The 46,936-nt window shown below is 48.2% G+C and carries 30 protein-coding genes and 2 pseudogenes; 31 read left to right on the top strand and 1 reads right to left on the bottom strand.

What is annotated here, in order from left to right; all coding sequences use genetic code 11:
* Positions 1–87: 87 nt before the first annotated feature.
* From CGZ75_RS25490 to CGZ75_RS22495, 13 genes are all read left to right on the top strand, one after another.
* Complete coding sequence (locus CGZ75_RS25490; RefSeq protein ID WP_172832758.1) at positions 88–237, top strand: hypothetical protein; 150 nt, start codon at positions 88–90, stop codon at positions 235–237.
* 28 nt (positions 238–265) lie between these two features.
* Positions 266–412 carry a hypothetical protein gene (locus CGZ75_RS25495; protein WP_176444977.1) on the top strand — a complete coding sequence of 49 codons (147 nt, stop codon included), beginning with the start codon at positions 266–268 and terminating at the stop codon, positions 410–412.
* Positions 409–834, top strand: a complete 426-nt coding sequence (locus CGZ75_RS22445) for a hypothetical protein (protein ID WP_089526478.1) — start codon at positions 409–411, stop codon at positions 832–834. The genes CGZ75_RS25495 and CGZ75_RS22445 overlap by 4 nt, the downstream gene beginning before the upstream one ends.
* A 100-nt stretch (positions 835–934) precedes the next feature.
* Positions 935–1,423, top strand: coding sequence for a hypothetical protein (locus tag CGZ75_RS22450; RefSeq protein WP_089526479.1), 489 nt, complete (start codon positions 935–937; stop codon positions 1,421–1,423).
* A 254-nt stretch (positions 1,424–1,677) separates the two neighbouring features.
* Complete coding sequence (locus CGZ75_RS22455; RefSeq protein ID WP_089526480.1) at positions 1,678–2,061, top strand: ATPase; 384 nt, start codon at positions 1,678–1,680, stop codon at positions 2,059–2,061.
* Positions 2,062–2,120: 59 nt separating this feature from the next.
* Positions 2,121–2,831 (top strand): metal-dependent hydrolase, encoded by a 711-nt coding sequence (locus CGZ75_RS22460; RefSeq protein WP_089526481.1) that lies wholly within the window; start codon positions 2,121–2,123, stop codon positions 2,829–2,831.
* 244 nt (positions 2,832–3,075) lie between these two features.
* The gene (gene gatC, locus CGZ75_RS22465) at positions 3,076–3,363 is read left to right on the top strand and encodes an Asp-tRNA(Asn)/Glu-tRNA(Gln) amidotransferase subunit GatC (RefSeq protein WP_089526482.1); all 288 of its coding nucleotides are present in this window, start codon (positions 3,076–3,078) and stop codon (positions 3,361–3,363) included.
* A gap of 28 nt (positions 3,364–3,391) precedes the next feature.
* Positions 3,392–4,840 (top strand): Asp-tRNA(Asn)/Glu-tRNA(Gln) amidotransferase subunit GatA, encoded by a 1,449-nt coding sequence (gatA, locus tag CGZ75_RS22470; protein ID WP_089526483.1) that lies wholly within the window; start codon positions 3,392–3,394, stop codon positions 4,838–4,840.
* Positions 4,841–4,876: 36 nt separating this feature from the next.
* Positions 4,877–6,319, top strand: a complete 1,443-nt coding sequence (gatB, locus tag CGZ75_RS22475) for an Asp-tRNA(Asn)/Glu-tRNA(Gln) amidotransferase subunit GatB (RefSeq protein WP_089526484.1) — start codon at positions 4,877–4,879, stop codon at positions 6,317–6,319.
* Positions 6,320–6,503: 184 nt separating this feature from the next.
* Positions 6,504–7,229, top strand: coding sequence for an MgtC/SapB family protein (locus tag CGZ75_RS22480; protein WP_089526485.1), 726 nt, complete (start codon positions 6,504–6,506; stop codon positions 7,227–7,229).
* The gene (locus CGZ75_RS22485) at positions 7,226–9,214 is read left to right on the top strand and encodes a DUF4097 family beta strand repeat-containing protein (RefSeq protein WP_089526486.1); all 1,989 of its coding nucleotides are present in this window, start codon (positions 7,226–7,228) and stop codon (positions 9,212–9,214) included. The genes CGZ75_RS22480 and CGZ75_RS22485 overlap by 4 nt, the downstream gene beginning before the upstream one ends.
* Positions 9,215–9,318: 104 nt before the next feature.
* Positions 9,319–9,756 carry a peroxide-responsive transcriptional repressor PerR gene (gene perR / locus CGZ75_RS22490; protein WP_089526487.1) on the top strand — a complete coding sequence of 146 codons (438 nt, stop codon included), beginning with the start codon at positions 9,319–9,321 and terminating at the stop codon, positions 9,754–9,756.
* Positions 9,757–9,882: 126 nt separating this feature from the next.
* Complete coding sequence (locus CGZ75_RS22495; protein WP_089526488.1) at positions 9,883–11,610, top strand: glycosyl hydrolase family 18 protein; 1,728 nt, start codon at positions 9,883–9,885, stop codon at positions 11,608–11,610.
* 112 nt (positions 11,611–11,722) lie between these two features.
* Here CGZ75_RS22495 and CGZ75_RS22500 read toward each other — a convergent pair whose 3' ends face one another.
* Positions 11,723–12,118 carry a YgzB family protein gene (locus tag CGZ75_RS22500; RefSeq protein WP_089526489.1) on the bottom strand — a complete coding sequence of 132 codons (396 nt, stop codon included), beginning with the start codon at positions 12,116–12,118 and terminating at the stop codon, positions 11,723–11,725.
* Positions 12,119–12,265: 147 nt separating this feature from the next.
* Between CGZ75_RS22500 and CGZ75_RS22505 the strand changes: the two genes are divergently transcribed.
* From CGZ75_RS22505 to CGZ75_RS22590, 18 genes and pseudogenes are all read left to right on the top strand, one after another.
* Entirely contained in the window at positions 12,266–13,138 is an 873-nt protein-coding gene (locus CGZ75_RS22505) for a nucleotidyltransferase-like protein (protein WP_176444978.1), read from the top strand.
* Positions 13,139–13,623: 485 nt separating this feature from the next.
* Positions 13,624–14,631 carry a LacI family DNA-binding transcriptional regulator gene (locus CGZ75_RS22510; protein ID WP_176444979.1) on the top strand — a complete coding sequence of 336 codons (1,008 nt, stop codon included), beginning with the start codon at positions 13,624–13,626 and terminating at the stop codon, positions 14,629–14,631.
* A gap of 307 nt (positions 14,632–14,938) precedes the next feature.
* Complete coding sequence (locus CGZ75_RS22515) at positions 14,939–16,723, top strand: right-handed parallel beta-helix repeat-containing protein (protein WP_176444980.1); 1,785 nt, start codon at positions 14,939–14,941, stop codon at positions 16,721–16,723.
* A 66-nt stretch (positions 16,724–16,789) separates the two neighbouring features.
* Positions 16,790–17,911 (top strand): ABC transporter ATP-binding protein, encoded by a 1,122-nt coding sequence (locus CGZ75_RS22520; protein WP_089526493.1) that lies wholly within the window; start codon positions 16,790–16,792, stop codon positions 17,909–17,911.
* Between the two features lie 19 nt (positions 17,912–17,930).
* Complete coding sequence (locus tag CGZ75_RS22525; RefSeq protein ID WP_089526494.1) at positions 17,931–20,858, top strand: extracellular solute-binding protein; 2,928 nt, start codon at positions 17,931–17,933, stop codon at positions 20,856–20,858.
* Positions 20,858–21,817 (top strand): carbohydrate ABC transporter permease, encoded by a 960-nt coding sequence (locus CGZ75_RS22530; RefSeq protein ID WP_245851054.1) that lies wholly within the window; start codon positions 20,858–20,860, stop codon positions 21,815–21,817. The genes CGZ75_RS22525 and CGZ75_RS22530 overlap by 1 nt, the downstream gene beginning before the upstream one ends.
* A gap of 2 nt (positions 21,818–21,819) precedes the next feature.
* Positions 21,820–22,692, top strand: a complete 873-nt coding sequence (locus CGZ75_RS22535; RefSeq protein WP_245851056.1) for a carbohydrate ABC transporter permease — start codon at positions 21,820–21,822, stop codon at positions 22,690–22,692.
* Between the two features lie 46 nt (positions 22,693–22,738).
* Positions 22,739–24,790 (top strand): YIP1 family protein, encoded by a 2,052-nt coding sequence (locus CGZ75_RS22540; protein ID WP_089526495.1) that lies wholly within the window; start codon positions 22,739–22,741, stop codon positions 24,788–24,790.
* Positions 24,783–26,978, top strand: a complete 2,196-nt coding sequence (locus CGZ75_RS22545) for a DUF5696 domain-containing protein (RefSeq protein ID WP_089526496.1) — start codon at positions 24,783–24,785, stop codon at positions 26,976–26,978. Before CGZ75_RS22540 ends, CGZ75_RS22545 begins: the two co-directional genes overlap by 8 nt.
* Positions 26,975–27,919: a carbohydrate ABC transporter permease gene (locus CGZ75_RS22550; protein ID WP_089526497.1), complete on the top strand. Its 945-nt coding sequence runs from the start codon at positions 26,975–26,977 to the stop codon at positions 27,917–27,919. Before CGZ75_RS22545 ends, CGZ75_RS22550 begins: the two co-directional genes overlap by 4 nt.
* Entirely contained in the window at positions 27,916–28,887 is a 972-nt protein-coding gene (locus CGZ75_RS22555; protein WP_176444981.1) for a carbohydrate ABC transporter permease, read from the top strand. The genes CGZ75_RS22550 and CGZ75_RS22555 overlap by 4 nt, the downstream gene beginning before the upstream one ends.
* Before the next feature lie 54 nt (positions 28,888–28,941).
* A complete protein-coding gene (locus CGZ75_RS22560) occupies positions 28,942–30,330 on the top strand; it encodes an ABC transporter substrate-binding protein (RefSeq protein WP_176444982.1) in 1,389 nt (462 codons plus the stop codon).
* Positions 30,331–30,395: 65 nt separating this feature from the next.
* Positions 30,396–31,757 (top strand): ABC transporter substrate-binding protein, encoded by a 1,362-nt coding sequence (locus CGZ75_RS22565; RefSeq protein ID WP_089526499.1) that lies wholly within the window; start codon positions 30,396–30,398, stop codon positions 31,755–31,757.
* A gap of 23 nt (positions 31,758–31,780) precedes the next feature.
* Entirely contained in the window at positions 31,781–34,360 is a 2,580-nt protein-coding gene (locus CGZ75_RS22570; protein ID WP_089526500.1) for a glycoside hydrolase family 2 protein, read from the top strand.
* A 939-nt stretch (positions 34,361–35,299) separates the two neighbouring features.
* A pseudogene (locus tag CGZ75_RS26565) lies at positions 35,300–36,202 on the top strand (Ig-like domain-containing protein); the annotation flags it as partial.
* 2,511 nt (positions 36,203–38,713) lie between these two features.
* Positions 38,714–39,301: pseudogene (locus CGZ75_RS26570) on the top strand (chitinase N-terminal domain-containing protein); the annotation flags it as partial.
* A gap of 290 nt (positions 39,302–39,591) precedes the next feature.
* Positions 39,592–40,521, top strand: coding sequence for a copper amine oxidase N-terminal domain-containing protein (locus tag CGZ75_RS22585; RefSeq protein WP_089526501.1), 930 nt, complete (start codon positions 39,592–39,594; stop codon positions 40,519–40,521).
* Positions 40,522–40,532: 11 nt separating this feature from the next.
* On the top strand, positions 40,533–46,628 hold the full coding sequence (locus CGZ75_RS22590) for a PKD domain-containing protein (RefSeq protein ID WP_089526502.1): 6,096 nt from the start codon (positions 40,533–40,535) through the stop codon (positions 46,626–46,628).
* The last annotated feature ends 308 nt before the right edge of the window (positions 46,629–46,936 follow it).

The following is a 46,936-nucleotide window of genomic DNA, read 5'->3' on the forward strand; positions in this document are numbered from 1 at the left end:
CAATACCTCTTCAAATGTCGAAGTTGAAATACTGCGAATTAGCGAGAAAACAGGAGAAAACATTACTTTATAGTGGGAGGTGAAAGCATGCGCAACATATTGGTGACAGTTATGATGATCGTCGTAATGCTGGTACTTTTTAATACGATCGTTGCTGACAACGCAACCGGCACTCGGTCCCGAATTCAAGGTCAAGGCAACACGGCGAATACTCAAATCGGTAACTTAGTCCCTTAAACGGGCCAAAGGAAGGAGTAGTGATCAAGTGAAGGAGATACTGGCTTCGCTGCTGCTGCTCATAGCTGTTGTAGTCCTTTATTTATCGGTTGCCGAAGGGCCGGAAGGTACAAAGGCTGGGCTTCAAGGATATGGAAGCGCCCTGTCCAACAATATACGGGGAACGGATCCTTGAAACAGATTCTCGTGTTCGTGTTGTTTGCATCTATGTTCTGCTGGATGATGTTCTCCCCGGTATATAAACATGTTCTCATCATGCGCGAAGCTATGCTGCAGAAGGAAGTGGATTATCTGCTTGAGGTCGGGGCAAGCGCCAGTCGAGGATACATCGACGAGGTAATGCTCCAGCAGTCTCGGGAGCGGCTTGCGAGCATTGGCATGAGGCGAGACTCTATCCAATTCACGGTCAGCTCTACGAGCGGGCTTCCAGCAGGCAATTCCAGCGCGCCGCTGCTCCGTGGAACCGGCCTCAGACTGACGGCAAGTTACCCGTATGAAGGACTGTTTCAGATCGATCGTTTGATTGGCATTCCGGTTCCGGATGCGGCTCAGCTCATTACGGTTGGCGGTCTCAAGATGAGCGAATATGTTCCTTAAAGATATGGGCGTAAGGTAATACAACAGCGATCGGAAGAAGAATGGTTCGTGCTTAGCCGTAATATTTCTAAGTTGAACTTATGTGAAAGGGGGCCGCACAATGTACAAGCTGCTCTGGGGCCTGCTTATGTGCGGTCTTTGGCTGTACGCTCAAGCAGCGCAGACGGATGAGGAACGCGCGGTACGCATCCTGTTCGAGGCAAAACACGCCGTCAACCGTGCCGCGCATGCTGCCGCTCAGCAGCTTGACGAACGCGAGCTTGCGGATGGGAGGTTCGTGCTCGACGAGCGCAGAGCATTGGAGGAAGCAACAGCTTACTTGCAGGATAATTTGCGGCTGGATGAGCAGGGCAACCCACTCCCTGGTTCACGACTGAGGCAACAGGTGACGGTTGATGCTTGGCATGTGGTGGGCAGAAACGAAAGCTTCCCCTATACGTACCAAAACAGTGAATTCAATTATGAGGTGACGCTGGATCGCCCCGGCGTCATTCTTATTATCCATGTCATCCATCCTCGTGCCTTCTCCGTCATGGAGCCGATTGAATGGCATATCAAAGGGGCAGCACAGCTTGTGCTTCCAAGCTGATAATGCCAAGATTGAATGGGGGCATCATGGCAAGAATATACTTAAGAGAGAGTATGACTTCCTTTAAGAAGGTGGTTTTTTCATGATTAATCATAAGCTAAACATTATTCAACAAATGGTCGAGGGCTTCTATTAATTTGACCGTTGAGATTCTACTAATTCATCTGAATGGGAAGAGCCCAACCTAAAGTTTGCTAAGCAGACTATCATCTAGTACAATTTTTACTAGAGCTGTTAGGGGAGGGCGATTGACGATGTTGAAGCTCGGAGATAAAGTCATGATTGTGTCCGATCAGTATGAGCAGAATCTTCCTGTCGGGGAGTATGGATATATAATTGCGTATGATCGCAATGCGGATAATGTGTTTGACTATGTTGTGCGAGTACCGGCTGAGAACCGGAATTTTCTTGTGCCGGGTGATGACGTCGAGCTGGAAGAGATTTTGATGCGGCTTGAGGTTGACCGTATTGAACGCGAGGCGCTTATTGATTTTGCCTTGGCGACCCACAACGAGGAATTATTTTACTGGATTATGAAAGGAGATACCGCTGAACCGCAGGAGGAAGAGATTGCCTCCAAGGAGGTTCAGAGCCGGGAGGATTTTATCCGGCAGGTTAATCTCAAGGCGTGGATCTGATTTAATCTCAGTCGGATGGAGCATTACAAAGACGTATAATCGATGAGAAAGGGTGTGGCATGATGGAAGTTGTTTTTCATGGTCAATCCTGTGTTGGTATTACGCTTGATAATGGCAAGTCTCTACTGATAGATCCGTTCCTTAGCGGCAATCCGCTTGCCAAGACGAGTGCTGAAGAGGTTTCTGCAGATTATATTCTGCTGACTCACGCCCATCAGGACCACATCCTGGATGCGGCAGCGATATCGAAGCGTACAGGAGCACCGATCGTAGCTATTCCGGAGCTGGCTGCCTATATGTCCTGGCAGGGAGCCAAAACGATTGAAATGAATATGGGAGGCACGGTGGATCTTGGCTTTGCCAAGGCGACGATGATTCCGGCCTTCCATAGCTCGGGCATCGTAATTGCCGAAGAACAGCGGATTATTTATGGCGGCATGCCGGCTGGTTTCGTGATTGAAGTCGAGGGAGTTAAGTTTCTGCATGCTGGAGACACATGTTTGTTCTCAGACATGGCTTTGATCGGACGCAGGCACAAGCTGGATGTAGCCTTCATCCCTATTGGCGATCATTATACGATGGGCCCGGAAGATGCTCTGCAAGCTGCTGAATGGTACGGTGCAGGGCTGGTTGTGCCGGTTCATTATGATACATTCCCGCCGATTCAGCAGGATGCTGGAGCATTTGTGGCCAAGCTCCAGGAGCTTGGCATCCGCGGTCAGGTTGTCGAGCCGGGCAGCAAGGTAAACCTTTCCTTTTTGGAACGATAGGTAATTACGTCTTTATTTCATCTATTTCAGCCTGTTAAGCTGTTATTACAGCATCGCCACCAGCAGGTGGCACGGTCGCCGGACTTCGCTCCGGCGGCTTTTTTATTTTTGAACAAATTGGTTTACTTGTTTAGCGCTGTGCATTGAGAATGTTGTTCAAATCAAGGTATAATACATGGAATGACTCAAGAGTATAGTCAACAAATCAACAGTGAATCGACTTTAGGCAAGGGGGAATAGAGCAATGAGCATCGGCATGAAGGATGTCGAGCATGTAGCCAATCTAGCGCGTCTTGAACTGAGCGTGGATGAGAAGGAACAGTTCGTCGGCCAGCTGAACGCGATTCTCAAATATGCGGAGAAGCTGGGCGAGCTGGATACGGATGGCGTAGAGCCTACCAGCCATGTGCTTCCGGTGACGAACGTAATGCGGGAGGATGTCGTCAAGGAATCCTTATCCAATGAGGCTGCCTTGTTGAACGCCCCGGATGACGAGGATGGACAGTTCAAGGTGCCGGCTGTACTTGAATAGCGCACAAGATTGAAAGGAGGAACTGCGGTTGGCTTTATTTGATATGCGGTTGCAGGATTTACATAACGAGCTCGCTTCCGGCAAGCTGTCGGCGGCTGAGCTGACCGAGGCGTCCTACAAGCGGATTGCCGAGACGGATGAGCGTATCGGTGCTTTTCTGACCTTGAACGAGGAAGGGGCGCGAGCGAGAGCGGCTGAGCTTGATCGCTCCGGCGCGGAGAAGGGACTTCTTCACGCGATGCCTGCGGGAATCAAGGACAATATTGTTACTAAGGGCTTGCGCACGACTTGCGCCAGCCAGTTTCTAACTAATTACAATCCGATTTACGACGCGACTGCGGCCGGCAAGCTGAATGCCGCTGGCGCCGTAACGATCGGCAAGCTGAACATGGATGAATTCGCGATGGGCGGCTCCAACGAGAACTCCAGTTTCAGACCGGTTCGTAATCCATGGAACACGGATTATGTACCTGGTGGCTCAAGCGGTGGATCAGCCGCCGCTGTTGCGGCAGGACAGGTCTATTTTGCTCTAGGATCCGACACCGGCGGTTCGATCCGCCAGCCCGCATCCTATTGCGGCGTCGTTGGATTGAAACCGACTTACGGCCTCGTGTCCCGCTTCGGTCTCGTGGCGTTCGCATCCTCGCTTGATGCGATTGGCCCGCTCACCAAAAATGTCGAGGATTCCGCCTATGTGCTACAGGCAATTGCCGGCCATGACGGGATGGATTCCACCTCTGCAGAGGTAGCCATTCCGGATTATGTCAGCTCGCTGACTGGTGATGTCGCTGGTATGCACATTGGTGTTCCGAAGGAATACATGGGCCAAGGCATTGATCCTAAGGTTAAGGAATCTGTATTGGCTGCGCTAAAGGTGTTCGAGAGCCTCGGCGCGACTTGGGAGGAAGTATCCCTGCCGCATACAGAATACGCGGTGGCGGCGTACTACCTGCTGGCCTCTTCGGAAGCCTCCTCCAACCTGGCTCGCTTTGATGGTGTACGGTATGGCGTGCGAGCAGACAATCCGGACAATTTGCTGGACCTGTATCGCAAATCTCGCAGTCAGGGTTTTGGCCAGGAGGTCAAGCGTCGCATTATGCTGGGGACCTATGCTTTGAGTTCCGGCTACTATGATGCTTATTATCTTAAAGCCCAGAAGGTTCGCACGCTGATCAAGCGCGACTTCGACCAGGCATTCGAGAAATTTGATCTGCTGCTCGGACCAACGGCTCCGACGCCTGCCTTCCGTATTGGAGAGCAGATCGGCGATCCGCTAACGATGTATCTGAACGATATCGTGACGATTCCGGTCAGTCTTGCCGGCGTTCCGGCGATCAGCGTCCCTTGCGGCTTCGTGGACGGCCTACCGGTCGGTCTGCAACTGATCGGCAAAGCTTTTGATGAAGCAACAGTGCTGCGCGCGGCGCATGCCTATGAACAGAACACGGATCACCATAAGGCGCGCCCGCAGCTGTAGAGCGCCCGTATCACGCAAGCAGGAGGAGCTTAAGCCATGACGCAATTCAATACCTACGAGACGGTCATCGGGCTTGAAGTGCACGTAGAGCTTCACACGGCCAGCAAAATCTTCTGCGGCTGCTCGACGTCCTTCGGCGCCCCGCCGAATACTCATACTTGCCCCATCTGTCTGGGACACCCCGGCGTTCTGCCGGTGCTCAATCGACAGGCGGTCGACTATGCCATGAAAGCAGCGATGGCACTAAACTGTACAGTCGCTGACGTGAGCAAGTTCGACCGTAAAAACTATTTTTATCCGGATTCACCAAAGGCGTACCAAATCTCGCAATTCGATCAGCCGATCGGCGAGAATGGCTGGATCGACATTGAGGTGAACGGTGAGACGAAGCGGATCGGCATTACCCGCCTCCATCTGGAGGAAGATGCCGGCAAACTGACACATGTCGAGGGCGGCTTTGCCTCTCTCGTTGATTTCAATCGTGTTGGCACACCTCTCATCGAGATCGTATCCGAACCGGATTTGCGCTCCCCGGAGGAGACTAAGGCCTATCTGGAGAAGCTGCGCGCTATTATGCAGTATTGCGATGTATCCGATGTGAAGATGGAGGAAGGCAGCCTGCGCTGTGACGCCAACGTCAGCTTGCGTCCGTGGGGCCAGGAAAAACTGGGCACTCGTGCAGAGCTCAAGAACATGAACTCCTTCCGGGGTGTACAGCGTGGACTCGAGTACGAGCAACTTCGTCAGGCCGACATCCTCGACGCTAACGGTACAGTTGTGCAGGAAACTCGTCGCTGGGATGACGCACAAGGCAAAACCTTTGCTATGCGCGGCAAGGAAGAATCGCATGACTATCGCTATTTCCCTGATCCAGACCTGGTTCGGCTGTTTATTGACAGCGAGTGGAAAGAGCGCGTTCGTGCTTCTATTCCGGAGCTTCCGGATGCACGTCAAGCTCGCTATTCGGCGGAATATGGTTTGCCGGCTTATGATGCTGCGGTAATCACTTCCTCCAAAAAGCTTGCGGATTTCTTTGAGGAGAGCCTGGTTTACACCAAGGATGCTAAGGCGGTTGCCAACTGGATCATGGGTGATTTACTCGCTTATCTGAATCAAAACAACAAGGAAATCGACGCTGTTAGCATTACCGGCCAAGGGCTTGGCGAGATGATCGGTCTGCTGGAAAAAGGCACGATCAGTGGCAAGATCGCCAAAACCGTCTTTAAGGAGATGCTGGAGAGCGGCAAGCTACCACAGCAGATCGTTGAGGAGCAGGGTCTGGTGCAAATCAGCGACGAAGGCGCCATCAAGGGCATCGTCGAGAAAGTTGTTGCCGCCAACCCACAATCGGTTGAGGATTACAGGGCGGGCAAGGAGAAGGCAATTGGTTTCCTCGTCGGCCAAGTGATGAAGGAGTCCCGTGGCAAAGCCAATCCGGGTCTCGCCAACAAACTGTTAGTCGATTATTTGAACGCTTGATCGGCCGATTAGTAATCAGCTGCCGCCCTCTCGGCCAGGGAGGGCGGCTTTTTACTTATAAATTATTCATTTATCAATATTAACTGCAATTTATCCGTAGAAATTGAGCTGCTTGCATACATTGGGATACTGGGCATACAGAGGTGCAGCCACATTATACATCGTGAGGGGACGGAATCATTCCATGAACAACGCGTTGAGCACTATTGCCCATGACAGTCCGTGGTACATCAATGAATGGGAATTGTTATTGAGACTGTTTTTGGCTGTACTGTTAGGTGGTTTAGTCGGATTTGAAAGGGAGCAATCCAATCATGCCGCCGGCCTTCGGACAAATATCCTTGTGTGCCTAGGCTCTTGCCTGCTGATGCTGCTGTCAATTTACGGATTCGCTCAGTTTGTCAACGAAACGAATGTGCGTTTGGACCCTGCTCGTCTTGCTGCTCAAGTCATTACTGGTATCGGTTTCTTAGGAGCAGGTACTATTCTATTTACGGGCAAGTCGATTACCGGCCTCACCACTGCGGCCTCTTTATGGGTTGTATCAGCGATTGGTCTATCGGTCGGCGCAGGCTTTCTTCTTCCGGCAATAGCGGTTACAGTGCTAGTGCTGCTAGTATTGGTCGTGCTCAATAAGCTGGAGAAAAAGTTCAGCAACGGCAAAAAAGAGCATTTCATCAAAGTGCTGGCCGATGAGAAAGAGACGTTGCTTCTAGCCGTAAGTGCGCTGCTTACGGAGCAGGGAATTATAATGCGCAAGCTGTCGCTGCAGGAATATGGTGATCGAGAGCTGGAGCGCTCCAGAGTAATGCTGCTCTTGTACGTCAGTTTTCCCAAACAGGATAAGCTGATACCATTGCTCGAAAAAATCAAATCATTGGAGGGCGTACATGCTGTGAGTGTTGAATGAGCGAGAAAACACAACTGAAAAGCCGCAAGCTGTCAGCTCTGTTTGCCGCTCTGTTACCGGGTGGTGGACATCTTTATCTGGGCTGGTATGGCCGCGGATTGATGTTACTGCTGCTGGTGCTGCTGGATTTGGCTGCGCTCGTCCGCTTCTCGGATTCCACGAGCGGTAGTCGAGCGCTGCTTCTCCTGTACTTGGGCTACGCGCTGCCTGCGATGTACTTTTTCAGCGTGTTTGATGCTTTAGAAATCTCTACCCGCAACAAACATACCGGTTCCAATCGAGATTCGGCTGGACAGTTCACGCCAATGCATAGCATGCTGCTCGTTGCAGGTGGCATCCTGCTGTTCTTTTTAATCCGTCCAACTGCTGCCGTACAGCCTCGTCTTGACTGGATCGGCGACATGGCTTCCGGAGTTGTATTACTTGTTTTTGCGGTATGGTTCGGAATTAAGAGGAAGGCTGGCCTATTTCGACTTGGTCGCTTCAGCGCAGCCGTTATCCTGGCGGTCTGCGGAACGCTTTTGCTATGGGATCAGGTCAAAGAGCGCAATGATATCGGACTCATGTTGGATTGGTGGCCGCTCTTGTTTGTGTTGGCGGGGCTTGAGATGCTGCTTTTTCAGCTATTGGAGAAAAAGAATCCCGGTCGACGCCTGCTTGCGGGCATTGGATCTCTTCTAACCGCATTTATTTTTGTGAGCTCTGCCTATCTGGTTACACAGTATGGTGGACTTCCGTTTCGCTGGCTAGATCAGTACGCCGGTCGAACGAACCTTGAGAATCTTTCTGAAGAAAAAGGCTTTCGGTTTGCTCAGGAGCCGCTTGAGCTCTCCCTAGAAGAGCCGATTACGAGCGTTGTCATCGACAATCCTAATGGTGATGTGACGGTGCAAGCCTCGTCCGATCCCGAATTCAAGAGCGTTATCGTGGAGGCTAAGTTATGGGTCGATACGGAGTTGCAATCGGAAGCGGACACCGTAAAGGAAAAATCCAAGCTTAAGCTCAGTTCCGACGGTAAGCTTGAACTTACGGCTCAAGGTATGCCTTATGGAGCCAATGGTTCGCGTTTACCGAGGTACAATCTGGTTGTCACTTTGCCAGCCGATTTGGCGGCTTCGCTTCGAGCGCCGCTCCCGTCTTCCTTGGGGACAGCACCTCTATCACTCTATCCTGGAATGCCGCCAGCTGCTATGTCTCAAATTGATGCGGTCCCTGAATCAACGCCCCCTCCGCAAGAAATCCAGCAGTCTGCATTATCAGCCGCTAACGCTGCTAATTCGGACAGCCTGACCACAAATTCTACTACAAGTCCGCAGCCAAGCTCTTCCTTGTCTCCCGAACCATCGGGGACTCCAGGACCAGAGGCGGTTAAGCTGCTGCTTAATGCCGGTAACGGTAGAGTTATTCTGTCAGGGCTGACTGCGGAGGGTGGTATGACCCTAAAAAATAGGAATGGCTCCATTGAGTTGCGTGATCTGAAGGGGAATGTGGAAGCCGACACGAGCAGCGGTAATATTTCTGCTGAGCGTCTTGTAGGAGATGTACAGCTGTCTGCTCGAGACGGAGGCATCAATGTTTCACGGATTGAAGGCGGAATCAGCGCGTATACTAGTAATGGAAACCTGGATATAGCCGACATTGTCGGTGAAGCGATTCTGGAAACAAAGAATGGCTATATTCATGTGGAACAGGTTGCAAAAAGTCTTCAGGCAGACACGCTTAATGGTGAAATTCGTATTCGCAGCTCTAAGGTCGGAGGCAACTGGAATATAGACAGTTCCATCGGTGAAGTGGATCTTTCTATTCCGACGACAGCTTCATTTGAAGTTGACGGCGCTGTCACCTTCGGTACTATTACCACAGAGCTTCCGCTTAAGGTGACCAAAAAAACCATTGAAGGTATTATCGGCCTCGGTACTCATCAAATCCGTGTTGATGCCAACAGCGATATCTCGATTTTTGCTTTTCCTTCGCTGCCAGGTTAATTCCATCCATTGGTTCGCCTTTTTCGTTGACAAAACGTAAAGGTCGTGAGTACAATAGAACTATTATAAGGTAATCAATACTATAAGGAAGGCGTGATTCGGGAATGGGAGCCAGCGTAGAACAGGCTTTAGAGCAGCTGAAATCAAGCGGCGTCCGCATGACCCCGCAGCGTCACGCGATTCTTGGATTTCTGATGAACTCAATGACTCATCCAACGGCGGATGAGATCTATAAAGCGTTATCACCCGATTTCCCAAGTATGAGCGTCGCAACGATCTACAATAATCTTCGACTCTTCGTAGAAGCCGGGTTAGTGCGTGAGCTGACTTACGGGGATGATTCCAGTCGGTTTGACGCGAATCTATCGGATCACTATCATGCTATTTGCAAGACATGCGGGGAGATTGTGGACTTTGATTATCCGCCTCTTATGGAAGTTGAGCGGGCTGCTTCCAAGGTAACGGGATTCCGGGTTGAAGGTCATCGAATGGAAATTTACGGAGTATGTACAAAGTGCGGAGTCAGCTCGCATCACAATTAAACCTGAGGAAGCGAAGCTTCCCCAGGTTTTTTTGCATTTTTTTGCCGATAGATTAATAGAATGCAAGAAGGAAACTTTATCAAGTGCTGACTCGTCTTAACAGTGACAATAAAAGGAGCGTGACTCATGAACAGGGGCAACTCCTACGGTGGCCGGCGCCGTAGAAGCGGATTGGGACGACTGCTGGGATTTTGCGTCATCATTGGAATTATTGCCGGTGCATGGGCGGCTTACACGAAGCTTATGCCAAGTAAAGAATACGCAAAGCCTGAGTATGGGACAGAAAATCCCATTTTTTATAAGGGTAAATATTTGAATTCTGGTGCAGTGCTTGCTGAGAAGGAGATGCTGCTGCCTTTAGAAGCCGTTACCAAGGTGCTCGGAAGTAAACTCCCGGTCTGGTATGAGGAGCAGACGCAATCGATTATCCTCACCAGCAATACCAAAGTATTGCGCATGAAGGAGGACGAGCTGCAGGCCAAACTTGGCAACAAGCCGGTCCAACTGACAGCCGCACCAAAAGAGCTTAACGGCCGAATCTACATCCCGCTTGCGTCGCTTTCTTCGCTTTTTGGAATCCAGGCATCGGTAGCAGAAGTTTCCGGCAATGTGACTCTTATCAAGGCAGGGGACAAGCTAAAGAAGGCGGAGCCGGCGGAGAGGGAAGTTTATATACGTTCCGAGCCGTCCATTCGTAGACCCTATGTCGAGCTTGCTGGGACGAGCGGCAAGTTCACGGTATGGGAAGAGCTTGATGGCTGGTACAGGGTACAGGGACCGTCAGGCAACAGTGGTTACGTGCGCAAGGATGAATTGCGACTGACGGGCGATGAAACGATCGAGCCTATGAAGGAAGAGAAGCCTAAGCTTCCCTGGAAAGCAGGCCGGAAAGTCAATATGACTTGGGATGCAGTGTACAGCAAGCGGCTTGATCCATCCCAATATTCCGCCATGGAAGGCGTAAATGTCGTAAGTCCAACATGGTTCGAGCTTAGTGATGGCAGCGGACAGATTCACAGCAAAGCGGATGCCAATTACGCCGCTTGGGCTCGCGGAAAAGGCATTCAGATCTGGGCATTGTTCAGCAATGGATTCGATCCTGATCGTACAACTGAGGCGCTCGCGAATGTCGAGACGCGCTTCTCTATGATCCAGCAGTTGCTCGATTATGCGAAGTTGTACAAGCTGCAAGGAATCAACATCGATTTTGAAAATGTCCGGACAGCCGACAAGGAAAATCTAGTACAGTTTGTTCGCGAGCTGTCGCCTCTGCTTCACGATGCGGGGCTTATTGTATCCATCGATGTGACGCCCAAATCCAACAGTGAGCTTTGGTCGCTCTTTTTGGATCGTGAAGCTCTCATACAGAGCGTAGATTACATGATGTTGATGGCTTATGACGAGCATTGGGCATCGAGTCCTAAAGCCGGTTCCGTGGCATCCTTGCCTTGGGTGGAGAAATCTATCGTTCGACTGCTAGAGGAAGATAATGTTTCTGCCTCCAAACTCGTCCTGAGTATGCCTTTGTATACTAGAATATGGAGTGAAAAGGCTACAGAGGACCAGAGTATCAAGGTTAGTTCTAAGTCAGTTGGCATGAACCGGGTTCGGGAGATTATCACCAACCGTAAGCTGAAGCCGGTCTATGATGAGGCGACCAAACAGAACTATGTGGAATATGTGGAGGCTGAGGGCATCACGAACCGGATCTGGATCGAAGATGCTGTCTCCATCAAGTCGCGGGTTGATCTTGTTCATAGATACGACTTGGCTGGCGTAGCAACTTGGGCGCGCTCTTTCCAGACGGATAGCATATGGCCCGTAATCCATAAACAGTTGAATTCTGCTACTTAGAATTTTCGCACAAAAAAGCCGCTCCTCCAGCTTCAGTTACCTGAAGCTGGAGGAGCGGCTTTTGGTATTCAATGGGAAAGAAAATCGGCGAAGCATTGTTTCTGACAACATCTCAGACTTGAGAAGAAGGCGCTTCCGGTTTGGCAGGCGAGGCAGTGATGGGATCGGATTCTCCAACACCTTCGGTGGCCTGGTCGACATCAAGTGTTAAAATCGTCCGGCAATACATGCAGCGATCAGTACGTCCAAGAATTTTAGTCTGGCGTCCGCATTCCGGACAGATCAACATAACGGCGCTGGTTGAGAGCATACCGGCCCAGAAGTAAATGCCGACGCTGATCAGCAGAGCAATCATACCGATAACCATAAATATACCAGCAAATATTTTACCGGTTTGGCCCCAGAAAACGATTCCTGCTGTGCCTAAAATCATAACGCCCATTCCTACCAGGATCAGAACTAGGCCCCACAAACGAAATTCGTTGATTTTACTAGACTTTAGTAGCATTTTTTGCAACAATCCCTTCGCGAATATAGGACTCAGTCCCGATTTCTTGTAGCCTAGGAAGGAAACGGCCTGCATTTGTCGAAATAAAACCTATAGAATAATATTATAGCGGAAACATCCAGTGGAAGCTATATGGGGGATAACGTTGTGGAAATTTTGAACAAACAGGTCTCCAGCTTGATACAGCATAAAGAAGGCGTAATCGGCCTTTTGGCCGTAAAGGATCCTTATCCTTTTCAGCGGCAGCTGGACGGTCTGGACATGCTTCTTCTGGTGATCAGCGATGAAGCCTGCGATCCCTCCATTGAGCATCGGCGTATGGATGGCCAGCATGTCATGATTCAGCGTGTTACCCGTGACCTTCTTTTACATTGGATATCGAACAGTCGGCATAAGGATGTCATGGAATGGATTTTACGCGGTGATATCGTTTACGACCCAGAGGAAATGATCCAACGGTTGAAGGCGGATATGCGCATCTATTCCGACGAGCTAATGAAGCGTAAGCTGCTGGTAGAGTATAGCCAATTCCTCCATTCCTACTTGCTAGCCAAGCAGAATCTGGAAGATGGGTTCTTGCTGGATGCCCATAACCATATTGTTCGAACGCTTATTCATTACGCTCATTTGGAGCTGATTGAGGCGGGACAGCATCCAGAACCATTAGTTTGGCGCCAGATGAGACGATTCCATCCCGGTATTTATAAGCTGTATGAGGAATTGTCTGCGAGTCCGGAGACGTTGGAGCAGCGGATTAAGCTAGTTCTTTTAGCTTGCGAATTTTCGATTATGAGCAAGATGAAATCTAGCTGCGGACTTATTTTTCAGATCATGGAGTCTTGCGATGAGCCCTGGAGCATTTCCGAGCTTTCTCATCATTGTACACTCTCGGATTTACCGATAGACCTTTCTTTGCTTCTGCAAAAGAACGTTCAGCGAGGTTATCTTCGCGAGGTCGCGGTCTTGTCTCGCTCAATCGAGGCGGAAGCCCTCGAACTTCGTTACAAGCTTCCTCGGTAATCGTCCTTCCTGCCGTTCCACGTTAACTCCAACCGGAAAGCATCCGGCTAGCAGGTCTCCCTGCGGCGGATGCTTTTTTTACATTTCGCAGATTCATCGATATACTTGTATTTATACATTCCGCCAAACAATTGGAAAACAAAGTAAGTAAATTCGATAAACAGAAGAGATTCATTGAGAATTAGATTAATTGACAAGTAAGATATCTCAATTTGAATGAGTTTAAATCGATTATGATCCGGATTGAGTTATTAACTTTTTGATAAGATAAGAACAATAGTGAGTAAGTTGAGCGAGCCGTTAGAGTCAAGTCGTATTCAATGGATCGGCATGCTCTTATTTCCTTAACTAGTAAAATAAAATCGGACTATTTTATAAAATTCTAGATTAATTTAAGTATAATTATTGATTTTTAAACCTGAAATAAAGTAAAGTGGATGAATGAACGATTCTGCGGTAGACAGGTTGAATCGAGGAGGATAAGTATGGTCACGTTAAAAGATATCGCTAAGAAGACAAATTTATCGGTTACAACCGTATCCCGCGTCGTCAACTTTAACGATACAAGCGTTTGCAGCGAAGAAACGCAGAAATTGATTTGGTCGCTTGTTGAAAGTATGAATTATAAAGTTAAGGGCAAAAAAAGTGTTGCGGCGGAGAAGCCGCAAACTGCCTATAAGCTTGCCTACGTACTTGGGCTTTCATCCTATGCTTCTCAAGGCTCTTACGGTTACCATATCATAAAGGGGATTGAGTCGGAGGCAGTGAAAAAAGGCATTCCCATCGCATTCAATTGCCTAGATCTGGATCTTTATAAACCATCCGAATTATGCGACAAGCTGGAGGAATTGGGCGTCGATGCGATTATTTGGGTGGCTGGTACCAACCCCGACTATTTCAATAAGCTTAAAAGTAAGAACATACAGGTGACGATTGCTGGAATCGAGCCCAAGCTCATTCCCGATTACGTCGACTACGTCGGCATCGATTTTTACGCGGATACGCTGGGCTGGCTGAAAACGAAGCTGGTGAGCCGTTTTGAGAAAACGGCATTTATCGGATCTAAGACCAGCTCCAGATTCCAGGCTTTTGTCGATGCGCACAAGTTGCTCGGCAAAGAGCTTCGGCCGGAATTCATCATTGAACATGAGGATTGGGAAATTGAATCGGCAAAATCCGCCATGACGGCATTTTTGGAACGCTCGGAGGAGCTGCCGGAGGCGGTGTTTGCAGCAAGTGACCTTATCGCCATCGGCTCGATGCATGCTTTCCGGGAAAAGGGAATTCAACTGCCGGAGCAGGTCAAAATACTTGGCTTCGACAACAATGAAATGGGAGGTTATTTATCACCGGGTCTGACGACAATCAGTGTGCCAACCTTTGAAATCGGCGTTATGGCGGTTCAGGCCGCAATTTCCAAGCTGAGGGAGGAGCGAGAGTTCCCGATCCGCTATATTTTGCCGACGAATTACGTAGAACGGCAATCGTTATAAGCCCCATACTGAATAAGGGCGCCGCTGAGCTAAGCCGGCGCTTTGGCCATCGGCTCGAGGAACGTTATTCCTTGAGCCGATGGCCTTTTTAGTTTGAGCAAGGATTTGGCCAGTATGATATCTCGTCTAGAAAAATTACTAGTTGACGTTTAAATTAAACTAAATTACACTAGAAACAATTCAATTAATTAAATCTAATTTATACGTTAATATCAGCATGGTGATGGGATTATACGAGATAGAAAACCCATGTTATAGCTTCCGAAGACATCGGATGAAGAGAGATTTTGCGATCGGAGAGATGATTGTGTCTATTGTCAACATACAGGACTTTGGCGTAAAGCCGGATCAAGAAAGGGATGCAACCGTCGCTGTATTCAGGGCGATTGAGAGCTGCAGAGAGCTGGAACGGCCTACGCTGCTGTTTCCCAAGGGACGTTATCATTTCTGGCCGAACAAAGCAGTAGAAAAGCAGTACTTTATTCCGAACCACGATCAGGACAAAAACCGTAGAATCGCTTTTCCGTTGTTCAAAATGAAAGGGCTTACGATTGACGGCCAAGGCTCCGAATTCATCTTTCATGGCTTGACGTTACCCTTTGTACTGGACGGCTGCCACGACATTACAGTAAAAAATGCCAGTATCGACTGGGAACGACCGATTCTTTCTCAAGGAGAAGTAATTGAGGTAGGGGATGGGACATTTGATGTTGAAATACCAAAAGAATACCCTTATGAAGTTGTCGACGGCAATCTGATTTTTCTAGGCGAGGGCTGGACGGAGCCATGCAAAGGCATCATAGAAATGGATTCATCGACGAGAAGCCCCGCTTATGGAACCGGAGATTACTTGAATTACGGCAGCTACCTGAAGTTCCGGGTGGAAGAACTGGCTCCTGGCAGAATTCGTTACCATGGAGCTGGTGAGCAGATGCCGGGAATTGGTAATGCGCTTATTTTCCAGTGCGGCTACAGGGATTGTCCGGGGGTATTCATCAACAACAGCACCGAGATTGAGCTAGCTTCCATCAATATGTACCATACAATCGGCATGGGAGTTATCGCGCAGCGCAGCGAAAACATTACGTTGAACGCGTTTAACGTCATGATTAAGCCGGGCTCGGGACGGCTGTTCTCCACAGCAGCTGATGCAACCCACTTTGTATACTGCCGGGGGACCATTTTGCTGGAAGGTTGCCTGTTCGAGAACCAGATGGATGATCCACTCAATGTTCACGGCATTTATACTCCGATAGCGGAACGGGTGAACGAGAATACGATTATGATCCAACTGGTGCATTCACAGCAAAGAGGTGCTCTGGTAGCAAGTCCTGGTGAAACGGTAAGGTTTTTGAATCGGAAATCGCTGCTGCCTTTCGAGCTAGGGGTTGTGAAGGAAGTAAAAATGCTTAACCCGGAATATAGCCTGGTCACTTTCACCCAGAAGCTTCCGGAGTCGGTCGGAGCCGAGGATCTGCTCGAGAACATATCATGGAGGGCCGATCTGACCGTCCGCAAATGCATAGCCAGAGCTAATCGGGCGAGAGGCTTTCTGATTACGACTGCAGGTAAAGTGCTGGTGGAGCAAAATGTTTTCAGTTCGGCGGGAGCCGGTATCAAAATATCAGGAGACGGCAACTATTGGTACGAATCCAGCGCTGTTCAGGATATCATGATCCGCAACAATACGTTCCAGGATTGCAATTACTGCTATCCGCAATGGGGGCAGGCGGCGATCGACATCGATCCGGAGATCAAGCCTGATCCTCCGCACGAGGACTGTTATCACGCCAACATTCGCATCGAGGGCAACCGTTTCATCACATTCCATCCGACACTTGTCAACGCAAACTCGGTGGACGGTATCGTTTTCACGGGCAATACAGTGGAGCGCTCGGAGCGCTATCCGGCTACCGTCTCATCGATGAGCACACTATCGTTCCGCAACTGTAAAAATATTATTATTGAAAACAACGATTTCTTGGAGGATCAACAGCAAGGGACGATCGGATCGGAGACGATTGATCTGCGCAACAACTATGCGTCGTTAATGTTAGATGAGCTATGGAAAGAAAAAGGAATAGCTTTCTAAATTAAGGAGCAAAAATGAGAGCGTATTCCCAAGGATGACTTAACAGGAAAGTGAAGGTGAGTCATAATGGCGAGTGTTTCGTTTCGTAACGTCTACAAATATTACAAATCCGAAAAGGAACCTTCCGTAAAGGACTTCCAGCTCGAGATCGCAGACGGGGAATTCCTGGTCTTGGTCGGCCCTTCCGGCTGCGGAAAAACGACTACGCTGCGCATGCTTTCGGGGCTGGAGGAAGTTTCAAAAGGCGATATTTATATCGGCAGCCGCTTCATCAACTATGTATCGCCGAAAGACAGGGATATCGCTATGGTATTCCAGAATTATGCCTTGTACCCGAACCTTTCCGTCTACGAAAATATGGCGCTTGGCTTGAAGCTCCGCAAGGTGGCGAAGCATGAAATTGAGCTGAGGGTCAAGCGGGCGGCGCGTATCCTAGAAATTACGAATCATTTGGAGAAAAAGCCAAGCCAGCTATCCGGCGGACAAAAGCAGCGCGTCGCTCTGGGCAGGGCAATCGTACGGGAACCGGCGGTGTTTCTGATGGATGAACCACTGTCTAATCTGGATGCTAAGCTTAGAGCCCAGACGCGTGCGGAGCTGATCAAGATGCATGGAACGCTGAAAACAACGACCGTTTACGTTACGCATGATCAGACAGAAGCTTTGACGATGGGAACTCGAATTGTCGTTATGAAGGATGGACTCATCCAACAGGTGGATAAGCCTGCGGTCGTCTATTCCAACCCTAACAATATGTTCGTCGCTGGATTTATTGGTTCACCTGCCATGAACTTCATTAAAGGCGCCATTACAGAAAGTTCGGACGAATTCTTCTTCGAGAACAAGCGGATGCGCATGCGAATTCCGGAGTCCTACTATCCTTACATCCGCAAATTAAATCCGAATAATCTGCGTTCCATCGTGCTTGGCCTGCGCCCTGAACATGTCATCAGCGAAAGAGCGGAGGTTAACAACTTCTCGGAATGGAAAGTAAACGCTCTAATCGAGATTAAAGAGCTGATGGGCGCGGATACGTTCCTGTATTTGAAATTAGGCGAGGAGCAGGTCATTTCCCGAATCGTTGAAGCCAGCGAAGAATATATGCCGGAAGAAAAGTTGGAAGTCGCGCTGCAAATGGATAAAGCGCATTTCTTTGACGAGACGACCGGAAATTCGATCTGCCGCTAGATGGAACGGAGGCATTCTCATGAAATATCGTAAGCCCCTAATATATTTAGCGATTGTTGCCGTCATTGCAGGGTACTATGGGATTAAAGCCGTTACCGATAAAAACGCCTTTATGGCAGTTTCAGCGGATAACGTGAAGACGCCCCAGAAGAACGAGCAAGGCATCCCGTACTATCAGTCTCTGCTTCGCGAAAATGCGGCATCCGGCAAAAAAAGCTACGCTGGACAGCCGATCGAAATACCGGCGACGGCCTATACGCGAGTTACCGGTGATGCAAAAACCGAGAAAGTAAAGGACGCGGAGTCTGGAGCGGAAATTCTGGATTGGAAAAATGCAAGCGGCGCCGTAGAATGGGAGGTCGACATTCCGGAGGACGGCCTTTACAATCTTGAGGTCCTATACCAATCGGGAAGTGAAAGCAGCGTATCGATCAATTACGGACTTAAAATAGACGGGAAAGCCCCGTTTTTTGAAACCGGTATCATAGAATTTGTGAAGTATTGGCGGGATAAAACCTTTCCTTACAACAAAGATGTGCTCGGAAATGAAATCCGTTCCCAACAAGAGCAGATTCCAGGCTGGAAGTCGATGGTCTATTCCGATTTCAGCGTTTCTTCCAAGCCGCTGGAGTTTTTCATGACAAAAGGCAAACATACCGTCCGTTTCGAGGCTCAAAACGAGCCAATGCTCTGGAAAACAATTCGTTTCATTGCTCCTGCTCAAATTCCAACGTACGCGGAATATTTGAAAAGCACAGAGGCAAAAGATTCAGGTAAATCCTGGTTCACTAAAATCGAGGCGGAGCGCTACATACAGAAATCTCATACCTCCGTCCAGACAGGCAGCCGTAATGAGGCCTATGTGTCCCCAGACCCTGCCGGAAGAATGAAGTACAACGTTATAGACGGAGAGCGCTGGAAAAAGCCCGGCGAGTGGATTGAATGGGAGTTTGAAGTGCCGGAGACCGGCATGTATGAGATTGACGTGAAGTATTTCCAGCGTTATCAAGGCAACACCAACGTATACCGTACGATTATGATCGACGGCAAAGTTCCATTCAGCGACTTGCTTCACTACACCTTCCCCTACAACAAGAGACTGGACATTTACACCCTTCAAGATGCGGAAGGAAAGCCGTACCAGTTCCAACTGGAAAAAGGCAAACACGTCATACGAATGACTGCGGATGCATCGGGGGTCAACAGTCCATACCTTTCCCTTAGCGCTACGATTGACGATATTTACGAGCTTGAGAGAGAAGTCCGGAAAGTTACTGGAGATTACGGTGCCAACAGCGGTGACAGCACCCGCACCTGGGATCTGGAAAACTATATCCCGGATATTCAGCCGCGGCTCCAATCGATCAGAGACAGGCTCGACACAATTACTAAATATTTGACTGGATTAAATCAGAACACTTCGACAGCTACGAACACGATTAAAACCGGCATTTCTATTGTTGATGACATGTTAACTGACGTTGATAAAATTCCCAATTCGCTGAGATCTTTCCCGGATTTAGAGTCCAAGCTTGGGGCATGGTTCGATTCCTACAACCTGCAAAGCATGACCGTTGATTTTCTGGTCGTGCGCGAGCCGGGTACAAGGGCTAAGTTTAAAGAGTCCAGCGCAGTGGCCCAGGTTCCGTATATGGCGAACAATTTCCTCCGCACTTTTTATCAAAAATACAATACCCGTGAGTTCAGTGAAAAGGAGAGCCTGGAAGTTTGGATCGGCCGCAGCAGGGACTACGCCAATCTGCTTCAGGAGATGATCAACCAGGACTTCACAGAGAAGTATGGAATCAAGGTCAACGTCAATTTGATGCCTGATCCGAACGCTCTGCTGCTGAGCAATGCAGGTGGCGACCAGCCGGATGTTGCGCTTGGAGTCGTGCAGGATACTCCGGTCGAATATGGGATGCGTAAAGCGGCGGTGGACTTAAAGCAGTTCAGTGATTATGAAGAAATTGCAAAGCGTTTTCATCCAGGCGGAATGCGTTCCTTCCAATATAATCAGGGCGTATACGCACTGCCGGAGACGCAGGTTTTCCATCTGATGTTTTATCGGAAGAGCGTCCTGGAACGGCTCGGGGAAGAAGTGCCACAAACTTGGGACGATGTGAAAAAGCTGCTTCCATCGCTGCAAGAAGCCGGCATGACTTTCTATTATCCCAATAAAGATTACACGCCGTTTTTCTATATGTATGGAACTGAGTTTTATACGAAGGATGGTCTTCGTCCCGGGTTTGATACGGATGCATCCTATGAAGCTTTCAAGCTATGGACGGAGCTGTTTACGAAGTATGGTCTTCCGAAAGACGTGCCTTCCTTCTTTAATCACTTCAAGCAAGGAGATATGCCGATCGGGGTAGCCGATTTCACCACTTACTTGCAGCTGCTCTCCTCGGCGCCAGAAATTCGCGGAGACTGGGCAATTGCGCCGATCCCGGGCGTTGAACGAGACGGCCAGGTCGAAAGATGGGCGCAAAACGTGCAGATGTCCTCGATGATTATGGAGAAAAGCAATAAAAAAGACGACGCCTGGACGTTCCTCAAATGGTGGACATCAGATGAGGTGCAGCGTCAATACGGCAGCAACATCGAATCCTATTTCGGAGTAGAGTTCCGCTGGAATACGGCAAACATGAATGCACTGGCGAGTATGCCTTGGTCGCCGGATCATCTGACTCCTATTCTGGAGCAAAATCGCTGGGTTAAAAATATACCCATCGTGCCAGGCGGTTACTTCCTCACCCGCGAGATGGACTTTGCTTGGAACCGGGTTGTCGTGAAAAAGGTTCCTCCTAAGGACTCGTTGGACACATCGATCAATTCACTCCGCCGGGAAATGGTTAGAAAGCAGCAAAATCTTGGAATCACATCGGATGAGAATTTGCATATTGAATCCGACACTCAGCCATACGATTGGGGGGCCTCTCGTTAATGAAACCGAATCTAACGACTAATCCCACGCGCATGGCGCCCGGATTCCCGCTGCAAAAAATGCTGTCGACATTATGGAGGCAGCGTCTATCTTTCATCTTTCTGGCTCCGTTTCTAATCTGTTTCACCCTGTTCATCCTTGTTCCGGTGTTTATGGCGATGTTTATGAGCTTCACTACGTACGACGGATTTCATACGCCTAAGTTTGTTGGTTTTGATAATTTTATTACGCTGATTACACAAGATCAGATTTTTATGAAATACGCTCTGCCCAACACAATCAAGTTTGCCTTTTTTGTCGGACCGGTCGGATATGCACTGACGTTTTTCCTAGCCTGGCTTATTTACCAGCTGCCCAAGAGCATCCGGGACATTGTCGCACTGGCGATTTATGCACCTTCCATGGTCGGGGGAATCGCGCTCACTGTTGTGTGGCAAGCGGCGTTCAGCGGAGACTACGTCGGTTATCTCAACAATTTTCTAATGAAGTTCGGCTTCATAAATGCCCCGATTTTGTGGCTGCAGTCGCCGGATTACTTCCTGAACATCATGATTGTGGTCACCGTATGGATGGGCTTCAACGTCGGGTTTCTGGCCATGCTGGCTGGCTTTGATACGGTCAACCGCGAGCTGTACGAGGCAGGCCGCATCGATGGTATAGCTAACCGCCTGCAGGAGATTTACTACATCACCGTTCCTTCGATGAAGCCGCAGATGTTGTTCAGCTCGGTCATGGCGATTGTCGGAACGCTGAAGGCTGGCGCGATTTCATCACAGCTCGCTGGCGGGCCGGTCAGCCCACAGTACTCCGGACATCTCATCCTAAACCACGTTGACGACTACGCTTTCCAAAGGTATGAGCTAGGTTACGCATCCATGGTATCCATCGTCCTGCTCGTCATCTCCTATTTTGCCATGAGACTCAGCTACCGCCTGTTTGGTCCGAAGGAAGGTGAATAGCTGTGGGAGCGATTATTTATCAGTTTAAAAAAATGAGCTGGTCGGAGATCGTGCTGCTGATCTCGCTGATGCTCATGGCGGCGTTTCTGTTTCTCCCCATTCTCTTTATTTTCAACCATGCGTTCAAGCCGTTCAGCGAATTGTTCAACTACCCGCCGACGTTTATCGTCCGGCAGCCGACGTTTCAGAATTTCAATGATCTTATTATGAAAACGTCGGCTGGCGCCGTGCCGTTCACCCGCTATGTGTTCAACAGCTTGATTGTCGTTGTATGTACGGTGTTTGCGGTTATTTTCACGAGTTTGCTGGCCGCATACGTGCTGTCGAAGCACAAGTTTTATTTCAAGTCGCTGGTTATGGGCGTTATTATGCTGTCTCTTATGTACGCGCCCGAGACGGTAGGCATTCCACGCTACCTTATCATCAGCTGGCTGGATATCAACAATACGTATTTTGGGCATATCCTGCCGTTTGTCGCCTCGCCGGTAGCCGTGTTTCTCATGAAGCAGTTCATTGACCAGATCCCGAACGATTTGATCGAAGCAGCCAAAATCGACGGTGCGACCGAGCTGCGGATTTTCGTGAAGCTCGTTCTGCCGCTGGCATTCCCGGCGGTCGCGACCATTGCGATCATTACGATTCAGGCCGTCTGGGGCGATACGCAGGCCTCCACCCTGTTCATGCAGGACGAGACGATGAAGACGCTGCCGTATTACATTTCGACTTTGGCTTCTGCTGGAACGGGCGGCAACACGATTGCCGGACAGGGAATTGCGGCGGCAGCTGGACTACTCATGTTTTTACCGAACTTGATTATTTTTCTTCTTTTCCAAAAAAGAATGATGGAAACGATGGTCCATTCCGGCGTGAAATGATGGCGGAGCGCAGCAAAAGCAAGTGGATCGGGAAGGAGGGGCTTGCATGCTCAAAAGCAGGAAAATCATTTGGATCGCACTTATCTTCATCATGCTTTTTCCCGCCTCCGCCAGCGCCTCGGAGCCATACGATACGTTTTACGTAAATCATGGCACGGGTTCGGAATGGATCTCCTTTATGCAGGATGTCTATATGACTGGAGATATGATTACCGGCTCAGACGATACCGCGCTTAATCGGCCGGCGGATCTGTTTGTAGCCGACAATGACGATATTTATGTGGCGGATACGGGAAATAACCGCATCGTTCATTTGGATGGACAGGGGAAGTGGATTCGCGCCTTCGGCACAGAGGAAGGGCCGGGAAAACTCAGTGAGCCTGAAGGGGTATTCGTCACGCATGACGGCTTGATCTATGTAGCGGATACGGGGAATCAGCGCGTAGTCATTTATAACAGCGACGGCTCCTTTACAAAGGAGTTCAAGAAACCGAATTCGCAATTTTTGCCGGAAAGCTACTACTTTGTACCGGTCAAAATTGTTGTGGATGACCGCAACGTGCTGTACGCAGTATCCCGCGGCTCCTATCAGGGCTTAGTGCGGATCGGCAAAGAGGACGAATTCACAGGCTTCTTTGGCGGAAACAAATCAAAAGCCTCGTTGATGGATCGAATCAAGCGGCTCATTTTTACGAAAGAACAGTTGGAAAAGGAAACCGCGATTCGTCCGCAAGAGGTCAGCAACGTGACGCTGAGTGATGAAGGGTTTATTCTCACGACGACGACGGGCGTGGGAAGCGACCAAATCAAACAATTGAACGCTGGCGGCAGCAGCAACCTGAAAGGGTTGAAGCATGATTCGGAGCAGATTGTCGATGTTGCTCTTGACAGCAATCAGTTCATCTATGTGCTGGATCAGCGGCTGTCGAGCCGCGAAACGCGCGGCATGGGTACGATTACGATTTATAGCCCGAGCGGGACGGAGCTGTTCCGTTTCGGCAAAGTGCTGCAGGAGCCGGATCAGAGAGGCATTCTCTCCAATCCGGTGAGCATCGATATCAACTCCCGCAACGATCTGATCGTGCTGGACAGCAATCTTAGTATGGTCCAATTTTATACCCGCGCGAGCTTTGGCAAAACGTTTTTCCAGGCCGCTACCGATTATTTCGACGGGAATTACGAGAAGAGCAAGGCGAATTGGGAAGAAGTCATTAAGCAGAACGAGCTGATCAGCTTAATTTACAGCGGTCTAGCCGAGGTGGCCAATAAAGAAGGAAATATCGAAGCGGCAATGACTTATTTCAAAATTACGTACGATGCGGAGGGCTACTCGGAAGCGTTCTGGACGTACCGAATGCGCTTGATCGAAAAATATTTCTTCTCCGTGCTTGTGTCGCTGATCGCCCTATGGCTACTTTACCGGTTTGCCGTCAAGCCTTATGCCGGCGCGCTTAAGCGCCGTTTGCCCAAGGTTGTGCAGATGGTGCTGGACGACTTGGGGACTGCCCTATATACGATGCTGCATCCTTATGAAGGGTTTTACCGCCTGAAAGGGAGGAACGTCTCCTTCTTGTCGCTCGGCATTATCGCGCTTTTGATTATCCTGGTGAAAATCGCGACAGTTTACTGGACCGGATTCATCTTCAACCCAATGAATCTGGAGACAGTTGTATGGTGGATCAATCTGCTTCCGTTCCTGGCTCCAATAGTGACCTGGATCGTCGCCAACTATTTGGTCAGTACGATCAAAGACGGGGAAGGACGTTTCCGCGAAGTGCTGCAAGGATCGGTTTTTGCGATGACGCCTTTTGTTGTTTTCTCGATCCCGATTATCATTTTGTCCAATATTTTGGTGCTTGAGGAAAAGGTGTTGATTTCCTCCTTATCCACTGTGATGTGGTTATGGATCTTTACTCTCTTTATCGTGAAGGCTCAAGTTACCCACAACTTCGAATTCATCGAGAATATCCGGAATTCGATCACGACCGCCGTCACCGTCGGCATTATATGGATTTTCATTGCCGTAAGCGCAGGTCTTACCTTCAACCTATGGGACTTTGGCTATCAGCTGTATAAGGAGGTGGCATTCCTTGGATAAACCGATCTGGAAGAATCGGAAAGTAACCATTTCGGCCGCGGTTGCAATCATGCTGCTGGCCGTATGGCTCTATTCGATCTTGTCCGCTCCCGCCTTATCGGGAAAGGTAGATTTTGAGCCAAGGAAGACCGACTTTATGCCGGTAGCTCAACAATCGCAGGCGAATCTGGGCGAGGCCGATGCAAATGGATGGACAGCGGTCAAAAAGACCGGCCGTTATGCATTGCTGCTGAACGAGGCGACGGGCAATGTAGCTGTGCGGGACAATGAAGGCGGCTTTGAATGGACTGCTTTTGCCAAGCCGCAGCAGCTCGCTAAAGAGAAAGTGTCCGGATTGCTGCGCACGAATCTGGAATCGTCCTTTATTATGGAATATTTTGCGGCTTCCAAAATCCAGCGGCAAATCAAAAATGCAAAGGATGAACAACTGGGTATCCAATATATTCGCACGGAATCAGGTTTTGCCGCAGTCTATCAATTCAAGGACATTCAAATTGGATTTCGGATGGAGTATGAGCTGAACGAGAACGGCTTAAAGGTATATATTCCCGTTGAGAGCATTACCGAAAAGGCCGAGTTCCGGCTCATTTCCATCGAATCGCTGCCATTCTTCGGAGCGGCGGCGCTGGATGCGCAGCCAGGCTACATGTTCGTCCCCGACGGACCGGGCGGCTTGATTCGTTTCCCGCAGACTAACATTTTGGTCGGCAAAGGGTACGAGCAGCCGGTCTACGGACCTGAATATACGGGCAATCAATTCCCTGAGACAAACATGGCTCCGCTCGCGCTGCCTGTATTCGGGATGAAGCAGGGAGCCAACGCGTTTGTCGCCATGATCGACAAGGGAGAATATACGGCCTGGATCAAGGCGATTCCATCCGGCGTCGTTGGCAGTATGAACTCAGTCAGCGCCAAGTTTATTTACAGGCAGGAGTATGATCGTCGCTTGAGTCTTGGAGGAGCATCGATCCGGGCGTTCCAAGAAGAGATGACGAAGCAGGACAGGGCAGTGGAGTATCGGTTCCTCGCTGGCGACGAAGCCGATTATGTAGGGATGGCTCAAACCTACCGGAAGTTCATGCTGGATTCAGAGCGAATTACATCTCAACTGGAACCCGTTGAGCATGTGCCTCTTGATCTGACCCTGATCGCTGGAGATTCCGATTGGAACGGCAATGCCGGATATTCGGTGGCAACAACGTTCCCGCAAGCGAAGCTCATTCAGGAGGATCTGAAAAAGTCCGGCGTTGAAGCGATGAATATTACGTATGAGACCTGGCTCAAAGACGGCAGCCTTAGCGAGCAAAGGACCTTCTCGCTTGAAGGCAAGCTAGGCGGGGAAAAAGCTTTGAAATCGTTTGTCGACTCCGCCCATTCGAACGGCTACAAAGTTCTGTTCCAGGCTCAAGTGACAGATGCGGATTCGGAGTTTGCCAAGCATTCTCCAAAATCGTACGGCATTCGTTCCATTGAAGGCAATGTGCTGATGGACGGCAGCTGGATCTGGTTCAATCCAAACGTGGCGTACAACTTGACGAAGAACTTGGGCGAACATTTGAAGAAGTTCGGTGTAGACGGACTTCAATTCCCCGGGATCGGCTCCGCTATCTATCGCGACTATAACCCGGAGTATAACTATCAGCGCGAGGATACGGCCTACGTATTCCAGCAAATGCAGCGATATGCCACCCAGGAGCTTGGAACAAACGGAGTTTATTTCGGAAACGCGTACTCCCTTAAGTACGCCAAGCACATTCAAGGACTTCCGAACGATGTGAACGATCATTATGGCATAGACGAAATGGTTCCTTTCATGCCGATCGTTCTGCATGGAAATATCAGCTACAACATGGGGAACGGCAATATTCGCAACGACTATGAAACGGAATTTTTAAAAGCAATTGAGTATGGAGCTATACCTGCCTTTGCGCTTACGAACGAGTCTACGCTCGCGCTGCAGGACACTTACTCCTGGGGCGTGTATAGCAGCCGGTATGAGTTCTGGAGGGAAAAGCTGTTGAAGGAGTACAGGGACTTCGATCAGTTGGCCTCTACATTCGATCAACCGATTACGGATCACCGGCAGCTGTCCGACAATGTGTTCGTGACGGAGTACGCCAATGGAGTCAGCGTAACGGTCGATTATAACAGCAAGTCGTTCCGCGTGGAGAAGGGAGGGAGCCGATGAATCCGGTCATCCAGAGCAAAAACAGTAGACCCGACGTCAACGAGCAGGCGGAACTACGCAGCCGCAAAAGGGCCAGATTCCGATTCAGATGGAATGAGTATGGCATGGGATATTTGTTCATGCTTCCGTGGATCATCGGTTTCCTCGTATTCATGGCAATTCCGATCTGCTGGTCGCTCTACCTGACCTTCAATAAAGTGCGTTTTACCGGCGAAGGCTTCAAGTACGAGTGGATCGGACTCCAGAATTTCAAGGATGCGTTGCTGAAGGACAATGAGTACGGTGTGCAGATTATCGCCTTTTTCCAGCAAACGATTCTGATTCTGCCGATTATCATCATCTTCTCTCTGCTTGTCGCTATTCTGCTTAATCAGAACTTCCCGGGACGCTTCATTTATCGGGCCATATTTTTCCTCCCCGTTATTTTCTCGACTGGCCAGGTTCTAACGGAGCTTTTCCAGCAAGGAGCAGGCGACGTTCCTTTTATATCGCAATATGGAATCGACACCTTCGTGGAAGAGAATTTCAGCTCATCGCTTGCGGAACCGATTATCAGCCTGCTCAGCATGATCATCATCATCCTCTGGTCTTCCGGTGTGCAGATTCTGATCTTTATCGCCGGGTTCCAAACCGTGTCGCGGACGATCTATGAAGCAGTTCGAATCGACGGAGCTTCGCCTTGGGAAAGCTTCTGGAAAATAACGCTTCCCAGCATCGTGCCTTTCATCGCTCTCAATTTGCTGTATTCAACGGTTGATCTGTTCACTTCTCCAATTAATCCGGTCATGGAGCAAATCCGCAAGCACATGTTCAACGTGTCGACCGGATACGGATATGCGAGCGCGCTGGCATGGTTCTACTTCCTGCTGATCATTGTCATCATCGCTCTCATGTTATGGTTCTTGAACAGCTCGAACCGGAAGAGGAGGTATACGGCATGAAGGCAGAATTGACTCCGAGCAAGAGGTCGGTTCGGTCCTTCCTGGAAGGAAGAAAGGCCCAGAAGATCAAAATGCTCGTGTTGGGGCAGCACATGAACGACGGCTGGCTGGCCAAATTAATCATCTACTATTTGTTATCGATCATAGCGTTTCTGTACCTCCAGCCGTTTTTCTACATGATTTCGACGATGCTCAAAAACCTAACGGATTTGCTGGACCCCACCGTTAAGTGGATTCCGCGATCCATCGATTGGAGCAATCTGGAGCGTGCCTTCAAGGGACTGAAATATCCGGAATCGATATTGAATACAACGACGATTGCGCTGTTTGGCTCTTTGATTCAAGTGTTCATATGCGGCATGACGGGCTACGCCTTGGCGAGGCTGAAGTTTCCGGGAAAAAGCCTCTTTTTCGGACTCGTTTTCCTGACCTTTCTGATCCCGCCGCAAATTATTATCATTCCGCTTTATGTCATCTACAGCAAGCTGGGTTGGCTTAACACGCCATTTGTATTCCTCATCCCGGCCTTGTTCGGTCAAGGCTTGAAAAGCGCACTGTTCATTATCATCTTCCGACAATTTTTCAGATCACTGCCAAAGGCACTCGAAGAAGCGGCGTTGATCGACGGAGCTTCGGTGTTTAGGATGTTCTTTCGCATTATTTTGCCGCTGTCGCTTCCCGCTTGCCTAGTTGTATTTTTGTTCTCCTTCGTTTGGTATTGGAACGAGTTTTACTTAACGTCCTTTTTCCTTATCAACGATTTCACGCCTCTTTCCATCCGGCTAGGCTCTCTCGAAACGGTCATTTACGGGCCTAATCCAGTTGCCGAAGCGAAGGCACTGAATCCAGTAACAGAAGGCACCAAGATGGCAGGAGCTTTTTTGATCGTCTTCCCGCCGCTTCTTCTATATATGGTAGCCCAGCGATGGTTTGTTGAAGGGATTGAACGTACCGGGGTGGTCGATTGATATTTAGAAATTAAATATCAATTCACAATAAAAAAACAAAGCGGAGGCATGAACATGAATAAAAAGAAGCTGAGCACAATGCTCGTAAGCCTGATGATGGGTTCCTCACTTGTTTTAAGCGCTTGCTCCAACAGCTCGGCGCCGGCTAACAACGCCGGCACGGGCGCCAGCACCCCGCCGAGCACTCCACCAAGCGCATCGGCCGAGCCAAGCAAGGCGCCGGAACCGGCCGGCGAGCCAATCACGCTGCGGTACGTCCGCGGTTCAGGCGTCAGCGAGAACGAGCAAAAAATGCTGGATCTGTTCACGGAGCAGAACCCGAATATCAAAGTTCAGATCGAGCAGGCCAAAAGCGGCGGTATAGGCGAATTATTGGAGAAGGCGGCAGCGCTGCAGGCGGCAGGGACAACAGCGGATCTGATTTGGGTGCAGGACATTGGGACGTTTGCGAAGGATGATCTGCTCGTTGATCTTACGCCTTACATGAAATCCGATCCCGTGCTGAGCACGGCGAAAATTCCGGACAGTTCTTTGAAGGCGCTTCAATTCAAGGGAGTACAGATGGCACTGCCGCGCGCGGAAAACCCGATCATTATGTATGTGAACAAAGACATGCTGGCTAAAAATGGCATCGATATGCCGAAAAATGACTGGACATGGGACGACTACCGCGCCATTGCCAAAAAAGTAACTAAGCCGGATGAGGCTGAGTATGGAATTGCTTACGGCCATTTTAACTCGATCATTACCGCTGGCGTGCTGGGAGTGGCAAACGGAACGTCCGAAAACCTGTACTTTATGGATGCGGACTGGAAGCAAAGTAAGCTGACGACGCCGGAGGCAAGACGCGACATCGAGTGGATCGCGGACCTGCAGCGTGTAGATCATTCCATCGGATCATGGTCAGTGATCGAGAAATCCGGTACGGACTGGATGAACGGTAACGTGGCTTTTGAAATCCACGGAGCATGGGAAGGCCGCAACAAACGGGAGAAAGCGAAATTCAACTGGGATGTGCTGCCGCTGCCAAGGGGCAAAGTGAAGCAAATCGGCTATAACGTCGGCACGGGCATTGGCATTTTGAAATCTTCCGCGAACCCGGATGCTGCAGCAAAATTCCTGTCATTCATGCACACGATGGAAGCGCAAAAGCTGGGCATGGCCAACGGTGACTTCCCGCTGACGGAAGATGAGGAGCTGAAACAAGCGTTGACAGAAACGCCGATCTGGAAAGGTTCGAACATTATGGCTACCATTTCGGTGGAAATGAGAGCGGAGCCGGTCGGTGCCATCGTCGGTGCGGATCAATATGTGCAATGGTGGAGCGCCGAAGTCCAGGAGGCGTTTAAAGAAGGCAAAGATCTGAATAAGCCGATTTTCGAAAAGGCGCAGCAATATAACGAGCAGGCGCCAACGCTTCGCGCTGCACTGGGACTGGAATGATAGCAGATTCTTCATCTTTCAATACGACAAGAAGCGAAGAAAGCAAATAATGGGGAGGAATAAACATGTTGAACAAAAAAATCAGCTTGTTACTCTTAAGTGTGTTAACGCTTAGTGCTTGTTCCCAAAACGGTCCTACTACTGCTACCAATGCGAATTCAACCGAACCCAGTCCGACGGCAGGAGCAGTAGCGAGTACAACGCCAGCGCCTACGACCGGAGAACCGGTTACATTGACATACGTCCGCGGTGCAGGTGACGTAGGCGAGGTTGAGCAAAAATATCTCGATCTGTTTGCCCAGATGAACCCGGGATACAAAATTAAAATCGAGCCGGCCAAAGGCGGCGGTTTGGGCGATGTATTGGAGAAAGCGGCAGCCCTGCAAGCTGCCGGCACTCCCGCCGACATTGCTTGGGTGCAGGACATAATCCCGTTTGGGAAAGACGATCTGCTGCTCGACCTGACCCCATATATGCAATCCGATCCGATTCTAAGTGCAGCAAAAATTCCAGCAGGCTCGTTAAAGGGACTGCAGTATAAGGGTAAACAGTTAGGTCTTCCAAGGGCGGAAAATCCGATGGTCATTTTCGTGAACAAAGATCTTCTGGCCAAAAACGGCATCGATATGCCGAAAAATGACTGGACCTGGTCTGATTACCGTGAAATCGCCAAAAAAGTAACCAAACCAAGCGAGAGCGAGTACGGAGTCGGCTACGGCCCTTTCAATATAAATACGGTTGCAAGCGCACTGGGAGTATCCAATGGAAGCGCGGCCAATCTGAATTTTATGGATGCGGAGTTTAAACAAAGCACGCTGACCACACCGGAAGCGCGTAAAGATATTGAATGGCTCGCTGATTTTTCACGGGTCGACGGTTCAAGAGCAACGTGGGAGAAGACCCAAAAAGAAGGAATTGAGTGGAACAGCGGAAAGGTTGCCTTTGAAGTTCACGGAGTATGGGAAGGCAAAAACGTAAGAAAAAATGCCCAGTTTAACTGGGATGTCCTTCCACTTCCAAAAGGCAAGGTGAAGCAGGTTGGCATTAACATCGCTACCGGCATCGGTGCGCTGAAAGCCTCCAAAAATCCGGAAGGCGCGGTTAAGTTCCTGGCGTTCATGCATACGATGGAAGCCCAAAAAGTGATGATGGAAAATGGCGACTTCCCGATTACGGAAGACGAGGAGCTGAAGCAGGCTGTGCTGGAAACCCCGATCTGGAAGGGGACGAATATTAGCGCCGTAACGGATGTTGAAATGATGGCGGGTGGGCCGATTGTTGGATCAGATCAAAATATTGACTGGTGGAACGGCGAGATTCTAGATGCGTTTAGGGAAGGCAAAGATTTAAACAAGGCGATATTTGAACAGGCGCAGCATTATAACGAAGTCGCGCCAGGACTGCGCAAAGAGCTGGGATTAGAGTAAAAATGATGAGGAGTGAATATTGAATGAGAGACGAAACGAAAGTACCGCAGTATTCCACAGCTGGGTTTTACGGAATTGAAGGAAGTCCGAGACAGGTGTTCACCTTCAATCCATGTTGGCGCTTTTGTAAAGGCGATGCTATAGGGGCGCAAAACGAAAGTTTTGACGATAGCGATTGGGAGGCGGCGGCTCTTCCGCATGGTCTCGAAATTCTCGGCGAGAATGCAAGCGGGATGAGAAACTATCAGGGCGTCGCTTGGTATCGCAAACGTTTCACTCTTCCGGAATCGATGAAAAACAAACGTGTCGTCGTTTATTTTGAAGCGGTTATGGGCATCGCGGACGTTTGGATCAACGGGCAAAGCGTAGCTCAGCATCTTGGCGGATATTTGCCTTTTGCAGCCGATATTACGGAGCTGGTGCGCCAAGACGGGAACAACATTATCGCTGTTCGCGCCGACAACTCTAACGATCCTCTATATCCTCCGGGCAAACCACAGGAGTATCTCGATTTCACATACTTGGGCGGCATTTACCGCGATGTTTATTTAATTGAAACGGAAACTCTCCATGTTACGCATGATCTTTTGAGCGGGACCATTGCGGGCGGCGGCGTATTTGTAGCCGTTCAGGACGCGGAAGAGGACCGCTCCGAGCTGGTAGTGAGAACGGAAGTAATCAACGAGGGAACGGCTAGCCGCCGCTTCACTTTGCGCACGATTCTGGAAAGCATGGAAGGAAGCGTGTTGATCGTCCAGGAGGAGTCGGCGGAACTACAGCCGGGCGAATCCAAGCAATTTGAGCAGCAGCTTTCAGTAAAGAATGCTCATCTATGGCATCCGGACGATCCATACCTGCACTTCATCCGCACGGAAGTGCTGGAAGATGTGAAGATAGTCGACAGCTTCAGAACTCGCTTTGGTATCCGTCTCTTCGAAATGCGCGGTGACGATGGCTTCTTTGTAAACAAGGAGTACATCGGTTATAAGCTGAGCGGCGTGAATCGCCATCAGGATTATGCCTATGTTGGCAATGCGCTGCCGAACTCGGGCCAATGGCGGGATGCCGTCCTGCTGAGGGAAGGCGGATCAAACGTTGTGCGCGCCGCTCACTATCCGCTTGATCCGGCGTTCATGGATGCTTGCGACGAGCTCGGTCTGCTCGTTACGGTAGCTACTCCAGGCTGGCAGTTTTATAATCACGAGAATCCGATTTTTGAACAAAGAGTAATTGAAGATACTCGTGCTATGGTTCGGCGCGACCGCAATCGCCCAGCTGTATTGTTATGGGAAACCGCTCTGAACGAAACCGAAGATCAGCCAATCTCCATGCTGAAGGAGCTGCATCGGGTCGTTCACGAGGAATTCCCGTTCCCAGGCGCGTTTTCTTGTGCTGATGTTGACAGCGCTAAGTTAGCCGGATTCGATTTCTACTATCATGGAAGTATGGAAGACGAGAAATGCTCCCTCACTCGTGAGTACGGCGATGGAGGAGAAGTAGACAATTTCGGCTCCCAGAATGCCATAACCCGTGTTAAGCGTGAATGGGGCGAGCAAGCGATGCTGAATCAGGCTCGTGTTCGCGCCTATGATCTGAAATACATTTACAATACTCCGCCTAAGCGGATTGGCGCAACGCTCTGGTGCGGCATCGACCATCAGCGAGGTTACCACCCAGATCCGTTTTTAGGAGGGGTGCTCGATGTGTATCGTATGCCACGCTATTCTTATCACTTATTCAAGAGCCAATACGCTCCAGATTATAAGCTAAGCGGAATCAATACGGGCCCAATGGTTTATATTGCGCATGAGATCTCGCAGGTGTCGGGCAGTGACGTTACCGTATTTACTAACTGCGAGGAAGTTCGTCTGACCTGGCTTGGTGAAATTGTCGGCACTCTGAAGCCAGAAGAAGATACGGATGTTCCCCATCCGCCGATCGTGTTCCCGAATGTATTCGATTTCCACGAGATTTCGAGCATCTGGCGGAACAGAACGGGCCAGATCGAGATGGTTGCAGAAGGTCTGATCGGTGGAGAGGTTGTCTGCCGTGAGGTGAAAACCTACTCGGAATGGCTGGCAGGCATCAAGCTGGAAGTGGATGACGTTAACGTCGCTTTGACCGCAGACGGTTCCGACTTCGTACCGGTTCGTGCTGTGCTCGTCGACCACAAGGGTGTTCCAAAAGTGCTGGCAGACGAATACATCCACTTTGAGGTTGAAGGTCCTGCGGAAATTATTGAAGGGCAACATGTCGGTGCTAATCCGATGAAAACACAGTTTGGAGTTGCAACTGTATTCATTCGTGCTACAACGGAAGCCGGGGAAATTAGAGTGAGAGCGAGCTCTCACGGGATTAAATCGGATCAGATCGTGCTTCGTTCCACGGAGTCGGATCTACCAATGATTTTTGATCCATCTTACGCTGTAGTGGAGAATACATCGAGGCCTTCCTCAACGAAATTGAGCTTTGCTGCAGAGCAGCCAAGCGGTCCTGCCAAGCCAGAAGAAATCAGCAAGCTGGAAGAACAGGTCAAACGTCTGCAGCTTGAGCTTACAAGCAAGGAACAAGATATTATGGAATTAAAAGGAAGTCGTAAGTAATTATTGAGCTGAAGTGTAGTTCTACTTTGTAAGTTCTACACTTCAGCTTTTTTTATCTGAGGAGGTGGTTGAATTCCTAGCCTATTAATGAAGCAATTGTGAGGATGGCTGCAATTTCGGATTATTCGGATTGCTGTCTCTTCACCACGTTTCAGCCATTTATTACTGTCGATGCAGGAAGGATGTCCAGAATAATGAAAGCGCTTAAAAATAACCAGGTATTGAAATCCCAAATGAATCGGATTTTATTTACCTGAAAGCGAGGGATTTTTTTAGATGAGTAAGCGCAACTTCCGTAAAAAAGTGGCTGTTATACTGGCTGTAATGATGTTTCTATTCAGCGTGCGTTTACCGACTGACTCTATAGCATTTGCCCAGGAAGCTGCTCTATCGTCTTATCAAGCATCTACGGGATTTTCAACCGAGCAAGGGAAAAACCAATGGCGCTATCAATACCGGAGCTTCGACTCAACGGAGTTCAAAGATCTTCCCGTAAATGTCGGGAATACCTGGTGGAGAGCGAACCAGAACTGGGATTGGGGCAAAATATCGAGCAATGAAATAACCCCTGGCTCCCAAGGGGATACTTCTCGGACCTTCATAGCTCCAGATTCAGGCAGCATTAAAGTAACAGCTCCAGGGCCGATTACGATTAATCCGGGAACTTACGGCGGTGCAAGACTGAAAATTCTGAAAAATGATATACAAATTTGGCCACAAAACGGTGAATGGGAATCACTAGGAGCTAATCAATCGATCACCTTTCCCGAGCTGACGGCATCGGTTATAAAGGGAGACCGCATTTATTTTGTCGTGAATAGTGGTGCAGACCATGTAAACGGACAAGATGATGTTAAATGGGACTCAATTATCTCCTATACAGAGGTAGGAGAATCAGTTTCTCCTGTTTCAGTCACTTTGGATCAGTATGAATTGAAGATGAACGTGGATGATACGGTGACCTTAAACGCAACAGTCACACCAGAGAACGCGTCCAACAAAAGTGTAATTTGGACGTCCAGTAATCCGTCGGTGGCTACAGTTGTATATGGTTTAGTGACAGCGATTTCAAGCGGAACGGCTACAATTACCGTAACAACAATGGATGGTGGGTTGACTGCCAGCAGCAATGTTGTATCCGTAGGTTTTCCAGCATATAAGGCATCAGAAGGTTACTCAGGAGAGCAGGGCGCGAACAATTGGCGCTATCAATATCGCTCTTACAATGCTACATCATACTTAGACCTTCCCGAGTTTAGCGGGAACAGCTGGTGGAAAACATCCGGCAATTGGGATTTTGGTAGAATATCAGGAAGCGAGACGACTCCAGGCTCGCAAGGGGATACATCCCGTACCTTCATCTCTCCTGCCACCGGTACAATGATGATCAAATCTCATCCGATTACAATTCATCAGAATACATTTGATGGCGCGAGGCTGAAGATCATGAAAAACGGCACAAAAATTTGGCCCGCGAGCGGAGAGTGGGAGCCAATTGCATCGAAACAAACGATCGACTTCCCGGATATAAGCATCCCTGTATTAAAAGGAGACCGCATTTATTTCATCTCCAATAGCGGCAAAGACCGTTCCAATGGTTATGATGATTTACTTTGGGATCCAGTCATTAAGTTCACCGAAGTTGTGGATGGGGTATCTCCTACATCTGTAACGCTGGACCAGGAGACGCTGAACCCAGGAATCGGTGAAACGATTGCGCTTCATGCAACAATCGCGCCTGCTGACGCGCTGAACAAAGACCTTTACTGGTCGACAAGTAATTCGCAGGTCGCGGCGGTTGACGAGAACGGACGCGTTACGGTGAATGGCCCGGGAACGGCTGTTATTATCGTTGAGACGGCGGACGGAGCGCTGAGGGATCAAGCTCAAGTTATCGTCGATGGAGACGGCGCGCTCACGAAAGTAGAGCTGCTGTATATGGTTTCCCAGACGCTGAAGCTGCCAAGCGCACCTTATGAAGGCATTTTCAGCGATGTGCCTGCGGATAGCACTTCAGCCGATATGCTTCAGGGAGCTTATAACAATGAGCTTATCGACAGCCATCTGATCGTTGGCGGCAAGCTGAATCCGAATGCGCCGTTGACGCGTGAAGAAGCGGCATCGATTCTGATCAACGGATATAACCGTGCTATGGAAGAGGATGCGCTCCTTGGAGACATTTCCTCCTTGACCGACTTAGCTTCGATCAGCGAGTGGGCCGTAAATTACGTAAAAGCCGACAGCAAGCTGGGTATCGTCAGGACGAACGATCCCTATCCGTCCCAATTCGAGCCGCAGGCTTCCGTGAAAAGAATAGAAGCGCTCGAAATGGTGAAAAGGCTGGTTGGAGTTATGGATATCCAAGCGATGATTAATGCTGCAATTGCAGCCGGAAAAACAAAGGTGGTTATTCCACCGAACACGTACCGGATTGGTGAGGAAGCTGGGAATGTGCTCATCACCATTTCGGGTGCAAACAACTTGGAAATTGTGGCCGACGGCGTAACGGTTATCGGCATGAAGTTGACGAAGGCTCTTAATATTGAGAAAAGCAACAAAGTGAAAATCAGCGGCATGACAATTAACTATGATCCGCTGCCATTCACGCAAGGTAAAGTAAAAGCTATCGCTTCTGATTTGTCTTATCTTGATATCGAGCTTGCCGCAGGTTATCCGCGGATGCTGTATTCCCGACTTAGCATTTATGATCCTGAAACCCGCTTCCAAAAGCATGGCATCAACCATCTTTGGGGGACGACCGCACAATGGAACGATGATGGTACGGTCCGCATCAAGCTGAACGACGTTGGCCGCAACGTTGATGTCGGCGATCCGGTAACACTCGCTGGCGGACCAGGGCCTGGCGGAATTCCTCACGGAGTCACGGTAGGGGAAAGCAGTGGCATTGTGTTTGAGGACTTCACGATTCATACCGCTCCGGGATTCGGATACCTGGAAGCGGGCAGCGAGGGCGGCACGATTCTGGACGGCTTTAAGCTTATTCCGGGCCCTCCACCTCCGGGAGCTACGGAGAAGCCTCTACTCACAGCGGTATGGGACGGAGTCCAATTCAAAACGTCCAAAAAAGGACCCATTGTTGAAAACTCCACCATTTATAGCGCTGGGGACGATTCATTCAGTATTCAATCCGGAGATTATGGAGTTGTAAAAGTTCAAGGTGATGAAATCGTCATCGTGCTTCGCGACGGTAGTCAGGGCGTTAAAGCCGGCGACCGCCTGAGAGATTTTAATATTTCCGGGAATGAGGCAATTGTAGCTTCAGTCGAGAAGATCGCCAAAAGCGATGTCGGCATGGACCCGTCGCTCCTCGACAAAATCAATACGGCCGCACAGTGGACCCCTTGGAGATTTACGGAAGAAACCTACTATAAAATCAAGCTTAACGGGCAGTCACCGTTCCAACTGGAGGACTTTATTTTCAGTCCGGATCGGATGGGCAACGGATTTATTTTCAGAAATAATGATGTTTACAGCCCGGGACGCGGGATGCTGCTGAAAGCTGGTGACGGCTTAATTGAAGGAAATACTTTCCGTGGCGGAGACAAAGCTATCATCGTTTCTCCGGAAGTCGTTACGGATAGTCATGCTGGAGCAGGGAGTAATCTGATTATCCGCAACAACAAAATCATCGGCACGGGGTATCATCATTATATGCCTTGGTCCGATCAATCCGGATCAATCGGATTTGCAGCCGGCAACATAACAAGCGAATTGGCCTTTGACAACATTTTGATTGAAGGCAACACATTCGATAACGTTAACGGACTTAATCTGAATTTGAGCAGCGTCAGCAATGTTACCGTTAAAAACAACAAGTTCCTGAAAACTCATTTGACGGAGCCAAACAACAATGGAGCTGACAAAGGTATCGATCCTACGTCCGTTATCCTTGTGAAAAATGCGGAAAATGTAACCTTCTCGAACAACATCATCGACCGTATGGGTGTTTACTCCACGCTTCCGGTTAATGTACAGAATCCTGCTAGCGGAATTACGGGTGTGGATACGGGAGTTACACTTGTAAATCCTGCACCGTTGAACACTCTGTCCGAGGTGAAGCTGTCGGTCGATTCTCCGAAGCTTCAGCCGGAAAAAACGGCCACCGCTCGTGTGTCCGGCAAGCTGAGCAGCGGCGTTCCGACTTCCTTGATCGGTGCGGTCGTAACGTACACCTCCAGTAAACCGGGAGTAGCAACGATAGACGCAGGAGGCAAGATTACTGCGTTAACCGTTGGCAGCACTGTTATCAAAGCAACGGTGAAATGGAATGGATTCACGGTTCAAGCGCAGGATGTGACCGTTAAAGTTGCGCTTCCGCTTTATACCGGAGCACCGGGCAAGCCGGTTCTTTCCAGCAACATCGCCCAGGCGAACGGCTTGAAAGACGGCAATTACACCGTCACTATGAATATGTGGTGGGGCAATAACGGAGATGTTCTCAAGCTATATGAAAACGGCGTTCTCATCAGCATGCAAGCGCTGGACGATGCATCTCCAAATGCTCAAAAAGCCAAGGTGGATGTAAAAGGTAAAACAAATGGCACTTACACGTATACGGCTGAGCTGATCAACTCTCTCGGCATGACGAAGAGTGATCCGCTTGTCGTAACCGTTACGGATGCTGCTCCAGGTAAGCCAGTTCTTTCCCATGATAACTGGGATGGCGACGGCAGCTACAAAGTGACCATGAACATGTGGTGGGGCACAAACGGCACGGAGTACCGTCTCTATGAGAACGGAGTTCTGATCGAGACGAAAGCATTGGCTGCGGCTTCGCCGAATGCGCAGCAAGCGATAAAAGCTATTGCCGGCCGTGCAATTGGTGTGTACGAATACCGCATTGAATTGGTCAATGCAGCCGGTGTCACCTCTAGTGAGGTGTTAACCGTGAAGGTAACGAAAGGCAAAAAGGCAAATTAGTAGTAAGCGGGACTTTAACGGCCTCTAAGGAATATTGATAGGTCGTTAAACGATTCTTTGTAGGTGCAAGCCTCTTATTCTCTTTCCAAACATGAGGCTTGCTTTCTCCCAAATTTTAGTTATAATGATCTCAATTGAAGTTTTTCCATTCTATTGGAACCGGGAAGCACCCGTTCGCAGTTTATTCTGCGACGGGTGCTTTTTTGTTTTGCAGATCCTTTTTATAACGATATGGAAAAAGTTTGCTTTTTGGTCGATATTAGAAAATAAACTCTAATGGAGGAATTTAGATGAGGAAAGTAATTAAAGGCATTACGGCTAGCTTAGTCCTATTGCCGGTTCTTGCAAGTAGCTCTCAACAGGTTCATGCCGCTACAGCAGAGAAAATTATTCCAACCACTCATCCGATCATCGTAACTTATAACGCTCGCCAAATGGATCTTTTAGGAGCGAAAGCAGATTTAAAAGGTGGAAGTGTATATGTTCCCCTTAGAGGAGTCGCGCAAGCCATGGGAGCCTCTGTTCAATATTCTGATGGCAAAGTAACACTCTCGAAAGAAGCAAACAGTGTTGAGCTTAAAGCCGGTTCTAAAATCGCTACTATAAATGGGAATGATATAAATTTTGCTCAGCCTATGTATAGCCAAAACGGAAGAACAATGGTTCCACTAAGACTTATTGCAGAGGCTTTTGAAGAAAAAGTCGAGTGGGATGGAGAGCTGGATTATGTATGGATTGGTAATAAGGAGGTTCCTGACATCGAAACGATAATAAAACCTAAAAGCATTGATCCTATTAAAGTATATTTTAAAGGATATGAAAGGTTACTAACTTCGTATGTGGATGGAAGGATGGTTAATTTGGATGAGATGATGCTTTTTTCAAAAAGAGATTTCCCATTGAAGGTGAATGGTATTACTTATTATCGAATTAATATTGTTAAATCAAACAAAAATAACGCTTATTTACGCTCAATTTCTAACGTTCCGAATTCGGGGGTTTCATATCTTGTTGGTAATGGAGATGTTAGATTAAGATCGGACGTAAAACCATTCCGAGTGAAGGACTCTAGCTATACTATTCAGTACATACCGATAGCATCTAGACAGGATTATTCTAAAGGATTTACAGACTGGGGAAAGTTCAGTTATGAAGATATTGATTATATTCAAATTAGAAGAGATTATCATTTCGCCCTCATTTTCGATTTATTGAATTAAGAGGTGAAAAATTGAAGACTGTTAAAATACAAAAAAAACTGTTTTCTATATCGTTAATAGTGTCGATTATATTTACTTTCTTGCCCATGAATTTAGTTGGTGTCATTAGTGCAGAACCTGCAATTGGAGGGAATGCACATATAGTTTTGGTTAAGGATAACGCAGACCCTTCTAACAATAAACGATATGCTGTTGGCTTTATGTATATTGATATTTGGAGTAACTCAGCAGGTGAGTGGACAACCTATGCTAAACAACAAAAGAACGTAGAGATATCTGCCAATTATAATTTTTCGTTTCCGGGTAGAACTGTTAAGAACGTTAGTGTAAGACAATTTGATATTCTTAAAGATTCTAGTTATTTTGATAAATCTAGACCAGGAGATGAGTTTTCCACTTTCAAGGATTGGATAGGAACAACCAGGACAGATCCAATTACTAGTGATAAAAGTGGTATAGGCTCTAGCTCTATCTCATTCAGGACATCAATTCGGGGGGATTTAGACGCAATTGAACCTTATGACATTATTGTCAATGAAAATGCTTGTGGCAGCTGTGCTCCTAAAGTTCAAGGATTACGATACTACTATCCTGTTATGTTTATGATTGAATTAAACGGCCAGTTTCAAACTAGCAGTTACACAAATGATGGTGAAAGTTTGAGTTCTGTTTTCCCCTCCCAGACTTTAGAAATGATTGGAGGAAGTTCATACTCCGGCAAACCTCCAAAAACGAATAGCGAATACGAATATGTAGGCTATAAAAAATCAACAACAATTGATCCTCCATCAGGATCAATCATCCCCGGAATTCCACCATCATTTGTGTATGATGGAAACTATGATAAGTATACTTTATTCCTATATTACAAGAGGAGTGGTGGAGAACCCACAGTTGGCGAAGTAAACATCCGACACATGGTACGCATCGGCCCTAAAGGCACCTATGAAAGTCGATTTGAGGACAGTCAAGCAGCCGGTCCATTGCCCTACACCAAAGCATATGCATCAGAAGCTTCCTACGGAAAGCTCTTAGGTTCCAGCCTCTCTTATTCAAGTTATGCCAACTCGCCTACAAGTAATACAACCCAGCAAGTGAACCTCACCATTGCGCAATTAAAAGCGTATATTACGTTCTTTTATGAAGAGCCTCCTAAATCTTTCACTGGCGACTTCGACGTCATCAAGCCCAAGATTGCTTATCGTGAAACATTCTCCCTCAAGCCCAAAAATATTGCCCTTAATCAGTGTTCATACGTTTCTCATAAATGGCAGATCAAGCAAGGGATGTTTACATACACAAGTCCAGATCAGAATAATTACACAGAAGAGACATCTTATCCTTTCTCGAAGTGGCCCTCCATCTTGGGAGTTGGAAGTTATCAGGTGTTTATGATCTTAAAGACAAGCTGTGGTGAAATTACGGTAGGGCCTAAGCCACTTGAGATTAATGGTCCAAGTAGCAATAAACCACCCATACTCCATATTGGATTTGTCGACCCGAATGGAGATCCAACGAAACCTCTATCACAAGCATATGAAGGCCAAGTGCTCAACCTGGTACTAATCAATAACCCAATGATTCCAACCCCATCCGATCCGGATGGAGACAGCATCGAATTTCGAGGATTTGGATTCTCCTCAGCGGATCAAGAGTTTATTCGAAATATTCCTTCTAAATATGGCGGGGAGACCATGATGTGGGAGTATACCAACCTAAAGATGGATAGCCTAGGATACTTCAAAGTAGAGGCATCACTGGCCGATCAATGGGGAGCGGTTACAACTGCGTTCACTTCAATTACTGTAGTTCCGCCGAATCCGGTAGCAAAGATCATTGGTCCCACACAGGTGAAGCAAAATCGGCCATTGAAGGAGCCATTCAGTTCTAAAAACAGCTATAGTCCCATCAAAGGGCGGGCAATTGACCATACTCGTGACGAATGGATAGGGGATATACGGACAGTATATGACAAACCTGGCGAGATCGACATCAAACTGAATGTGTATGACACGCTCGGTCTTAAATCGCTCGAACCAGCAGTACATCAGCTTACGATTTTGGAAGATATGCCGCCTGTGCCAAGACTGGAATTTTCCACACCGACGTTACGGAATATGTTAGTTTCTTTCAAAAATACATCCTATTCTCCCGACGGAGATACCATTGTTGAGAATAAAGTTACCTATCGCTATGACTACAACAATAATGGAACTTTTGACGATGAAGCAATACAAGCAATCACAATGCGCGGTGATCAAACCTTTGATTTCAAAGCAGCGAATGTTGGGAAGTACCAGTTCATCGTTTATGCAAAAGAAGACTACGGCAAGGATGGGAGTAAAAGTTTCATTTTGGAAGCGATCAACGACTCGCCAACCGTTTCCTTTGATATAACATCGGAATCGATCTCTCCTGAGCCTATTGTACCCGTGCCGATGCGGGGCAATATTGTAGCTAATTGGAACAACAGCGATTTCTACAAAGATAACAAAACTAGCAGCTGGGCTTATAACACATCAAACGGCGCCTTGTCCTTGTTATTCACCTCGTTTAAGCGAAATTCACTATCCTTTGGTCCGAATCCGGGAAGTACATTCGTCTTTGACAGTGGAAGGATTCCCTCGGTAGACAGTGAATATAGTGGTGCCAAAAGCTTAGGGAACGGATATTTTGCAGTAGAGTCAGGTGATAATCAGATGGGATACAACATTTACAGATTTGAGAAAGGTTCCTTCACTAATATGGGATTCAGAGCATCATCGAGAATATATGGAGTTGATTACGGAAGAGGTATTGTTTATACGGCCGACAACTGGGTTTGGGGCGATGGCGATCGAAGGTTCAAGTGGTACTACATGGATAGCTTTATCAATCCGGCCGGCCAGCCGTTTCGATACTCTGACTTTATTATCGTGGATGGAGCTATAGTATTCCGCAGCTGGACTTCTAATGGGACCATTCTAGCAAACGGAATTGCGGGCAAGTTCGCCGATTATTTTTATACTCACCGATACGATGGTTACGATAACTATGATCATCAACGGATTTCCGTCAATTGGGACGGCTCAAGTTCAATCCAACACTACGATAGAGCACCAGGGGATGTAAATTCATTTTATGGTGAAGGATCGAAAACCGCGCCGAATAACAAAATGCAGTATATTTTCAATAATAGTAGGTATTCTGATATTCCTTCTGGAGCCTACTCGGGGGTCTCGTTGTGGGATCCTGATACCGAGCAAGTTTTAAGTGGATTTAATGCCTATAATGATACTGCAGCCGTTCGGACATTGGATGGTTTATGGGGGTTAACGAGCTCCGATATTTTGAATATGCAAAATAATACAGCTACTAGAAATGTGATGGGATACGATGTCTCCAACCCTACATCTGTTATTACATGGGATAACATTGCACTAGGCTACAGCCCATCGTTAAAAAAGATCAATTCGGATGGATCACTCAGCTCATCTCCAGGAGCGTTCGGTTTCAGAGGTGCGCTTGATAACAGCAACCACATGTACTTTATGTCTGGATCTTCACTGAAAAAATCAGATGTAAATACAGGCCAGCTGTGGGATTTAAGTAATGGGCTTGGTTTATCAGACGATACCTGGATAACTTTAAACGATGATGGGTCGATAACGGCTTACGAAAGAGATCAGGGCAGTTATGGAGTTTATAGCGGAAGAACACTGATTTTTTATGATCCCACTTCTTCTAATAGAAAGAAAACTAAATCGGTCTCAACACACAATCAACTGTTAGGAACAATTAAGCTGAAAAACGCTTCGTATAACTTTAAGCTGAAGATGAACATGTCCACGGGAAGTGCAGAAATATTCTCTGGATTCAGTTTTGCCGCTCAGGATCATCGAAATATGTATCGAGTGGAGATGAACCGAAAGAAGATCCAACTAGTAAAAGTAGCAAGCGGTAATAGAACTGTCATACAGAGTGCAGATTATCCATTTTCCTTAAACCAATCATATTCCATCAAGGTACAGTATTTGGACAATAAGATTAAAGTGTACGTAGAGGGTACGCCCGTTATCGACAAAATGGACGACACATTTAACAACGGTGGGACATTTGGTCCATTTGCCGAGATTCCAAAAACCGAATTTTTCAATATGAGCTATTCGGATCTCACGACACTCAGCTCCTCTACGATTCTAGATGGAGTAGCCATCGTCGATACGGATATCATTTATACCATTAGGAACGATGACACGGAGAAGGATCCATTCATCAATGCCAGAACGTCATGGAGATATGATCAGCTTAACCAGAAATTTCTGGATGCCGGTGATGGCAAATCAGGAGCTTCTATTCATAGTGGGAAAAGTTACACGACTCCAATAACTAGATTGGACAAAGTCGGATTGTACAGGGTTACTTATAAAACGACAGATGACCCTAATTCAAATTTCCTGCATCCGCGAATGGAGTTTGAGGGGTACAGGAAAGAATCCAACACATTTGTGAGAGATGTGATCGTTCATCGAAAGCCGATCTCTGATTATGATCTTTCTATCGCGTCAAACGGAACCGTGCTCTGGACCGATCGAAGTAGAGACGTGGACCGCTATTTGAATGCAGGGCATTATTCGACGGAGAATACGGGAATTGATTATGTTCGGACAAAAGGAATATTGGAGAAAAAGTTCTATTATATTTCTCCGTCCGGGAAGTTCGTTAGGAGCAAGCTTGTTTCTCCAGACGAGATAGGAGAATACACCATTGGGCTAGCCGTTAAAGACGAGTATGAGGCATGGAGTAATTACGTTGAAAAGACCATCTACATTGGCAGCGTACCACAGCCTGACGAGCCGCCACATGCAGGATTCAATCTCAGCGACACCGTTGCTTATCGAGGAGTTCCCGTCAGCATCGACTCCATAGCGTGGGATAAGGAGGATGGTGGACGTACGAACCTGCCACATGACTACTTTATTCGTAATCTTGGTGGAGGTACGGAGATTATGGCTTCCCAGAATAGAGAGAGATGGACAAAGGAGTTCTCTTCTATTGGTACATTCCGAATTCGACAAGTAGTGGAAGACAGGCTGGGTCAAACAGATACGGTATCTAGAAACGTGCAAATCGTTAATCGAATTCCGACGGCTACGATCTATGTGCCTTCATCAACTGATCAGAACCGTCCGGAGAAGTTAATGGAGTTAAGGCCTATGTTTAAGTGGTCTTACGGTGATGGAGATGCGGATCCACAGTTGAGATTTCAGGTGAGGATCTATCGCTACGGTGGTAGCTTGCTTCATGATTCCGGCATTAAGAGCGGGAATGCATTGCTATATACACCTAGCGAGGATTTGCCGGAAAATATCAATCTGTATATCATCGTTCGGGTCTATGATGGCTATGATTGGGGAGAGAGCGCTCCGAAGTACTTTTTTATTGAAACGAACCGACCACCAGTGGCAGATTTTGATTGGACACCCAAGCCGGTTTATGAAGGAGACACTGTCTATCTTATAAATCAATCAAATGATCCGGATGGAGATCTATTAAATGAAGCATGGGTCATTGAAGATCCTTATGGCCAAGTTAGGAGTTATCAAACGACCCCAGTTGTGTATCAGGCTATTCCGGGACAGTATAAAGTCCGACTTACCGTCAGCGATGGAAAAGCTCAGGCTATGATGGCAAAATCCATCACTGTTATTCCGCTCCTTTTAGAGGCGGATGTAGAGCATACTGTCGATTGGAAAAGCATTCACAACAATGCAGGTCATGAAACAACGAATAATCCGAAGGATTTTTATGCGGGAGAAAAGCTGATTGTTCATGGGTATCCCGTGCCAGCTTCAGTAACTCAAGTCACTGTAACGCTTGATGCCATAGGAAAAGCTGGAGACAGGCTTGTAACAAATAGCGTTCTTGAGCCACTACGGATAAACCAACATTATACGGGAGAGCTTTATGATGAAAGATGGGGAGATCTGACTTCGGGTCTAGATAAGGGCTTGTACACTCTTAATTTTGAAGTACTCTATCAGAACGGTGTCCGGAAAACAGCCGATGTTCAGATTCGGATTATCGGCTTTGCTCAAGGCGTTGCAGGAGTTCATCGAAAACAGTAAAAATTCAGACATATCAAGGGCTGACGATGTTTTTAAAAAACTTGAAGGAAATTGTCGTACAGCCCTTGACGATGTCTAAAGGCTTGTGTTAAATTAAATCTCGCCGCTTCGAGCGGGCTGCAAATAACTGAATGTTGAACAACCTGATTGAAAGGTTCTCAAAAAAAGTACTTGCAACCGAGTAGGCGAATGTGGTATATTATGAAAGTCGCCGCTTGAAAGCGATATGGAAATTTGTTCTTTGAAAACTGAACAACGAGTGAAGCAAGTCAACGTTATAAATGAGCAAGTCAAACACCTTGAAGCTT

Source organism: Paenibacillus herberti (genome assembly GCF_002233675.1).
Lineage (GTDB): Bacteria > Bacillota > Bacilli > Paenibacillales > Paenibacillaceae > Paenibacillus_O > Paenibacillus_O herberti.

Bases quoted from the DNA above. Each gene is read 5' to 3' on its own strand.
- CGZ75_RS22550 (WP_089526497.1), top strand. From the start codon at position 26,975: ATGAATCCGGTCATCCAGAGCAAAAACAGTAGACCCGACGTCAACGAG.
- CGZ75_RS22540 (WP_089526495.1), top strand. From the start codon at position 22,739: ATGCTCAAAAGCAGGAAAATCATTTGGATCGCACTTATCTTCATCATG.
- perR (WP_089526487.1), top strand. From the start codon at position 9,319: ATGGGAGCCAGCGTAGAACAGGCTTTAGAGCAGCTGAAATCAAGCGGC.
- CGZ75_RS22450 (WP_089526479.1), top strand. From the start codon at position 935: ATGTACAAGCTGCTCTGGGGCCTGCTTATGTGCGGTCTTTGGCTGTAC.
- gatB (WP_089526484.1), top strand. From the start codon at position 4,877: ATGACGCAATTCAATACCTACGAGACGGTCATCGGGCTTGAAGTGCAC.
- CGZ75_RS22570 (WP_089526500.1), top strand. From the start codon at position 31,781: ATGAGAGACGAAACGAAAGTACCGCAGTATTCCACAGCTGGGTTTTAC.
- CGZ75_RS22585 (WP_089526501.1), top strand. From the start codon at position 39,592: ATGAGGAAAGTAATTAAAGGCATTACGGCTAGCTTAGTCCTATTGCCG.
- CGZ75_RS22500 (WP_089526489.1), bottom strand. From the start codon at position 12,118: ATGCTACTAAAGTCTAGTAAAATCAACGAATTTCGTTTGTGGGGCCTA.
- CGZ75_RS22460 (WP_089526481.1), top strand. From the start codon at position 2,121: ATGATGGAAGTTGTTTTTCATGGTCAATCCTGTGTTGGTATTACGCTT.
- CGZ75_RS22560 (WP_176444982.1), top strand. From the start codon at position 28,942: ATGAATAAAAAGAAGCTGAGCACAATGCTCGTAAGCCTGATGATGGGT.
- CGZ75_RS22455 (WP_089526480.1), top strand. From the start codon at position 1,678: ATGTTGAAGCTCGGAGATAAAGTCATGATTGTGTCCGATCAGTATGAG.
- CGZ75_RS22480 (WP_089526485.1), top strand. From the start codon at position 6,504: ATGAACAACGCGTTGAGCACTATTGCCCATGACAGTCCGTGGTACATC.
- CGZ75_RS22510 (WP_176444979.1), top strand. From the start codon at position 13,624: ATGGTCACGTTAAAAGATATCGCTAAGAAGACAAATTTATCGGTTACA.
- CGZ75_RS22530 (WP_245851054.1), top strand. From the start codon at position 20,858: ATGAAACCGAATCTAACGACTAATCCCACGCGCATGGCGCCCGGATTC.
- gatC (WP_089526482.1), top strand. From the start codon at position 3,076: ATGAGCATCGGCATGAAGGATGTCGAGCATGTAGCCAATCTAGCGCGT.
- CGZ75_RS22520 (WP_089526493.1), top strand. From the start codon at position 16,790: ATGGCGAGTGTTTCGTTTCGTAACGTCTACAAATATTACAAATCCGAA.
- CGZ75_RS22495 (WP_089526488.1), top strand. From the start codon at position 9,883: ATGAACAGGGGCAACTCCTACGGTGGCCGGCGCCGTAGAAGCGGATTG.
- CGZ75_RS25490 (WP_172832758.1), top strand. From the start codon at position 88: ATGCGCAACATATTGGTGACAGTTATGATGATCGTCGTAATGCTGGTA.
- CGZ75_RS22485 (WP_089526486.1), top strand. From the start codon at position 7,226: ATGAGCGAGAAAACACAACTGAAAAGCCGCAAGCTGTCAGCTCTGTTT.
- CGZ75_RS22565 (WP_089526499.1), top strand. From the start codon at position 30,396: ATGTTGAACAAAAAAATCAGCTTGTTACTCTTAAGTGTGTTAACGCTT.
- CGZ75_RS22555 (WP_176444981.1), top strand. From the start codon at position 27,916: ATGAAGGCAGAATTGACTCCGAGCAAGAGGTCGGTTCGGTCCTTCCTG.
- CGZ75_RS22525 (WP_089526494.1), top strand. From the start codon at position 17,931: ATGAAATATCGTAAGCCCCTAATATATTTAGCGATTGTTGCCGTCATT.